Raw genomic sequence first — 57671 nt, forward strand, 5'->3', positions numbered from 1 at the left:
CATGCCGCATCGGCCATGACAGCCAGCGTACCGGCTGGCATCCGGCGTCAAGGGTGCGCTTCGCCGGGCTGCGCCCGCCCTTGACCCCGGCTGCCAGCTCAAACACCACCGAATCCACCCACTCGAAATTCAGGAGAGGCTCCAAGTAGGAAGTGGCCCGAGCCGCACGTGGGGTCGATCATCCGCGCCTCTCGGAACCCGAAGGTGCGGATGGCCGGTGTGAGCGTGCGGTCGAGGATGAACTCCTCGACGAACTCGGGGGTCTGCAGCAGCGCGAAGCGCTTGCGGGTGGCTTCGCTCAGGTCTTGGTACAGGTCGCCCAGGAAGCGCGTGTTCCAGGCCGGGTCGGTGAAGTCGCGCAGCAGCAGGCCGGTGTCGGTGTCCACCTGCTGCCAGAACTGCCGCAGCGCCATGGCCGCGTCACCGCTGATGCCGAGGCGGAAGACGGGGTTGTGCGTTTCGTCGAAGAAGGTGCGCAGGCCGGGCAGCGTGCCCGCTTCGCGAAACGCAGCCAGCAGGTAGTCGCGGTCGCTCTCCAGCGGATGGGCGCGGAAGTAGGCCTCGTGCCGGTCGCGGGCTAGGGCCAGCCGGCCTGAGTCGGGCGTGCCGGCCAGCCAGGGGCGGTCGACGAGCTGGTTGTCCTCGATGAATCGCAGGAACACGCAGCTCAGCAGCCAGTGCACGCCGGCCTGGGTGATGACCTGGTCGGCCCAGGTCTCGAACGTTTCGGCGCAACGCTTAGCGTCGAGCGCGGCTTTCCACTCGTCACGCAGGCTGCTGTCCAGGTCCGGCTGCTCGGCGATGCGCCGCCGCAGGTCTGCCTCCAAGCCCTTGAGCTGGCGCGTCAGGTCGACGAGCAGTTGTTTGGCATCGATCACGTGTTGTGCTTCCCTGGGTTCTTGTTTTCTGCGCTCACTGGCCGGTGCAGCCGGGTCAGGCGCTCACACCCGCGCGGTGCTGGTTCTCGATCCATGCCTGCGGCAAGACGATGGTCTGCGTGTTGTGAATGTTGTTGACCAGCGGAACGGCCACGCCGTCGATCACCGGCAGACCTTGGTGGGCGTTGGGCAGCAGCAGCCAGACGCAGGGGGTCTGCCCTGGGCGGCCGGCTGCGGCCTCGATCTCCGTGATGAAAGCCATCAGGTCATAGCGGGCCAGCAGCCCGGCATTGACCATCAACACTGGTGCGGTGCTTTGCAGCAGTGCGGTGCGCAGGGTGGGCAGCGCGCGCTGCACCAGGCGCATCAGATTCGTCCAGTCGCGGCTGCCCTTGTCGGCAGCGTCGGCGCGGAGCACCACGTTCCAGTCCACGCGGGCTGCCGTCGCTTGTGCCTTCAGCTCAGCGAGCAGCAGGGCATCGATGCTGAGGCGCTGCAGCTTGTGTGCGGCGCTCTGCTGCTGCTCATGGAAGCGATGCAGGAGCTCGGTCTCTGCCCGGCGGGCTAAGCGCGGCTCCACGGTCAGGACGAGCAGGCCCCCCTGGCGCAGGCTGCGTTGCAGACGGTCTTCCGCGGCAGCGGCACCGGCGACAGTGCCATCGGGCCCGGCACCGGTGCTGAGCATCGTGCCCTGACGCGAGAACTGCGTGGTGGTGCCTGCCGTGGCCACGCTGCCCAGCGTGGCCGAGCGGTAGGAGCCAGATCCGTCAGCCGCGGTGGGGTCCCAATGCAGCGGCGCACTCGCCTCTTCCAGCAGGTGGTCAAGCTCGGGGCGTCCAGGCAGCGGGGTCGCCTCCGGGTAGCGACCGCGCACACGGGCCTGCAGGGCCGAAGGGCTGAGCGTGGCGCCCACCAGTGCGTTGATGGAGGCCTTCAGCGCCTGCAGCGCCGACATGCCGCGCGGGTAGATCTCCTGCCGACTGGACAGCGTACCCTTGCGCGAGGCAGAGGCTGCCAGGCGCAGCAGGCGGGTGGGCGGCAGGGGTGGCGTGGGTGTTCCGCCGGTCGCGCTGGTGGCTCCTGGAGGCGAGATGCCTTCCAGTGTTTCCAGCACCCGGGCGGGGGGCAGCAGAGGGTCTGCCAACGCGCAGGCGTCGGCCGCTGCGCCCAACTGGCGGGCGTAGTCAGCCCAAGCTGCTGCGGTGGCGACGAGGGTGACCGGCGCGTGGTTGAAGGCCTCGAAGCGGGGTTGATCCAAGTGCGACTCCGCTTCGATGGCGGCACGGAGCACGGCGCTGGCCTGGCGCAGGCGCTCGGCATCGTCCTGCTCGGCGCAGCCGCGCAGGGAGAGCAGGGCGAGGGCCGCCTCATGGACGCTCATCACCTGGCCCTGACTGCGAAGCAGGGCTTCGATCTGCTGCCGCAGCTCGGTGAACGCGGTGTTGCGCAGCCAGCGCTCGCGGGCCTTAATGAGCGCGGTGGTGAGGACGGCGCGGTCTACCTCGCAGGCTTGTGCAGCGTCGCCCAGGGTGGGCCAGCTTCCCGGCGGGACCGCATCGTCCAGGCCCAGGAAGTGGGCCAGGGCTGCTTCCTCGGGTCGGTCGTCACCGGCGGGCCGACGGGGCAACAACTGCGCGGCCAGCTCGTTGATGCTGACGGCGGCCGGTCCGTCATCGTCGGCATCGTGTGCGGTGTTGCGACCTTGCGTGAGATCTGGCCGGCGCCGGGCCAGCTCTTTGGCCGTGAGACGGATCTCCTTGCGGATCTTGTCGCCCACGCCGCGCAGGTAGCGGAAGCGGATGCGATCGACGGCCAGCAGTTCGCGGGCGTTGTGGATGCCCATGCGCTCCAGGACGTCCTGGGCGTCCAGGCTGTAACCCAGCTCGGCCATCGTCGAGTGCGGCGTGGCTGTGAGCGCGATGCGCTCCAACGCACGAGCCGCGTCGCCTTCACCGGCAGCGTCACCGGGGTGCACGGTCTGGCGAGCAGCGAAGATGGCGCGCCACGCGCGTAGCATGTCTTCGGCGTTGTCGAAACGCTGGCTGTAGTCGCGCCTCAGTGCCTTGGCAAAGAAGGCCGTGAAGCCTTCGCGCGTGACGGGGTCGAACACATCGCTTTCGATGGTGGCCTCCACGTCCAGCATCGCAGGCGAGGTCTGGCCGTCGCCCCACACTGGGGGCTGGCCGACCGCCATTTCGTAGAGCGTGACAGCGACGGCGAAACGTTCGGCGTACAGGTCCCAGCGCGGTGGCTTGCGCAGCGACAGGAACGGGTCCAGGTAAGGGTGCGTGCCGGCGGTGATGTTCTCCGCGGGCGTGCGGCACAGCGAGAAGTCGAACAGCACGAGCTGCAGCTTGCCAGTACGGTTGCGGGTGATGCCGATGTTCTCTGGCTTGATGTCGCGGTGGGCCACGCCTTCGGCTTCGAGGTGGTTCACGGCCTCGATCAGCTCTTCGCCAAAGCGTTGCAGCATGTCCAGTGACAGGCGACCTTGCTCACGCACCTCCTTGAGCGTCTCGGCCAGCGTCTTGTCGCCGGCCGTCTTCAGCAGCAAGGCGGTGCGCCCGGCCACGCTGAGCGTGCGGCGGTGGGCCACGATGTTGTGGTGGTGCAGCTTGGCCAGCACCTCGCCTTCGGCGACCAGGCGGTCGTTGTGCGCCACGTCCAGCGCAACCTTGAGGATCATTTCCTCGTCGCTGCCGTCCTCGCGCACCAGCAGGGCGTCGCTGGACGAGCCCCGACCCATGCGCTTGATGACGGTGAAGCCGCCTTCCAGGCGGTCGCGCTCGCGGGCGACGCTGGGGTCGACTGTGGCCTCCGGGTCGGGCGTGGTGAGTTCGTCTTCAACCGCATCCAGTTCATCGAGGAAGCCGCGGATGGTGTCGTAGCGGGCCAGAACCTCGGGGCACGTGGCCACGTGAACCAGCTCCTGCTGATGCGCGCCGCAGCCGTCCAACACGTCAGACAGGTTCAGGCCCTGACCGACGCGCAGTTTCTCTTGCAGGTTGAGCACCGACTCGGCCGGCGGTTGGCCGCTGAAGACGTGGTACGCGATGCAGCCCAGCGAGAACACGTCCAGGCTGGGTCCGTGTGCAGGATCGGCCCGTGTGGTCTCGGGCGCCAGGTAGACCAGGCCCGGGTCCTCAACGTAATCCTCGACATGTCGGGTGCCGGTGGTGCGGTGGACGGTGTCGGGCGATGCGGAGTCGCCCACGTTGCGCGACGCTGTCTGCCAGTTCATCAGCCGCAGCTGAAAGCTGCCGCTCTCGATGCTGTGAACGAGGATGCTCTGCGGGCCCAGGGCGCGGTGATACAGGCGCTTGGAGTGGGCGTACTTCAGCGTCTCGGCGATGTCGCGCACGAGCTGCAGGCGCTGGGTGATGGTGAGCCGCGTTCCGTGGTCACGCAGCAGGTGGTCGAGACGGATGGCCTTGGGGTCGTGGTCGAAGACGAGCGCCGGGCCCAGCTCGGTTTCTTTGTAGTCCTTAACCTTCAACACGCCCGGGTGGTCGATGCCTTCGAGCACCTCGAACTCGCGCCGGGCCTGGCGCACGCGTGTTGCTCTCGCCTCGGGGCTGGAGGCGGTGGCCACGGTGTAGATGCGCACGCGGCGATGGACGGTCTCGATCGACACGTGCTGCGCTTCCCAATCCTGGAAGCCTTCACCTTCGGCGAGCAGCTTGCCGAGCTTGTAGTCGCCCACCTGGCGGTGCTTGTTGGACGGGCGAATGCCAGCCTCGTTGAGCCCACGCGCGATGGCGCGTGCCTGCTGGGCATCGACGGCGGTTGCGCCGCGGTTGGCAATGCCGTTGGCCAAGGCACCCACGATGCCGTCGTCATCGACCGAGCCCGGTCGACCGTGCTGGAACGTGGCGCTCTTGGCGATGCCTTCGAGCCTGCAGGCCAGGCTGCTGGACGACAGGAAGATGGCCGGCTCGACGAAGGGTAGGCGGATCTTGGCCTTGGTGATGGCCGGCTGACGCTTCAACAGGCTGGCCAGGCGCTTTGCCTTGCGGTTCGCCAGGATCAGCGGGTTGTCGTAGGTGCTGCTTCGGCCGTCGGTCGTCCAGGTCCAGCTGTGAGCGTCGCCGGTCAGCACGCCAGGGCGGCTCTTGATCTCGACCAGAAACAGTCCGGCTGGGCTGAGGACCAGGGCATCGACTTCGCTGACCTTGCCCTCGTCATCGATGAACTCGAAATTGGTCCAAACATGCCATGGGTCGCGGTCAGGAAGATGGCTGCGGAGCCACTCCAGCGCCTCGCGCTCCCACGCGAAGTTGCTCTCGGCGATGACATGCCAGCGCGCTTGGCTCAGCGTCATAAGGTGCCCTTGTCGGTGTCGGGCACCACTTCCAGAAGCTCGCCGACGGAGCACTTGAACAGCGCGCAGAGCTGCTCGATGGCTGGCAGCTCAACGCGGGTCGCGGTCTCGCGGTACAGCGCCGTGATCGTGCTGCGGTTGAGCCCGGTGGCGCGGGCCACGTCGGAGATGTTGAGCTTGTCTCGGCCCATCAGGGACGAGAGATGGCAGCGGATCATGGCGACCCATGGGTGTCGGGGTGATGCGCAGAATAGCAAAGCGTGACGTAGCGCACAATCCGGGGCTGGAGGGGTCGGGAATTGCTAGCGGGCTGGCTGGCCTGTCTGCGCGCCGCGGACCGCTATGCGCGTTGGTGGAAGTGCGCCACAGAGCGCCCGACGAAGACCGCGATGGCCGCCGGCACCAGTGGCATCAACAGGGGATGCGGTGTCAAGGGAACGACCAAGCCGACCAGCGCGCCGCACGCGCAGACGATGGCCGCGGAGGCGAACAGGGCGAACCGCTCGGGATCGTGCTGGCGAAACTCGCGGGCCTTGAGCGCGCGGGCGATCGCGCCATCACCGATGGCCGCAGCGGCGAAGACAGCCGTCCAAGGCAACCACTCCAGCATCGCCGACAGCCTGAAGGCGGCCAGCAGCACGAGTGCATCGATCGCACGAAAGTAGCTGTTCCCGAACAGCCGCTGGTTGACGGAAGCCATCTCCCGCGCCACGGCGCTGTCCACGCCGCTCGCCGCCGACGCACCGGCGGTCGAGGGCACAGGCGTGGCCTCCCGTGCCGCACCCTGCAAGCCCAGCGCTCGGTCGAGGATCCGCAGCGCGGGCGCCTCGCCCCAAAGCGCTTCCATCGCCTGGTGCTCGCTTCGAATCTGCGCCAGGAACCGCTCTGGCGGATGCGCCGATGGCAGGTAGAGCACCAGCACCAGCAGACAAAGCAGCGCGGCGATGCTGACGATGCGGATCAAGACGTTTGCCCCGTCATCGCAGCTGGAGTCCGGATCGCCTTCGGTGGCGCAGCCCGTGCTGGTCTCGGCTCATCCGCATCCGGGTCGAGGATCGGAAACCGCCCCTTGATGATCCGCCCGCCCGACACCGAGGCGAAGTACTGCAGGTTGGGCAGCTTGCCCAGCACGTCGGCCGGCACCATCTCCTCGAAGCTTTCGGTGAGCTGCGTCGAGTAGCTCGACGAGAAGTCGCCCAGGTGTGCATCGGCGCCGCTGCTCAGGCCCACGCGCACCGAGTGGATTGCGGTCTTGCCGAAGGTCTCGACCACGAAGTCCTGCGTCGGCCGGTCCTTGGATCGCAGCGCGATCAGGTTGTTCAGGTTGCCCAGCGCCATGCGCGCCGCGTCTTCGCTGCCCAGGCGCTTGGCCAGGTCGGCCAGCGTCTGCATCGCGCAGGTGGTGAAGATGCCACCCTCGGCGCCCTTGTTTAGGATCTCGATCAGCGGCTGGTTGATGACGTTCGACACCTCGTCAACGAAGAGCGAGATGCGCCGGTAGCCGCCCAGGTTGTAGCGCATGCCCGCACGGGCGGCCAGGTCGGCCAGGGCCAGTGCGCCGATGGCGGTGGCGACCGACGGGTCGGGCAGGGAATCCAGGCACATGTACAGCACATGCCCGGCGCGCTCGATCTTCTCGAAGTTCATGATCGGCCTGGCATCGCCGGTGTCGAAGGGGTCGGGCGACAGGCTGCGGCCGAGGTCGCCCGAGGTCAGCATCGAGAGCACCGGCAACAGGTTGGCGGTGATCTTCTGGTAGTGCTCGCGGTTGTGGCGGAAGGTGCGCACCTGGGCGTCGAGCACCTTGTTGCGCTGCGACTGAGGGACGTGGTGCTCGTAGAAGGCGACCAGGGCCAACAGGTCCGCACTGGCCGCCTCCGACGGGCGCTTCATGTTGCCGCGGTGGGCGTCGTGCAGCAGCTTCTTCATCTCCGGCTGGTCGCGCCAGCCGGCGCCGAGCAGCCGCTCGTAGAAGCGGCGCAGCGTCGCTTCCAGCACGGGCTCGATACCGCCCTCGATGTACTTGGTGAGCTTGACCAAGTTCGGCCGCTCCTCCAGTTCCACCAGCCCCTGCACGACCACGTTCACGGCGTCCCAGCCGAAGGCGGAGAAGGCGCCGGCCGTGTCCGGCGGCATGATCGACTGGATCCGCGAGGCGATCTCGGTGGGCTTCTGCCAGTTGAAGGTGAAGTCCAGGCGCACGCCGGCTTCAGGAAAGGCCGGGTGGAACTCGAGGAAGGTGTCGGGCTCGCGCCAGTCCTCGCAGGCGCGCTGGGTGACACGCTTCAGGCGGCGGCTGTTCTTGGGGTCGATGACGATGACCACGTCGCCGCGACGCACGGCCTGCGTCACCAGGTTGGCCAGCGCCACGCCCTTGCCCGACTGGGTGGTGCCCACCAGCAAGGTGCCGCCTTCGAAGTTCTGCAGCGGCCGGTGCAGGGCCACCTCGCGTGGCTCGACGCCATGGATGTAGGGCAGGCCGATCTCGGCATCGGGTTGCGGGCGCGCGTCGTAGCCCAGCACCTGCAGCAGTCGTGGCGACACGGTGAACTCCCGGTAGTCGACCTTGGCCAGCTCGTAGAGACGCTGCGAGTGGACGGGCCGCCACTCGAAGCCGAAGCCCAGGAACACCGCGTCAGGCTTCTCCGTCCAGCGGGCGACGGCCTGCGTGCTCAGAACCTGGATGCCGCGGCCGGAGAGCGAGGCGCGCAGCACCAGGGTGTGAACGCCCTGCGCCAGCCGCAGCGCGCCCATCGCCAGGCAGAACGCGGCGAGCGGGAGTGCGAGCTGTCGCGGGAGCAGGCCCAGACCGCCGGTGACGGCGAAGAAGAGCAGGGCGGAAGCCCAGACGGCGGCGGCGTACACCTCGTAGGCGCGCCGCCAGGGCATCTCATAGCGGCGCATCAGCATGTCAGGGTTCCTCGTGCGCAGCCGGCTCGAAGGCGGCAAGGTCGAAACCATCGATGCAGGCTGGGGCAACGACCAGCCCGATGGTCGGCTCGCCGCGGAAGTCGGCCGTGACGGTGGCCGGGCCATCCCGCCTGGCATGCACCAGCAGGCCAACATCGGCCAGTGCCCGGCCGGCCAGCGCGGGCTGCACGCCACGCCGTTCCAGTTCCGCCAGCGGCACGAACAGGCCGGCCGCGATGGGTGCGGCGGCTGCTGCGCTGCCCGGCCCGTTGAGGGTGCCGACGATGGCCGCGAGGGCATCGCGCACGGCCGGGTTCAGGCGCATGGGTGCGTTCAGCTTGAAGGTCGGCGCCGCGGCCGGCGGCCGGGAGGGCGGAGGGGGCAGCGACGGGACTGCCAGGTCGGCAACGACAGCAGGGGGCGGTGCCGGGGTCTGTGACACCGGCGGCGGCGGGGATGTGCGAGCTGCCGGTGATGTGGCGACCTCGGTGGCGTCGAGCAATGAGAACTGGGTACCGGGCGGCGGTGCGGGGGCTGGCGCCGGTGCAGTCGGTAGCGGCTTCTGGGTGGTTCGCGTGGCGCCAGGTGGGCAGGCCAACGAGATGGCCAGTGGCTCAGCCGGCGGCGCGACGCCGTGCAGCAGGATCGCCGGCGATGCCAGCTTCACCGCCTCCACGGCGGTCTTCAATTCCGGCGGCAGGACGAACCAGGTCGAGGCGCCGTCCGGCTGCCGCACGAAGACTCCGGCCTCCAGCAGCAGATCGAGCATCGTCTCAGGCGCCTTGGGGATGCCGGCCAACTGATCGGCCTCCAGCAGCGCCTGAACATCGTGGGCCGCCTGCGGCCACAGCAGGAACAGCCCGTCGGGCCCAAGCCAGGCCCGAGATTTCTCCCGATTCGGGAACCAGCTGGGACTGCCGGACGCCAGCCGGCGCATCGCGTCGACCAGGTAGCGCTCGAGGTGCGAGCCAAACTGAGGCACACCGTAGCGATCGGCGTTGGCCTGCAGGTTCCGATCGATCACCAGCGCGAGCGAACGACGCACCAGAGCGTCGAGGACATTGTGGTCACGGTAGACCGGCTGCCCGCTGATGCTGGACAGGAGGTGCGGGACGATGACGCTGTTGTCCTGCGCCAGGTACTGGAGCGTCGCTCTAGGGACGACCAAGGGAAGCGCGAACACGCCCAGGCCGCGCGACTCGGTGGCGTTCGGCCGCCAGCGAACGAAGTAGCGAGTGGCACTGCGCGATGCCAGCCAGTCGCCCAGGGGGACGAGGAACTGCGGCCACTCGCCGCCCGCCTCGTCGGTCACGATCAGGTGGCTGAGTACCCGGTGCAGTTCGCAATACAGGCCACCGATGAAGGTGGCCAAGCGCCAGCGCGGTTCAAGCTGGCGGCGCGCCGAGATCGTCGACCGTCCGGAAAAGATGTGCGCGTCGGTGCCTTGCAGGCTGTAGAACGCGACCTCCAGCCCCAGGTTCAGCAGACCGGCAGGTGAGCTGAAGTAGTTGTCGGCGGTGGCCGGCAGCAGGTGGACGTAGCTGGCATAGCGCTGAAGCAGCGGCTGCACCTCGGCGTCGAAGGCGTCTCGGGACAGGCCGAAGCACAGGCGGATGCGGCTGACGAGGTCTTCTGCCGACGCGAGCAGGTCAGGGACAGGCAGGGCGGCGAAGCCCGGGTCGGTGGCCGGGAACGCGGCGAGGGAGGCTGGGGACTGCATGGCGGGTGCAGGCGTGTGCTGCGGCCATGCTGACGCCAAAGGGTGGGCCTTGAACGGCGAAAGGAGCGATCTGGTCGCGGGTTATCGAGGCCAGCAGCGCGGGGCACTCCGGCAGCGGACGAACTCTGCGATCGATTGCTTCACCAGAGCGCTGGGACACGCAGGGCAATCTGACTGACCCTTGACCGGGCGCGGACGGTTGACGAGGCCCGACCACGGGCATCAGCCCACTCGGAAAAAGCGACCTTCAAGTTGCACAAACGAAGAGCGGCTTCAGCAGCTCCAAATGGGCGGCGTCAACAAGAAGCTGGATCTGACTCACGACCCCCCAGGGCAGACACGATCGGAAGCGAAATCGAGGGCGCATAGCCGCCGCCGTTTTGCTCCTCAAAGTCGAACTCGTATAGCGTGACCGAGCCCATGCTCGGTTGACGCTGGCCAAGGAAGAAGGTGAAGGCGTTGGGCGCCGCAATGAACAGGTGCACTCGGCCTCCCGGCTGTCGCTCGGTGTTGATGCGCTGCGCCAATGATTCGGCCAAGTCGAAGGCATGCTGGCCGCTCATCACGGCGCGGCTGTTGGCACCGCCTTGGGGGCTGGCGAGAAGAAGGCGGCCGACGCCGGGCAACGCGGCCGCTAGATGGCGCATGACTGCAGGCCCCACATCGTGCGTCAGGCAGACGCCGACGGCCACGTCGGCGCCCGGCGTGGCGACCTGTTCGAGCGTGAAGTCCCAGCCGGGCCAGGTGAGGTCGCGCGACGTGTCGCCGGCGCGCCAGATCACGCGATGCAGCACGCGTTGCTCCAACTCGACGTGGCGGCCCGACTTAATGTTGAGTACTGCGCCTGCCGCGAACGCCAGCGTGGCATGCGTGTCCAGGATCAGCCGCAGATGCTCGTTGGCGCCGGCGGCCGCGAGCAGGAACGACCGGAGGTCCGGGTAGAGCGAGGCCACCCAGTCCGCCTGGTTCCTGATCGGGCGGTCGTTGAAGTAGTGGACCAGATCGAGCACCGCGACACAGCGGTCTTCCAGGCTGTCGACCGGGTGCTCGAACGACTTGACGCCGAAGACCACGTGCGTCCTGGGCGCGGCCTCGAACAGCTTCTGCTGCTGGCAGGCGTCGCGAAACGAGTCGCGGTCGAACTCGATGCGGCCCGCGGCCAACCACTGGTAGGTCAGGTCGTCGTACCAGCAGGTGTCCTCGTTGTCGGGCACGCGCCGCATGCCGCGCAGTTCGAGCAGCAGATCCAGGTTGTCGCGCAAGTCGAGGAGTGACTGCGTGTCGGTGCTGAGCCCCAGCGTGCGGGCCAGGGTGCGCAGCTGGGCGTCGTCGACACCCAGGTGGTCACGCCAGATCTTGCGCACCTTGCCGGCGGCGCTGCCGTCGCCGGTGCCATCGAACAGGCGATCCGGCCGCAGGAAGCCGTGGCGCTGGTGCACCATCGTGCGTAGCGGATCGCCACGCCGCAGATGCCAGTTCGTCACAAGCCGGAAGCGGGAACCGGTACCGGCCGGTGCATGCGTGCGCTGGGCATCCAGGGCGCGCTGGAGCAGGGAGACCGAACTGGCGTTGATAAAGTCGGGACTGGTCAGGTCCTCGTACCCGAAGTCGCCGCTGGCGACATGCCACTTGCACTGCATGTGCTCGCGCAGCAGCGGCACGCCGTGGTGGTCATTGCGGCCCTTGCCGGGTGCGTATTCGACCCAGACGTCGTCGAATCCCTTGGGGCCACTCTCGAACCCGACCTTCACGATCGAGCCGGCCGGGTCGAGCAGGCGAAGCGCCTTCAACCAGAACTGTCGCGCTTGGTAGGCATGCCCGTCTCTGACGGTGGCAACGGCTTGTGTCATCGGTTATCGCCAGGCGGCGCCAGCCTACGCATTGTTGAAGGGTGGCGTCGGCTCGATGCTGCGCGCCAGCGCGATCGCCTGCGCGGCCTTGATTGGGCCTGCGGGGTATGCGTCCAGGATGATGGTCGGCAGCAGCCTCTGCGCCAGGTCAGAGAACGTGAACCCGTAGGCCCGCCCCGCCTGGGGCCCCGTGGCCGCGACCAGGGCGTCGATGTCGGCCTTCTTGAGCCCCACGTCACCGAGCCAGCGTTCGAGCACGTCGCGCCGCTGGTCATCGGTCGGACGCGTGAAGGTGAGCACGTCGGCCGCGCGGCGGCGCACGGCGGGGTCCAGGGCGCTCAGCCGGTTGGTGCACATGATCACGGCCGCGGGCAGCCTGCCGCTGGCCATTCGGTCGATGCCGCGGATGAACGCGTTCACGCCCGCACGGTCCTCGTGGTGCATCTGCTCTGTCTCGCGCGACTGCGCCAGCGCGTCGGCCTCGTCGACGAGCAGGATCACACCACCGCGTGCCGTACCCTTGGCCGACTTCAACTTGCTGGCCTCCGCGTAGGCGTGCTCGAAGGCGGCCGTGACGAGTTGGGTCATCTCGCCGACGCGGCCCTGGCCGCGCGACGACAGGCTCATCGGCAGCAGCGTGATGTCGATGTCCTCCTGGCGCGCGACCGGGTCACCGATGGTCTCGGCCAGCTCGGTCTTGCCCGAGCCGACGTCGCCGCTCAGGACCACCAGGGGCGGGCGGCGCAGGACCGAATCGATCAGCCGCGGCGCGTCGGGGTGGTGGTCCTTCTGCCATTTCTGCAGTCCGTGGGGGTTGATCAACACGCTCAGAATGTTGGTCAGGCGTTTGATCTTGTCTTCCATGCCGACCAGTCGGGCCAGCCGGTCCCGCGCGTCCGAGTCGGGCAGCGTGATCGAGCGTTCGAACAGGGCGTTGGTGTTCGGCTGGCTCATGCGTAGCTCCTGACGCTGGCGCGGGCGAGCGAGCGGCCACCGGCGGAATACGTTTTGTCGTCGGCGAAGTAGCCGTTGTGCACCGCGGGCAGCGCCGCCCCTACGCGCTGAATAGGCAGTGCTTGCTTGACCTGAGCCTGATCGGCCGGGGTCAAGCGATCCCATGCGCTGCTGTAGGTGAGATAGCTGTAGAAGGTGGCTCCTGCCACATCCTGGCCTGGGCGGACGCGGCCGGGATCATCGTTGACGTCCCCGGCCGCAAGCTCGTGTGCCGTGTAGCGCAAAGTGGGCTCGATCCACTTGCCGTCGCGACGGAAGCCGTAGAAGGCGGTGCCGAGGTAACCGCGCCGGAGCAACTCCACGACCTCAGACTCGTAGGCCGCGATATCAGCGTCGGAGGGCAGGCCGTACAGGCGCTGCATGCGCTTGAGATCGGTCGACACCTTGGCCGCCATGTCGCGCGCATGCACCACCGTGAAGGTGTTGGCGGTGCTGGTGGTGTAGCTGGTGCTCATGTTCTTGTTCAACCCTGGAATGCGCTGCCGAAGACCTTCTGCCAGTAGTAGACGGTCAGCTGCTTGGTGGGAGCGGCGAGCGCCGCATCGATGGCGTCACCGGCGTCGAGCGCGGCCTCGACGATCGCCTCGGCCTGCGCCTCGGTGTACAGCCGCGCCACATTGTTGGTGCAGTTGATCGGGTCGAAGATCTGCACCGGGTCCTTGACCTTCGCCGCGTCGGACGCGGGGTAGTGATCCGTAAAGACGATGCGCTCGCGCAGGTTGCTGCGCCCGATGTAGGTGAAGAACGACTGCAGCGCCTCGGGGTAGTCGGAGAAGTCGACGCCGTCGTCGCACAGCTTGGCCAGGATCATCTCGATCATGAAGGACTTGAAGCGGAAGCCGTCGCGCTCCTGCTTCATGCGCCGGGCCCAGAACTTCACCAGCCGCACGACCTGCGCGAAGTGCGTCTCCTGCTTGCGCTTGCGCTTGCGCGTGAACTCCAGGTGCAGCGGGATGCTGGTCTCGAGGAACGAGCCGTCTTCTTGGCTGACGAGGTTGCCGCGCCACTCGGGGTCACCCGCGTACAGCACCGGCACCACGTCGACGTCCAGTCCGCTGCCCTGGAAGGACACTGTCACGGAGTAGGTCTGGGGCTTGACTTGGTCGGGGCGGAAGTTGGGATACGCCTTGCGCAGCCGCTCGGCGAGGTAGTCCAGCAGGCCGCGCAGATCGTGCGGCGCATCGGAGCCGGTGATGTACACGGCCACGTCGATGTCGTTGAGCGAGCGCAGCGCAGTGCCCTTGGCCAGGCTGCCGGACAGCAGCATCTTGCGCAGGGCGAAGTCGGGGTGCTCGCCCAGGTAGCCCTCAAGCTTCTCGCGCAGGCGGCGAACCTGCGCGCGGTACTCGTCGGCCTTGTCCTTGGGCAGGTTGACCTTTTCCTCCGCGAATCGGACGATGTCGCGGTGATCGATGTGGGCTCTCGACATAGGGCTCCGATGGGCGGGGTGGGTTGACAGGCCGGGGAACTCCCATATGGCGGTTCCCGGGAAAAAAGTTCGGAATCGTGAACACGCGAAGTGTTGCACGACTTGATGCCCTTGTCAAATAAAAAGTTCGGAACCGTGGTACCTTCGGAGTCCAACCCGTAGCCCAGGAGATTTGCCATGCCCACGCGCCTTGGCGAGAAGTTGCGCGACCTGCGCAAGGAACGAGGACTCACCCTGGAGAAGCTTGCCGAGCAGGCGGGTCTGAGCAAAAGCTACCTCTGGGAACTCGAAAACCGGGAGTCCCAGCGGCCGTCGGCAGAGAAGCTGACCGCGCTTGGTGACGCACTGGGCGTGTCAACCAGCTACTTTCTGGAAGAAGATGCCCGTGGTCCGGAGGAGCGCCATCTCGACGAGGCGTTCTTCCGCGGCTACCAGAAGCTGGATGCCGATGCCAAGGAGCAACTGCGCAAGATCCTCAACACGTTCAAGAAGTCGTGAAGCCCGAGGTCTGGACGCCGCAGCGCGCTGCCACCCGGCTGGTGCGAATCGCCGAAACGTTCAGCAACGCGCACGGCCTGCAGCGCTTCCCGGTCGACGTCCGACAGTTGGCGCTTGGAGCGGCTGACATCTTCGGCTGGAAGGACCCGATTACCGAGGTCCAGGCCGCCCCGATCAAGAAGTTCGAGGGCGCGCTGTTCCCCGATGACGATCGATCCAGGTGGCTCCTGCTCTACAACCAGACGCTCACGTCACCGGGCCGCATTCGCTTCACGATGGCCCACGAGCTCGGGCACTACATCCTGCACCGCCTGAAGCGCGATTCGTTCGAGTGCAGCCCGGCCGACATGCTGGATTGGAGCCAGGACGAAACCGACATGGAAGGGCAGGCTGACCTGTTCGCCTCCTATCTGCTAATGCCGCTGGACGACTACCGCGCGCAGGCGGTCGGCACTGTTGATCTCGACGTGCTCGGCCGATGCGCCGAGCGCTATGGCGTCTCGCTGACCGCGGCCATCCTCAAATGGCTGAGCTACACCGACGAGAAGGCCGTTCTAGTCATGAGCAAGGACGGATTCATTGACTGGGCATGGTCGAGCGATCCGGCGATGAAGGCCGGTGCGTTCTTCAAGACGCGCTCGTCAACGATTGAGGTGCCCAGCGGTTCCCTTGCGGCCGACGCAGACGTTCGCCACGAGCGCGCGGGCGCGACGATCGGGGCTTCCGTCTGGTTCAGGTTCGCCGAGTCGCAGGTGCAGCTTCGCGAGATGAAGGTGAGTGCTGATCAGTACGACAGTGTGCTGACGCTGCTCTGCCTTCCGCGTGGTTCAAGCTTCTGGCCGCCCTATCCCGCAGAGGACTGATCGCCTGCTGCCGACTCAGAGTCAACGCTAGCGGCTTATTGGTGGGGGACGGCAGGGTGCACCCGCCGACGTTTGAACGGCAGTAAGGTGCCTGAGACCGCCTTTACGGCCCTTGGTAACGGATGGCCGCTCATGCTGTATCGCCGACTACGAGCCAGTGGCTGCGCGTCGGCGGTTTCAGATCCGAGGCTCACGGCACATGCTGGCCTGCCAAAGGTGTAGCAGGGTGCTGGTTCAAGGGGCCGGCTTCTAGCTGCAGCAGCACAAGCATCCCCAACTGCTCCGCGCTCGGCGTAGCCAACGGCTGCACCGGAAACGCCCCCTGCACCCGCGGGTCCGTCCCATATCGCTGCACCAGCTTGCAGAACGGGCAGTGGTCGTTCGAGCGGCCCACGGACCCGTAGGCCGCCAGGAACTCGCTGTGGCAGGTCGGGCAGGTGACGAGCGAGAAGCTTCTCGTGTCGGTGAGCCACAGGCCGTCCGTGTGCGCGGCCAGATCGAAGGCGCGGTCGAAGCTGATGCGGTGCGGGGGCTGGCAGATGCCGACGTAGTGGCGGTAGGCGCCAACGAGAGCTTCACCCGCAGGGAAGTCGGCGTCGCGCAGACGGCGGTACAGGGCCACGACGATCGAGGCCTCGGCGCGGTGGAGCAGGTTGGCGCCGTGGTACCACTCGGGGGAGTCCGGCGAGCGCCCTCGAGGCACGGCCATGCGGTCCGGGAAGAGCAGGCGCAGCGCCTCGCGGGGTGGCAGGCCCGTCAGATGGCCGATGGTGCGCACACGTGCGCCGCAGGCCGCGCAGGCTTTGGCCAGCGCCAGGGCGCGCAGTTGACGATCGACCCGCGACTGCATGTCGTCCGACCGGGAAACTGAGCGTCAGGCTGCCGAACTGGCCGTGACGTGGCGGGGGGCGTGGACCGCGGCCAGCGGTCGCACCAGCGGCAGCGGTGTGTCGAGCAGACTGACCAGGTCGCGGCGCGGCGGGAAGAGCGTGGCGTCGCCCAGGTTGGCCACGATGGCCATCAGCTGCTGCACGCTCATGGTGCCGAGCCGCTCGGCCTGGGTCGCGTCGAGCGCGAAGCGGCAGCACGCGGCCGTGCGGTCGTGGAGGATGCCGTCGCGGATGGTGAGCAGCAGGGTCAGGTTGGCGATCTGCACATCGGAGAGCTGGACCTGGTTCATGGTGAGTCCTCGCGTGGGGACCACGAGCCCGTGCAGGGCAGGGTGGAGGGGTTGGTCGGTGGATGCGGGTCGTGTTGCGGTGGCTGAAGGAATGGTTCCGGCGCTGTGCGGCCAGCATAGGGTGGGCGACAGGTCGACTTCAATGGGCGGCGCGGGCCTGTGCATCTGCTTACCGAATTGCCACTCGCAAGCCCTGGCGAATTCCGGCGAATGCGTGAGCGCGACCGCATGAGTCGACGTGCGGCGTGAACGACGCCCTTGTCGGGGCGCCGTGCAACGTCGGCGCCGGCACGGTCGGCGAACGGGGTTGCCCCCGCTCGCCGCCGTGCCGGACTGCCTGCTCAGGCCGTGCTCAGATCGCTTCGGCCAGGCCCTTCCACTCGGCGGTGCCAAGCTCGATCAGCTTGCCGCCCAGCGCCTCGAACTCCGTGGCGCGGTCGTAGTCGTCGATCTCCTGGCTGTAGTGCGTCACCGCATTGACCAGCCCGTAGCCCGAGAGCTCGCCCTCGGTGATCAGATGCCGCAGCACGCCCGAGCGCTCGACGTCGTTGAGTGTGTAGCGCTGGGCCAGCACCTCGACCGTCTTCACCGGGTCGCCGACGAGGGGGATCCTCAGCGTCTTCTGCAGCTTCTGCGCCGTCTGCCGGAAGCTCGCTTCCGACACCGCCGCCTGCACCACGTCGCGCACCTTCAGGAAGAAGGCCTTGTCGTCGGCACGCAGGGTGTCGTCCTGGTAGACCTGCAGGCCCTCGTCCTCGGTGCCGAGCGAACGGCCCACATGCGTCTTGCGCAGCGACCGGTCGGCCGCGATCAGGCCGTTGCGGCAGACCAGCCGGTACAGCAGCGGCTGCACCGACAGCGTGCCCTGGCCGACCTCGGAGTTCGAGATCACCACGCCGGCCTGCACCACGTCGCCCGGCGCCATCTCGTAGGTCAGGCGCGAGGTGATGCACTTCAGGTACATGCGCGTCTCGGTCAGCTCGACCGACTCGAAACGCACGTCGGGCAGCTGCTGCAGGATGGGCAGCACGCTCTCGGCGAGGTCGAAGTTGTCGAGCCGGCGGTAGCGGTCCGACAGCACCGCGCGCACCTGGCCGTCCAGGGTGCGCAGCATGCGCCGGTCGTCCTCGCTCTGCAGCCAGGTGTTGACGTTGCGGTCCAGCAGCACCGGTTGCTCCTCGCGCATGCGCTCGAAGTACGCGTGCGGGATCTTCAGCTTGTCGGCCAGCTGGCGGCGCGCCAGCGGCGTGACGCCGTAGCGCACCGGGTTGCCGGCTTCGTTGACGATGATGTGCGTCTGGCCGTCGTCGCCGGTGCTGTGATGCACCAGCTGCGACGGCACGATCAGGTCCTTCTTCGAGTGCAGCTGGCGCTCCAGTTCCTGGGCCAGGCTCACGAGGGTACGTCCGCTCTTCATGACTTTCTCCAATCGGGTTGGGGTGGGTGAGGAGCGGGGACGGCACGGCCCACGTCGGGGCACGGGTCCCCGCAGTGGGTTGACGACGACAACTCGCCGCATGCAGCGCGTCCTGGGTGGATTGGCGATGCATCGGCAAGGAATGGGCGCGACTTCGGTGACACGGGTGTCGCCATCGGTCGCGCGGGATCTCCAGGGCTGCCTTCGTGGCGCCGTGGGGCGTCACCTGGTCTGGCAGCTACCAGTCGGGAAACGACGGGGGGAGGGCGCCGGCCGCATGGCCGACTGCGCCTGACCTTTTCGCCGGCACCGGCAGGTCTTGGCGCAGGGCATGCGCCGACCCGTCCAGTGCCGCTGAAAAAGCGGGTGCGGCCCGCCGTGGCTCGCCGCACCCCAAGCTTCATGACCTCTGCCTCAGCCACCGAGGGCCACCCGGTTGCCCGAGGCCCGGTCGGCCGACGACGATGCGGTCGCTTGCCCCCGGCCCTGGTAGGGGCCGGTGGCACGCTGGCACCACACATCGGCCCAGTCCGTGCCCGCATGGCGCGGCACGAACACCCGCACCTGGCGCGGGCCGGTGGTCTTCTCCTCCCGCTTCAGCCGCCGCGCGAGCGCGTAGGCGAAGCACTGGCCGGCGAAGTCGCCGCCGGCGTCGTTGTCCGCATAGATGCAGACCTCGCGCACGGTGTCCGGCACCCAGAGCTTCTCCAGGTTGCCGGCGCTGATGCCGGCCCACACGGGCTTGCCGGTGGCCAGGTGCACCGCCAGGGCGGTCTCGATGCCTTCGCACAGTGCGAGCTGCGCACCGGCATCGAACAGGCGCACGGCGGCGCCGTGGATGCCCGCGGAGAGCACCTTCTTCGCGTCGGCGGCGTCGAGCTTTCGGCCGTCGCGCAGGTAGGTCCGGTGCAGCGTCACGGCCTGACCGTCCGGCGCCTGGATCAGCGCCAGCATGGCTGGGTAGGCCGCGATCTGCCGCGACTTGCCGTCAGCACCCTTCTCGAAGTAGCCGAGCGACGGGTGGAACCGCAGCACCGGCGGATGCCGATGCAGGGTCAGCCCGCGTCCGCGCAGGTAGCGGTCGACTTCGTCGCCGGCCACCACCGGCCGCGCCTCGTCCCAGATGCGCTGCACCAGCCGGCGCATGCGCTCCCCCGATGCCGCTGGGGCACCGGCTTCGCAGGCGGCCGCCGCCGGCAGTATGCCCAGGCAACGTTCCACCTCGCACAGGGCGGCATGGAAGTCCACGCCCCGCACAGCCTGGAGCAGCTTGAAGCCGCCACCCGGGCCGCACTGCCGGCAGTGGTAGTTGCCCTCGCCGAACTTGTCGGTGTACTGGAAGCGGTCGGTCCCGCCGCAGGACGGGCAGGGCCCGTTGCGATGCCGGAGGATGCGCTCGTCGATGCCGGCCGCAGCCAGCACCTCGCTCCAGCGGCCATGCGCGCGCTGCTTCACGGCGTCGATGCGGGCCGCGTAGTCAGCGTCCTGCATGGGCTCCTCCGCTTGCCGCTGCGTGGTCGACCAGATCGACGGTGTGCCCGGGCGCGAGACCCACGCCCACCGTCAGCTGGAAGGTCTTGCCGTGCAGCAGCGGGTACTTGCCCAGCCGCAGGGACTGCAGCAGCGAGTCCAGCGTCTGCACCGGGTCCACCGCCCGCAGCAGGCGCAGCAGATCGGCCAGCGCGTCACGGTCGGCGTCGCGGTCGGCATCGAGGAACTGGTCGTGCTCGTCGGTGAACGAGGACAGCTGTTCCACCGGCGCGCCCGTCGTCTCGCCGTCGGGGATGTACAGATTGCCGTCGTGGCAGACCCCGGCGTCGCTGACCAGCGTCTCGTCGTCGCCGACGCGCAGGCGAACCTTCTCGCAGAGGATGACCGTGGGCCAGACCCAGCGGCCCTCCAGCGCCGTGCGCAGCTTCTCGCCCACCGGCGTCACGCGCTGACCCTCTTCCTCGAGGAAGCGGACGTGGCGCATCACCCAGTGGTCGGCATGCACGCCGATCCAGTCGAACACCAGCCAGCCGCGGGCGCGCGCCATCATCCAGCGCGGCGCGTTGTCGTCCCCCACGTCGTCCAGGGCCGCCAGCTGCACGGCACCCGACTCGATGGCCTCGCGCGAGGGCGCGGTCGGCACCGGCGTCAGATGGCGGCGCTCGCCGTGCTCCACCTGCACCGGGTAGCCCGACACCAGGCTGCACAGCTCCGCCGGCAGGGTGCCGAGGTCGTTCATCAGGTCGAGGTGCCCCCAGCCGCGCATGACGCCGTAGTAGGTGTCGATGAATTGGCGCGGCGGCAGTTCGGCCTTGGCGATCTCCAGCGTGCGCCGCCAGCAGGCCTTCAGCTCGGTGTCGATGCGCTGGCGCTGCACGTCCTCGTCGATCAGGCGGTCGCGGTCCGGCAGACGCGCCATGAACTGGCGCGAGTCCAGGTGCACGACGTTCACGTCCTCGCGTGTGGACCAGGCCGGCCGCAGCACGCAGAAACCCTGCAGGAAAACCCAGGTGTCGTGGGTGTACCGGCCGTCGCGCGTGCCCGCGAGGTGCACGGCGCCGATGGCGCTGGCCTGGGTGGCGAGGTGGGCCTCGGCCATGGCGCGCCTGAGCGGCTCGCCGTTGAACCACACCGGCACCGGAAACCCGGCGCACAGTTCCTCGACGCGCTGCGCAAGGTCCGGCAGGTCGACGCCGTGCAGCTCGACCCGGGTACCTGCCACCGCGTCACCTTCGACACACTCTTCGACCTCGACGAGTGCCTTGGCCAGTGCGGCCGCGGTGTCGATGTCGACGCGGCGCCGGCCCGAGGCCACCACGCAGCGCGAGGCGGCGTACAGGCACTTCGAGAACCCGACGCCGAAGGGGCGCTCCTGCGTGCAGGTGTCGGCGTCCCAGCCCGACTCGTGGAAGCTGAGCAGCTTCTGGAAGTCGTCCAGGCCATGGCCATCGTCCTGCACGGTCAGGATCTGTGCCTGCGGATCGTGGTCGATCCGGATCAGGCGCGCGCCGGCACGGCGCGCGTTCTGCAGCAGCTCGGACACCAGGGTGAACCGGTTGCTGAAGGCATGGCGCTGGTTGCGCAGCGCGCCTTCTTCGTTGATTCGGACTTGGATCTTCATCGTTGACTCCTTCGGGGGCATCCCGATCGGGGGAAGAACCGGCGGGGGCGCCCCTGGCGGGATGCACCCGCCGGGGTGTGTGGGCCGGTCAGCGCGGATCGGTGCCCATCAGGGCGTCGTGCGGACCGGAGGGGTGAACAGCTGGCCGGCGGCCTGCGCCTCGACGAGGCTGTGCTCCAGGAACTCCCAGAGCTGCAGGTGCTGGCGACTCAGGACCTCGCCGTGGTGGCCGAGGCGCTCGACCACCGGCCCGGCGGCATGGCCACCGGACTCGGTGAGCGGCTGCCAGTGGAGGCGGTAGACGAGCCGGTCGGCGCCGGCGATGACGAAGGTGCGGCCGGACCGACCGGTCAGCACTTCGCTCTCCTTGACGAGGTACTCGATGTCCTCGGGCGCCTGCACGGACAGCAGGCGCACGCGGCCGGGAACCAGGCGTGCATCGGTGTGCATGGCGGCTCCCCTCAGTGCCGGGTCAGCCGCATGGGCTGGTCCGACGCGGCGTCCGGGACGCAGGGCGCCTCCGGACGGGCGCCCTCGATGGGGCGGACCACCGGCGGGTGCCCGGTGGGTCCCCCTTCCGGGAGGGTGTCGTCGCCTTCGAGCGGATGGATGCAGTCGGCGCCGACCTGCGGCCGGACTTGCTCCATCAGCAGGGCGTCTTCGTAGTCCATGCGCCCGGTGATGCCGTAGGCGATGACGATCGCCAGCAGGCAGAGGGCTTCCTTGAACGTGAGCATGGTGAGTTCCTTCGAACGGATGGGCGCGTGCCGCCGCGGCCTGACCGGATCGGTCGGCGCGGCCCGAGGCACGGCGCCCGGGGTGGGCGTGATCACGCGAACAGGTCGCCCTGCACGGACATCTGCTTGAGCTGCTCGTTGATCCACTGGGGATTGCGGGTCAGCCGGGCCTCGACCCATTCGGGGTGGGTCGCCACGGCCTCGCGCACCCAGTCGGGGTAGCGGGCCAGCGTCGCGTGGAGCCAGGGCCGCAGCCCATGGCGGATGCGCTCGCGAACCTCCTCGGCGTCGACGAGTCCGCAGTACGGGATCGGCGACAGCGGGCTGCAGCCGACCACGCGCAGGCAGTTCACGAACGAGAACGGCAGGCCGTCCTTCTCGCGTTCGGTGAACACCCAGCGCAGGGTGTCGAGCTTCTCCTCCAGCGGCGTGACCGGGTCGGCCAGGTGCCGGATCTCCTGCAGCAGGCGCCAGTGCAGCAGGACGATGTCGTCCTCGCTCCACTCCTCCACCCACTCTTCGCAGGTGCTGCCCGGTGCGCCGGTGGCGCTGGCGGCGCTGTCTGCGCCGGCATCGTCCTGGAGATCCAGGCCGGCCGGGATGTCGAACGAGGCGTCGATGACGAACGGGGTCGTCGTCGAGCCGAGTCGGGCTCGGTTTGCGTCGAGGTTTGCCGTGTGTGGCGAGCCGACAGGGGCGCCGGCCTGACGGCAGGCGTTGGTGCTGTGCATCGTGGACTCCTTGGATGGGAAGGGAGACCACGTGCACCCCGTGGCGGGGGCGTGGGCCCCCATGCGGGTGACGGTTGGGTGATGTGGCCCCGGCCGCCTTGCGGGCGGAGCCTGGAACTCCAGGGCTGACAGGGTTCAGTGGCGCGCGCGAGCGCGGTGATCGGTGTCAGCGTCCGATCGGGGGGACATCGGCGAGAACGGGACGAGCCCGGGAGGCAAGGGCGCGGTCGGTGCGGCGCTCGTGTGGATGCGCTCGGCACCGGGTCGCAGCCCTTGCCTCGAAGGCCCGGCCTGAGGCGAATGCCCCGGCGTGCCTGATCGCTTGCGCGGTCCTCGGCACGGCGATGCACAGGGGCACCCGACGGAGCGACACCGCAACGGGTGTCCCCTATCGGTGGGCGTGCATCACCGCGATTCGATCGTCCCCACGGGTGCCTGTGCGACCTGCACGTGCACCCACGCGGGGGATCAGTTCAGGAAATCTCCAAGGCTTGCCGAGTCTGGATGCAGGGCCAGCTGCTGCATGGCGCAAAGGTAGGTCGCCGGTTCCGCCCGGTCAATGGGCCGATGCCCGTCGCCACGCAACTGATTGCGAAAGCGCCCCGAGGTGCCGGGGCTTTCGCGTGGCAAAGGGCCGTGCACGTTCGGAAGATGCCATCGACCCCGTTGTCAGCACAAGGAGCCGCGGGCATGGCCAATGTCGAGATCGTGAAGGTGGACCAGGGCGGCGCCAACGCCCGCATCCTGGCCCGCGAAGCCAAGGTCGACTTCCGTCGCGTCGAGGCGGCCAGCCTCAAGATCGCCACGCGGTTCAGCAGTGCCGAGGGCAAGCGCATGTTCGTTCGCATGTTCAACACCCTGCAGCTGAACATGCATTTCATCTCGGTCATCGCCCGCACCCGGCTCGACCACGACGACATCGGCAGGATCGAGACGGCGCTGCGCGGCAGGATCGATGCCGCCACCGCCAGCCTGAACGAGGCCATCGACGGCGCCGAGGCGCTGTTCAAGGCCCACGGCATCACCAGCCTGGCGTCCTACGACACGGTGCCGCTGGACGTGGACGTGCGCGTGCTGTCGTCGATCAGCCGCCGATTCCTGGAGGTGCTGGTCAAGCTCGACCAGCTGATGCCGCTGCTGCAGACGCTGGAGATCCATGAGGTTGTTTCGGCGCAGGCGGTGGACACGCAGCGTGCGGGCCTCAAGCGCCAGGTGCGCGACATCGCCAACGGTGCGCGCAGCTTTGCGACGGGCCTGCGGCGGCGCATGAACGCGCTCGATGCCCGCGCCACTTCGCCCGAAGATGCTGAAGGCCCTGACGATGCGCACGGTGCCGCCATCGGCGAAGCCGTCGATTCGACGACCAGGGCACCGGACGGACCCGCAGAGCCCCCACCGTCAGCGGGCCGCGACGCGGAGCTGCTGCCTGCGCCGGCGACGGTTGCTGCGGTGGCGGAGTAGGCGGTGGAATTGCAGGCCGTCCGATGTCTCTCCCAAGCGGCGGCACCCACCGACGCTTGCGCGGGCAATCGGCGCGGGCGTGTTGCCCTTGAGCGGTGCGGACGCTACCGTGTGTCCAGGCCATGGGCTGCCCGCAGAGGCAAGTCGGCGCCACCGTAGCGCCGATCACCCGTTCAACGGGCGAATCGCCCGGGGCCTCCACCCGCATCGGGTGGCGTCGCAGTCGATACCTGCCTCGTCCAACGTCGGCACGCTGCCTCCGGCATGCCGGTCAGTTCCGGCGGTCCCGCCTTGCCCCGCTCGGCGACCGAACGCACCCGGTGCCGGGCTCGGCCCTCCGTCGCATCGAACGCGCGGACCCGCACCGCTTGGCGGCCGGCATGCACCCCCAAGGGGGTGGCGATCGAATCACACCGAAGAGGGCCCTCGGCAGGGGCCCTCTTCGGAAGGCATCTTCATCCACCGCGCGAACGGAACGCCCGCGGTGGTCCAGGAGTCGAGCGTTCCCGGGCGGCTGGCGCGTTTCCTGACCGAGCGCCGTCGTCGCAGAGCAGGTCATGACCTTTGCCGGCTGCATGCCGATGAGAGGCCGATCATGCCCCGCGTTTCTGTTCCCGCCACCCCGTCGGCGGATTCCCCGGCCGCAGCGCCCAGTGCTGCGCTGCCGGATACCGGCTTCCTGCGCCAGCCGCAGGTGCTGTCCTTCGTCCCCATCTCCAAGTCCACGCTGTGGCGACGCGTGCATGCGCGCACGTTTCCGGAGCCGGTGAAGCTGTCCGAGCGCGTGACCGTCTGGCGCGCTGAGGACATCCGCCGCTGGATCGAGCAGCAGGGGGTTGCGTCATGAGACACCCGGAAAGGCATCGGACGCATCGTGCTGCACGCGGTAACGCCTCGGCAACACGCCGGCACGCGTGCACGGGCACATTGATGCTGCTTCGCGGCGGGCCGAGGCGTCGCCGTGACCGTAAACGCGACAGGGCCTGGCGTGTATCGGCCGCGAAACGACTGGTCACACGGTGGTCTCACGGTCGCGCGTTAGACGCTGGAACGCCATGCACGTGCTCGGGCCGTGCCGGGTTCATGCCGTCGACATCGAGGAAGCGGTTGGCGCGGAGAAACCACGGCGCCGCGCCGGGCCCGCGTCCTTCGGTGGTTCCGTCGTCCAGGGAGTAGCAACAATGGAAGACGATCCGGAAGCCGCCGGCGATCGCCGGCAGACATTGCAGACGATCCAGATGCTGCGCGAGGTGATCGACGGCGATCCCTACGCGACCGTGGCGCAACGATGGGGTCTGTCGCGGTCGGCCGTCGACCGGCGCATCAAGGGGCTCGCGGTCCAGCTCACGCAGGCGGTGGGCGTCGATGGCCTGCAGGAGAGCGGCGCCGCCTTCGTCAAGCGCCTGCGCATGCACCGGGACGCGATCCTCCAGGCGCTGGAGCACTTCGACCCCACGCAGGTGAGCTCCCAACGTGAAGCCCGCGTGCTCAAGCTCGACGAGGTCGACCTCGGGGCGCGCCGCGTGCGCAGCCGATCCACGCGGCCCCTGCACGACCTGGCGCTCTACTACCTGCCCTTCGCGACCGGCCTGCGCCCGCTGGAGGTCGCGCGCCTGACGGTGGCCGACTACCTGCTGGAGGACGGCAGTGTGCGGCGAGAGTCGAGGGTGCGCGCCGATGTCGCGATCAACGGCAGGGACCGGCCGCTGTTCTTCAGCCACCGGCGTCTGGACGAAGCCCTCGGCGCCTACCTCGACGAGCGGCTCCGTGCCGGCCACGGTCTTGGCGCCGCCGAGCACTGGCGCGGCCTGGATCCGCACGGCCCGCTGTTCCTGGGCGCGGAGGGCGAGGTCTATCCGATCACGCCGAATGGCGGCGAGGGCCAGAACCGCTACGTCTGCCGTCCCTTGCTGGAGATCTATCGCAAGATCTTCCGCCAGGCCGACATACCCGGTCTGTGCACGCAGTCCGCACGGCTGACCCTGATGTCACGGATGTACGAGCGGGGCGCCGACGAGGACCAGGTCGGTCTGGTGCTGGGCATTGCCGATCGAAGTGCCGTGCGCGAGCAGCTGCCGAGGCCGCGACCCGAGCTGGCAAAGGTGCTCGAGGAGCTGGCATGACGCGGCGCGCCCGCTGAAAGGCTGCAACGGCGATGGAGTCGGGGAAGGAGTCGGGGGTGGACGGGCAGCGCTTTGCGATCGGCGGGCGCGTGGTCGACGCCGTTGACCCGCAGCTGCAGGACCTGCTGGCACAGGCCTACGAGGCGCCGGGCCGGCCGCGCTGCCTGTGCGTGGCCGGCGGCGTCGAGATGTACGTCGCCTTTCATCGCCACTTCCAGATCAAGCGCATGCCCGAGACCGGGGACCGGCACCACCCCGCCTGCCCGAGCTACGAGCCGGGGCCTGCGATGTCGGGCCTGGGCGAACTGGTCGGAGAGGCCGTCGTCCAGCTGGATCCGGCACGGGTGGAACTGCACGTGGACTTCCCGTGGGCGCGTGTGCCCGGGCGGCCTGGGGTGAGCCGCGAACCTGCCGAGCCGTCGGAGGTCGGCCGCCCCCGTCGCCGGATGAGCCTGCGGGCGCTGATGCACTTCCTGTTCGAGCGGGCCGGATTCAACCGCTGGTCGCCGGCCATGGCCGGGAAGCGCAACCAGGCGGTGCTTCACAAGTATCTGATGCAGGCCGCCGAGGCGATCCAGGTGAAGGGCGAGCAGTTGTCGAAACGGCTGTACGTGCCGGAAGCCTTCAACGAGACCGCGAAGGCCGAGCAGGCCGAACGGCGGCGCGCGAGGTTGTCGGTGCTGCAGCCGCATGACGGGCGTCAGCCGCTGGCTTTGGTTCTGGGGGAGTTCAAGGGCTGGGAGTCGGCACCCGCGGGAGCGCGCATCTGGATCCGCCACATGCCGGACGCCCCCTTGCTGGCCGACGCGCGGACCTGGGCGCGGGTGCAGCGCGGCTTCGCGCCACTCCTCGAGGCGCTCGACTCGGACGGAGGGCGAGGGCTGCGTCTGATGCTGGCGGCGCTGATCCGGGCCCGCCGGGAGCACACCTACGAGATCGACCTGGCCAGCCTGATGTTGACCAGCGAAGAGTGGATTCCGCTGGAGGGTGTGCACGAGGCGCCGCTGGTGCGTGCGCTGGTGTCGCAGGGGCGGCGGTTCGTGAAGCCCATGCGGTACGACGCGCGATCGGTGGCCGGGTTCGCGAATGCCATCTTGCTGGACGTGGGCGCGGAGCCGGTCGACCTCCATGTCGTCAGCGGCTTCATGGGCGAGGCCGAGCAGGGTGCCAAGCGAAGGGCATTCGAGTCTGCCAGGGCCAGGTCCTGGCTCTGGTTGCCTGGCGAGGCCATGCCGGTCCTGCCTGACCCGTCGACGAGGCTCACCGCTGGAGCGGCGGCATGCAGGCCGCATGCAGGCCCGACAACCGTCCGACTGAACCCCGCAGGCCGGGGTCCTGACTGACGATCACGATGACGTTGGCCAGCATCAGCGAGAGCAGGTTGCGGTTCTGCAGCACGGACGTCAGCTTTCCTGCCGGGTAGCCGCGCAGCGCGTGGACGACCAGGTGGACACCTCCGTGGACGAACGAGTGCATCACCTTGACGGTGCCATGCAGTCGCTTCAGTTCGGTGGCCGCCGGGCCGGCGACCGCACCGATGGCGTCGATCATGGCGGGGATCGGTGGCCCCATCTGGGGTTCCGAGAGTTCGCCGTCCGGCACCGGCGCGGAGAACTTGTCCAGCCAGTCCTCCTTGGCAGCGTGAAGCACCCAGGCGGCACGGACAACCGCCTCGAACTGCAGGCGGATCAGGCTGAGTGCGGTCCCCGTCAAGCCGGCTTCGATCAGGACCCGCTGCGCGATCGCATGCTCGATCGCCGAACGACAGAAGGCCAGGCAGATGGTCGAGCGTCGGGACGACGTGTTCCAGCCGGCTCGAAGCAGTGCGAGCAGATCATCGTCGAACGCCTCGGAGGCGGCGAGTACCCGCCGCAGTTCCTCGTCGTCGTGGTCTGCGCTGCGTTCTGGGCTGGAGGGCGACTCGGCTTGCATGAAAGGGGCGGGTTCGGGCGATGCGATTGCACGGGACCATGGCGTGCGGACCGAGTCGCATCATGGCATCCGGACGGCACCCGGGGTTGAAAACCCGGATCGAGGCGGGACGATGGTTCGTCGGAATCCCCCGACGCCCACCGAGGAACGCCGATGGCCTCTTCACCATCCCCCGATCCCCGGCCCGCCGTCGTGCTGCACGGCGGGCCTGTCGCTCTGCCCACCCTGCTGGGCAACGGTACGAACGGAACGCCCCGCCTGCCCACGGGCGGCAAGATCCGCGCGGGCATCAAGGTCCTGACTCGCCGGGCCGCCGAGGTGCCGCGTGCACAGGCGATCTACGAACAGGGCCTGAATCAGGGCCAGTCGTTCGACCAGATCGAGCGTGCGCTGGCCGAGGCCTGCCCTGAGCTCAACAGCCCGCTCGTTCCACGCAACGTGCCGTGGTTCACCGTGCGCGCCCAGGACTTCCCGAACCCCGAACTGGCGACGCAGATCCTCGACCTCCATGGCGAGGACCGCGGCGAGGGCCGGCGCCTCTACCACTTCCCGGTGGTGTTCCCGACCGATCGCTGGCAGAGCGTGATGCCGCATGAACTGGCGACCTGGGGTGCGCAGGACAAGCGCTTCTGGTCCGAGTATTCGACCGACGGACGGTGGCGCCACTGCATGACGCACGCATCAGTGCCGGTGGACGCGACGGGGCGCCGCACGGTGCGGCTGTTCGGCGGCCGCAAGGCGATCCCGCGCGAGGACAACGGCGGCCTGTGCCAGCCGGAGTCCTGCCCGGAGTACCAGCAGCGGCAGTGCAACCTCACCGGACGCTTCCTGTTCTTCATCCCCGGCATCCGCTCGATCAGCGCCTTCGAGCTGCACACGCGCAGCTTCTACGCGATGAATGCGGCGATCCGCACCTTCGAGACCGTTGCGTTCCTACGCGGTGGCCGGCTCGCCGGTTTCCTGGACCGCCAGGGCACGCCGTTCTACCTGACCAAGCGGCTGATGGAGGTGGCGCACATCGATGACCATGGGCGGCCTGTCCGGGTGCCGCAGTGGATCATCGAACTGGAAGCGCCGGTCGACGTGGCGACACTCATGCGGGAGCAGGACGATCAGGACACCGTGATCCTGCAGGCCGATGTTGCCGCCCGCGTGCTCCAGGGGCAACGGGAGAACGCTTCCTCGACGCCAGGGAAGGGGCCCGAGTCCGTCGACGAACCTGTGGCTGCTAGCGATCCCACGGCAGACGGCATGCCGCCCACGCTGGAGCAAGTGCTCGGGCGGCTGGCCTCGATGGGCGTGCCTGCTCAGACCTGGATGAGCTATGCGGCCACGCGCTGGGGTCCTGGGTGGAAGCTCAATCCGCAAGGGCGGCAGCGGGCCATCGGCGAGCTGGAGCGCTTCCGGAACGATCCGAAGGGCTACGCGGACAAGGTCAGCGCCGAACTGCAGCAGGTGGCAACGTGAGCGGGCCGGGACGACTGCCAGGCGGAACCGGTGCGCACCGTGCGGAGGTGCCGCGTATCCCGGACGGGCATCCGCGAGCGCACGGTTCGCGCCGTCAGGCGCATCGCTTGCGGGTGGCGCATCTGTCCGACCTGCACTACGGGCCGCGCCACCTGGAGGAGGCCGATCGCTGCTTCTCGGCGGCCGTGGACCGCGCCATCGAACTCGCCGTCGATGTTGCCGTGATCTCCGGGGATGCCACCGATCACGCCCTGGACCTGCATGCGCCCGCGGCATTGCGGCTGCTGGCGCAGGTGCGGCGGCTTGCCGACCATTGCCCGGTGCTGATGCTCCAGGGCACGTGGTCGCACGAGCCGCCCGGCACGCTGTCCGTGTTCAGGATGCTGGGAAGCCGCCATCGGGTTTTTGTCGCGGACCGGATCGGTCAGGTGGCGTTGATGGGCAGCGGATCGTCTGGGGGCCTGTCGGTGACCGATGCGTCTGCCGCCGACCTTTGGCTCGCGTCCGAAGGCCCGCGATTCGCAGAGGTGCCGCCTGGCGCCAGGGCAGTCTTCACCTGCATTCCCTCGATCAACAAGGCGGCCGTCGCGGCAGCGGTCGGCGCCACCGCTGCCGCCGAGGCCCAGGGCGAGCTGCTGGCCCGGCTGCTGCAGGGCTATGCCGGTATCCACGGCCTGGCCCGTGCTGCCGGCGTGCCGACGCTCGCGGTGTCGCATGGCACGGTCTTCGGCTGCGTGACCGAGCACGGCGTCCCGATGGCCGGGTTCGACCACGAGTTCACCACCGGGGCGCTGTTCAGCGCCGGCGCGCAGGCCACCTTGCTCGGCCACATCCATCGGCACCAGGCCTGGATCCAAGGGGATCGCGAGCAGCGCCAGTGCATCGCCTACGCCGGGTCCATCGGCCGCTTCCACCATGGGGAGCAGGGCGACAAGGGACTCCTGCTGTGGGAATTCGGACCGGACGGGGTGGACTGTCGCCTCGAACTGACTCCTGCGAGACGAACGCTGGACATCGTGTTCGAAGGTCGGCCCGACCTGGACCAGTTGCGAGAGGCGGTTCGCGCGCAGGAACTGGCCGGCGTCAGCGTGCGGGTCCGATGGACCGTGGCCGACGAGGACCGGCACGAGGTGGACCGCGGTGCCATCGAGCGTGCCCTGTCCGGCGCAGCCGATGTCCAACTCGAAGGGCGGATCGTGCCCGTGGTGCGCACCCGCGCGCCCGGCATCTCGCAACTCTCCAGCCTGGCGGACAAGGTCAGGGCCTGGGCCACGGCGACGGACGTCCACGCGCAGCCGCTGCTGGAGTGCCTGGAACGGGTGACGACGACCGAACCCGAGGACATCGTCGCGGCTGTCCTGGCGCCGCATTCCGACGAAGTTTCGGGAACTGATGCTTAGCGCAAATGACCGCTGGAGTGCAGACAGCGGGCGCTTTGCCTGCGCCGAACATGACCCGCTGACGACCCTGAGCGGTCGTTGGGCGCTCGCGGAACCGGCCTTCCGGTAGTCCTGCCAACTGCGGGCCTGACTGCAGACTGGACTCATGCTGAAGACGAGTGTCGTGAGCGATTCGGGCCCGAGCGAGTCATCCTCTGTCACGCTCGCCAGCGAAGAGCAGGATGCACAGGCGAACATCTTTTGATGGTCATGATGGAGTTCCAGTCGTCTGGCGCGTTATCTCGAAGCGCCCACGGATTCCTGCGGTGACTCTGATCGTGTCTCCGACGGCCCTGTACCGCGCATCGCCAAGAGCGCCAGCATCGCCATGGCGCCCAAGCTCATCGTGAGCACAAGTGCCCATTGGCTCCAACTCGCAAGGACCAACCCGAAGAGCCACGGTGCGAGCGCTTGGCTCACGCGTGCCGGGGCAACCAGCAGTCCCTGGCGTCGCCCGTAGCCCTGGGTGCCGAAGATGGACAGCGGCAGCGTTCCCTTGGCGATGGTCATGAGCCCATTGCCCGCCCCGTGAACCACCCCGAAGAGGGGCGCCGCCACAGGGCCGGCTGCCAGCAGCGCCGCCGCACCCACTGGATGCATGGCAACGGCCACGCGCGCTGACAGCAACGGGTCGACTTTGCGCAGGAGCCCGAACTCCAAGAGTCTGGCCGCAACTTGCGCTGGGCCTATCAGGCTCGCAACGAGCACTGCTGTGGCGGCACTCGCACCCGCTGCCGCCATTAAGCCGGGTAGGTGTGCTGCCATGGCCGTCGAAACAAACGAGGTGGCTGCGAATACAAACCCCAGTGAAACGGCAGCAACCAGCGGCGCCCTCGAGCCGGGCTCCGGTAGCGCAGCACCCACAGCTGGTTCAGCCACCGTCGCCTTGGCTTCAGCCTCAGCTCTGCGAACCTCTGGCAGCAACCAGTTCAACGGCAACCCTACCAACAGGTGCAACGCTGCCCACACAAAGCACGCCACCCGCCAGTCAAAGTTTGCTTCCAGCAGCGCCGTCACCGGCCATCCCACCGTGCTTGCAAACCCTGCTATCAAGGTGACACCTGTGATGCTGGATCGTGCGTCCTTTCCATAGAGGCGCACAAGCGCGGCAAACGCTGAGTCGTAGAGCCCGCAGCCCATGGCCACGCCGAGCAGCACCCAGGCTGCGAGCAAGCTGTAGAGCCCCTGGCTGGCCCCCAGGCCCGCGAGCCCCAGGGCGAACACCAGGCTCGTTGCCATCAGCACCGGTCGCCCACCTATCCGGTCGATGGCCGCCCCAGCCCGTGTGCCCACGAGCGCGGAGACAGCAAGGGCGAGACTGAAGGCAGCAAAGACCGTGGGTGTGGACACCCCCAGGTCTGCAGCCATGGGCGCAGCGAGGATTGCAGGCAGGTAGTAGCTCGATGCCCAAGCCAGCGTCTGCGCCGCCCCCAAGGCAGCGACCGTTGCCCTGCGGCCCATTGGCTTCAGCAGCAGCTCGCCGCCGCCCGCTCGACTGCTGGCACCCCTGCCATGGCGGGCCCACAGCCACTCTTGGTCACACCCTGCGCACCACCCGTTCCGCAGCCGCTCGCAGCCGCCCTTTTGGGAGCACCTCCGCACGTGGCCGCCTTGCTAGCCATCTGCTCGGGCTCGGCCGGAGCACCACACGAAATGGTGCTGCAGCTGCTCGATTTGCTGGCCCCGCGGCTCTCAGCGCTCTTGGGTGTGGCCGCAGGAGCGAAGGAGACGCTGCACACACCGGTCTGAGGCAGGTCGAGCTCAACCCGGTCAGCGGCCTGCAGGTCGCCCGCCAGCGCTGCCACCACCGAGCGCACCTGCTCAAAGCCCGTTGCCATCAAGAAGGTGGGCGCTCTGCCGTAGCTCTTCACGCCCACGGTGTAGAGGCCGCTCTCCGGGTGGCTCAGCTCGCGGTGACCGTGCGGGCGCACGGTGCCGCAGCTGTGCAAGTTGGGGTCGATGAGCGGGCCCAGCGCTTCGTTGCACTCAAGCCAGGGGTCAAGCTTGACTCGAAGTTCGCGCGTGAGCTCCAAGTTCGGCCGCTGGCCCGTGGCGCAGACGATTTCGTCGATGCCTTCAAGCCGCAGCTCTTGGCCCTGGGTATCCACCCCGACGACGCCGAGTTGGTCTCCTTGCTGCTCGATGCGTGTGACTCGCAGTCCTGCGTGGAAGGCCAAGGCGCCGGAGTCGCGAAGAGCACGCAGGGCGCTGCCAAGCGCCCCTCGCGCGCTGAGCGCATCCGCATCCCCTCCGCCAAAGACCCGGGTGAGCACCGGCGAGCGAACCGACCAGACCAGCTCAGTGGTCGGGACTTCTGCGGCAAGCTGAGCAAGTGCCAGCAGCGTGTTGGCGGCTGAGTGACCAGCCCCGACCACGAGCGTTCGCTTGCCGGCGTATCGAGTCCGGTCGGCCCCGAGCACATCGGGGATGCCGTAGAAGATGCGGCCAGCCGCTTGCTCTTCACCCTGGGCAGCCAATCCACCCGCTCCCAGCGGGTTGGGCTGGTTCCAAGTGCCCGTCGAGTCGACAACGGCCCGAGCGTTGAACTCCACGACCTTGCCGTCACGAAGGGCTCGGACGATGAACGGGGCGTCTTCGCGGCCAGTGCTCTTGACCTTGTCAAAGCCCTCGCGCGTGACCGCCAGCACGCGGGTGGAGAGGTGAAGCGCACCCGCCACCTCAGGGAGCCTCGCGAAGGGCTCGAGCAGTTCGGTGACCACCTCTGTGGCCAGCGGGAGGTCATCCTCAGCTGGCTGCTTCCAGCCCGTACCCTCGAGCAGCCGCACCATCGCAGGCGAGGCGTTGTAGCGCCAGGGTGAGAACAGGCGCACGTGCCCATAGTCAAGGAGGTTGGCGCCAACGCGTGAACCCGCCTCCAGGACGAAGAAGGGAATCCCGCGCTCGATGAGCTGTGCTGCGGCCGCGAGCCCCACGGGCCCCGCACCCAGCACGGCCACGGGCAGTGTTTGCAGCCTCGCGGCTCCCCCCGAGGAGGCCTGGAGCTCAAGCACCAGGAACTCAGCACTCGCTGGGCACGCGCCCTGGAACTCGGCCGATGCCTTCAAGGGCGTTGGCGCCATGGCACTGTCGACCACGCGAAAGCCAAAGCCTTCAAACCACTCGCGAGCCGTGGTCGTCAGCAGCGCCAAGCTCTTGAGCCGTCGGCTGCTTGCTTGGGCGAGCATCGCGCTCACCATCTGGCGCCCGATGCCCTGGTGCTGGCGGCTCGGTGCAACCGCCACGGAGCGCAGCAACGCGACCTCACCTCGCAACTCCACACCCGTGCAGCCCACTACCCCCGAGTCGTCCTCGGCCACGAGGAACGTATCGAGGTGGTCACGGGCGCCGGCAAGCGGCAGCCGGTTGGCAGCGAGGAGCAGTTCGATGGCAGCCCAGTCAGATGGTTTTGCAGGGCGAAGTGAAATGGTGGTCATGGCAGGTCCTGAGTGCAGGTGGGTAGAGCGGGCTTTAGCACCCGCAGGCGTCTGAAGTGGCCACCTCGGCCTCTGGCAGGCCTTGGCAGCAGTTGTCGGTGAGGTAGGCGAGCAGTCCGTTCATCTGCTCGTAAGCGGCTCGGTAGATGACGAAGCGGCCGGCCTGGGCTTGCGTCACCAACCCCGCGGCTGCGAGCTCCTTGAGGTGGAACGCGAGGTTCGTCGGCCCCACCCCAATCGCCTCGGCAAGTGCCTTCTGAGACAGCCCCTCGCGGCCGGCAACGACCAGCGTGCGAAAGGCGTCGAGGCGCACTGGATGGGCCAGTGCGGCAAGGGCTTGGACGATCACTTGTTTATCCATGAATTCAAGAATACTTGAATCATTTAGCGATTGCAAGCGCCGGGTGCCGCTGCGTCGTCGGTCATTAAGCTGACCAAGGTGTTGAAGGCGGAGTCTGGCGACACGGCCGACATGTCCCGGGGTTCAAGGGCAGGCCCCCTTGCAGGCGCTGCAGCGCGAAGACCGTCAGTACACCCAGGCCATTGAGCACCAGCAAGCCGACGGTGTAGGACACCCAGCCTTGCTCCTGCTCAGGGTCGATACGGGCGAGGCGGAAGAGCGGCGCCTCGACCCGACGGCCCAAGGCGAAACGTCCCGCCATTTCGGCCTCGACAGCGTGGGCCAGCGGCCAGGACAGCAGCAGCCGGATGGCCAGATGGCGATCAAGTGCATCCAGGCTGGCGCGTTCACGAGGAGTTCTCCGGCCGCAGTAGCACAGCGATCAGGTAAACGAGCAGGCCTGCCGAGATGAGAAGGACGATGTCCATGCTTGCTCCGATCTATCGAAGTTAGATGCTCGGACTACCTCCATCAAGCTGGCGCCAAGAATCGTGTGCTGGGCGTCAAGTTCCCATCAAGATGGCAGGATCCGGGAGTTGGCACAAGACTCCGCGATGCATCCGGCCCGACGCCATCCAGTCGAATGTCTGCTGACAGCGCTTTGCAGGATCGACCGCTCCTGGCCGTCTGTGTGAGTCGATTCGCCCGAGTCGAATGCGCGGGCCCGGATCGTCAGCGGTCACTCGGCGCATAGACCTTGATGCCGGCAATCTGAGGGGCAATCTGTTCGGACTCCCACTCCAGAACAGGACGCATCATGCAGCCACTCTCACTCAGGCTCCGGGGCTTCCGGGGCATCCGCGACGGCCTCGGGCTGGACGAGCTGACCCTCGATCTGGAGCGGCTGGCCGATGGTGCCGCGCTGGTCGCCATCGCAGGCGCCAACGGCCGCGGCAAGTCCACGGTGATGGACAACCTGCATCCCTATCTGACCATGCCGTCGCGGGCGGCTCAGGCCGGGCCGGGCGGCTTTTCGTACTACGACCAGGTCTGTTTGCCCGAGAACGAGAAGGACCTGCACTGGGCGCACGCAGGGCGCTGCTACCGATCGCAGGTGGTCATCCGCATGAACGGCCGAACCGGGAGCCGCCGCAGGACCGAGGCCTATCTGCTGACGCTGGATGACGCCGGCACGTGGTCTCCCGCCGCGCTGCCAGACGGCACCGTCTCCGATGGCAAGGTCGAGACCTATGCGCGATGCGTCGAGGCCATCTGCGGGCCGGCCGACACCTTCTTCACGTCGGTCTTCTCGGCACAAGGGAAGCGGCAGCTCAGCACCTACCGCAATGGCGAGATCAAGGCCCTGCTGGCCGATCTGCTGGGGCAGGAGGACATCCGCGCGCTCGGTCAGAAGGCGGGCGAGACGGCGCGGCAGTTGAAGGCGGCGCTGGCGGCGTTGCGCGCCGAGGGAGCCGCGCTCGATGCCGAGCGCCAGCGGTTGGAGGATGACGCCCGTCGATGGCAGGGCGCGGAAGAGAGGGTCAAGACGGCGCAAGCCAGCCGGCAGGCGGCCCATGAACAACGGGAGGCTGCGCGAACGCACGAGGCGTCGTTGATGGCTCTGCAGGAGCAGGCGAAGGCTGTCGAGAGCCGGCGAGCGCAGTTGGTGGAGGAACTGGCGGGCGCCCGTGCCGAGGGTGATCGCACCCTGCAGGACCTGCGCACGCAGGATCGGGAGGCAACGGAGCAACTCGCACGACTCGACGGTCGTGTGGCGCAGCGTGTCGCGCAGGCCATGGCGCAGCGCGAACGACTGGAGGCCCGCATCCGGTCCCTGCAGCGGGCGCTGGCGGACGAGGCCGTGGTGGCTCGAGCCGGCCGCCGTCTGCCGCTGGCGACAGAGGTGGTGCGTCGCCGCGAGGCCCGCATGCTGGCGCTTCGCGATGCCGTCCAGGACCTTGCGCGCCGTCGCGATGCCGTCGCAGGGCTCGGGCAGCGGCTGGCATCGCTTGAGCGCGAGGCGGGGCAGGCCGCGCTCCAGGCGGAGGACCTGAGTCGCCGCCTGGCTCTGAGCAACCGCGTGCCGTGCAGCGGCATGCCCATGCAGGGTCAATGCACCCTGCTGTCGGACGCACGCGAAGCGGCCGCGCTGGCGCCGAGCGCACAGCAGCGCATCCGTCAACTCGCTGCGGAGCGGGACAGTCTTCGGCTTGAACTGCAAGCCCTGCAAGAGGCGGTGAGCCTCAACGTCGGCGCACCGAAGAGCCTGAGCCGGGCCGAGTGGCAGTCGAGGCGAGCCCTGGCCCGTCAGACGGCCTATGCCGCCTTGGCTGCGCGCGGGGCGGAGATGGGCCAGGCGCGCGCGGGTCTTGTCGAAGCGGAGGACGAACTCGCCGCACTTCCCCCCGCTCCAGACCCGTCGGCCGGGGCGGACATCGCGATCGACACCAACTCCGAAGCGGCCGAGCGCCAGCAGATCATTGCCAGCCGGATGCGCGTTGCAGAGCGTGTCTCGCTGCTGGAAGCTCAGGCCCAGGTGGCCATCCAGCGACTTCGGACCGCGATCGATGCACTGCCGTCACCGCCGGATGCTGCGCGGCTCGCACATGCTCGAGCCCAGGTGGAGCGCTGGCAGGGTGTCCTGGATGAGGCGGAGCGCTCGCATCTGGCTGCCGTCCGCGACGCGCAGGCGCTTGCCGCTCTGTCGGCCCAGATGGAGGAGCATGGCCGGAGGCGCGACGCAGCCGCGGCCCGCACGGCACGGGTGGAGCAGGAACTCGCCAACTGGCTGCTGTTCGTCCGCTGCATGGGCAACGATGGCCTGATCGCGCTGGCCATCGACGATGCGGGCCCGACGCTGTCAGGCCTGGTGAACGATCTGCTGCTGGCCTGCTATGGCCCGCGCTTCACGGTGGCCATCGAGACCTTGCAGGAGACGGCCAAGGGCGAGCAGCGCGAGGGCTTCGACATCCGCGTCTACGACGCAGAGTCGGGCGAGGACAAGAGCGTCACGGCGATGAGCGGCGGCGAGAGGGTCTGGATCAACGAGTGCCTGGTGCGGGCCGTGGCGCTGTACCTGGCGCAGAACACCGGCCGGCGCTACGACACCCTGTTCTCCGACGAGACCGACGGACCGCTGGACCCGGAGCGCAAGCGCATGTTCATGGCGATGAAGCGGCGGGTGCTGGAATTGGGTGGCTACGCGCGGGAATTCTTCGTGTCGCAGACGCCGGAGCTGACGGCGATGGCGGATGCGGTGATCGATCTGGACGCGATGGCGGCGTTGCACTCAACCTCGTCTGTCGAGTAGAGCAGCGTACGCGGGCCGAATGGCGCGGTTTCGGCATCTCTGGTGAACACGGCCGGGTACCTGAAGCGCCAGCGCGACTCACGGCTTCAGGTACCGACGGATCGCGGCCCCACGAGTACTCTTTCGCACATCGAAAGAGGATTCACGATGACGACGCATCCGACCACACCGAAGCAGGCCCGGCACGCCTGCGAGCAGCTGTTGAAGGCCGACCGTGCCGACAAGACTGAGAAGTCGATCCTGCCCAGTGAAGTCAGGGTGATCGACCGACTGCTTGAACGGGGCCTCGAGCTGGAGGACGCCTATGCCGATATCCACGGCAAGCTCGTCCAGCATCCGCCGGCCCTAAAGGTCTTCTTCGATCTGGTGCAGAGCACGGCGGCGTTCTGGAGCCCTGAGTCGAATCAGGAGGCTCGCAGAGGAAGGGCCAGGCTGGTCGAGGTCAACCAGGAGATCGAAAGGGTTGCGGCGCACCTGGCCGAGTTGCTGGACGAGCGTACCGAGTTGAAGAACCATTCCGGGTTCTCTTGTGAAACGCTCTACCACCCGGTGGACGCGATTCACGCTGCTGCCGCACGGAACTACAGCTACGAACAGTGGGTGAAGGCGAGGCTCGAAACCCTGACAGGTCAGTTCGATCTCAAGTACTGGCCGCCGTTGAGCGCTGTGGTTCAGGCCATTGCCGATGATGCGGCGCGAGCGGCTCCCCTTCCGCACGATCCGCTCACGGCGGCTGGGACTGAAGGGCCGCGTGCGAGCCTGGCGGACACGTTCAGGGCGTTTTTCGTCGCTATCGAGGAGCAGAGCAGTCGGAACTTCGGGTTCCTGCCGCACTCCTTCGAACTCAGTGATCGCTGCGTCGCTAGCTTGCTGAGCTGCGCTCTGGGCCTGGGTCCGGACGAGGCGGTTGATGCGCCGTACGTCAAGCGCCTCCGGCAGCGTCAACGTGAACGAGCGGTGCAGTCGTGATCTGGTTTGGCAGAAAGAGAAGCGGCGCCGGCCCCATCCCTGCCGGGATGGGCGCGCGGCGCCGGGATCGATCAGCGGGCAGGGTCAGCCCGCCAACAGCGTGACTGGCGGCCCGTCTGCCAGGTGGCGGACGATGCAATTGCCCGCGTGCCGGCGGCCATCGCCCTCGACCTCGTCGACCAACTGCGCAGGCAGCCGAAGGCCGAGTTCTGCGACCTTGGCGCGCAAGGTCGCGATGTCCGTCCAGTCCAGCAGGGGCTCCTGCAGGCTGGTGTAGAGCATGTCGTTGCGCTCGTCGAAGACCTGGAGAAAGTAGTCCCCCAGGCGTCGATCGACGCCGGCCACGATCTCGACGGGGTGTCCGTCGAGCGTCGCCGTCGCGAGGTGCTGGCTCATGGTCCGGGCTCCGCGCTGTCGAACACGGGCAGCCCGTCGATGACGGCGGCCTCCCGGTCGAACATCAGCCAGGCCATGCCGGCGGATTCGGCCACCTCGAACAGCATGGCCAGATCGGGTTCCGACGGCACCCGGTACTTCGGTGCCCCGACATAGACGAACCCGCCGCAGTCGGTCGGGTAGGCGTTCACGGACAGGTCGTCATCGGCGAGCTTGTTGCGCGTCGCCGAACTCAGATGCTTCAGGGACAGGCTGGCCAGCATCTCGGCCTGCTGTCGCAGGCCGGTGGCGGGCAGGGTATGCATCGTGGCTTCCTCCTCGGGATGAACTGGGAGATGTGGGGGATTCGGTCGCCCGCGTCACGGTCGAGGGCGCACGGGGCGTGCGCTTCGATCGTCCGGCGCGGGCGAACGTCATGCCGCAGTCGCGGCAGCGGAACCAGTGCAGGCGACCGAGCGCGCCCAGGGGCACGCCGTGGCCGGCACAGCAGGGGCAGGTCGGGGGTCTTCTCTCCGACATGGGCATCCTTGGTTGGGGTGGTATCGGCGACAAGGGCACCGCCTCGGCGGCGCCCTTCTCGCGACTGGGTCGTGCAGGGCGTGACAGCCGCACATGGCGTCAGAGCAGTCCGCGCTCCGCGAAGCTGACGCACTGGTCGCCGGCGACGACGAAGTGGTCGATCAGGCGGATGTCCACCAGCGCCAGCGCCGACTTCAGCGTCTGAGTCAGGAACTCGTCCGCGCGGCTCGGCTCGGCCTGGCCGCTCGGGTGGTTGTGGGCCACCGCGATCGCGGCGGCGTTGCGGGCCAGGGCGCTCTTGACCAGTTCCCGCGGGTATACGGACGTCTGGGTGAGCGTGCCGCGGAACACCTCCTCGTGGGCGATCAGCCGGTGGTTGGCATCCAGGTAGAGCGCGAGGAAGACCTCGTGCTGCAGGCCGGCGCAGCGCAGTCGCAGCCAGTCCCGAAGGACCTGGGGCGACGACATCACGGGCCCCTGCGCCATCCGGTCACGCAGCTCGCGCATCAGCAGCTCGCGGGCGACACCGAGTCGGCGCGACAGGAGCTGCTGCGTGGCCGGGTCCTCGTGGGGAGTCTCCCGGTCGCTGACGCGCAGCGCAGCCGGCGAGGGGCCTGGCAATGGGTGGGCCCGCAGGCCCAGCATCTCTGCCACCAGGTCCTCCCGCGACGCATGGGCGGCATCGGGCAGGTCCGGCAGATCTTGAAGACCCTGGAAAGGGTGGAAGTTCATGGCGTTCTCCTCTCGTGGCGAAAAGGAAGACGGGAACGCCGTTCCCCTCCTTCACAGGCCAGGGACTGGTGTCCCCGCAAGGGAAGGATGTGCAGACACACGACGGAACGTGGCCGGCACGGTGGCTCAGATGATCATCCGAGGCAGGTAACGACTGCGACGCCGCTGCCGCCGGTTCGGTCGGCATCGGAAACACTCCTGTCGGGAGTGGGTGTGAGCCCGTCAAGTCTGCGCCATCGGCGCCGTGGATTCAACCGGGGTGGTGCCAGCAACCGCGCCTTTGCCGCGCTTGCCCGCGCAAAGGGCGCCAGGGTCCGTGCCTTGGTCGGGCATCGGTACGCGGGGAGGTGGCACGGTTCGCATGACCGCACTGCGCGTGGCCGCGCCGTTGTGGCTGGGCCACGGCCTGCCCGGATGTCTTGGCGGGCAGACCGCAAAAGTGACACCGCAGTGGCACTCGGCTGTCACTGCAGAAATTTCTTCGCCGCGGGCCGCAGTGGATGTGCACAGACCTGCGCAGGCACGCGAAGATGCGCGGCTTCTCGACAAGGCCGACCCGACATGCTGCACACCGGAAACCAGCTTCGACTGACCCGACCCGAACGGGCGCGGCTGGCCCGCATCACCGCCATCGAGCCGGGGTCCATCCGAAGCGTCGCGGACCTGCAGGCCTACGTCCGCCGATGCAAGGCCCACTACTGGGGCCACTCCGATGACACCCGCTTCCTGCACTGGCTGATCGAGCGTGAGGTGCAGTCCCTGACCGGACGCTGAGCGCCCGTCGCCCTGTTCGCAGTTGCGGAAACAGGAACGCCCCCGGTGCTGGACCGGGGGCGTGCTGGGTGACGGCCTAGCGTGGATCTGGATCGCGCCGTCTGAAGGGCCTCGAACGTTCGACCGGACGGCTCAGCGGAACACGCGCGGCTCGACGCTTGCCCCGCGCATGAACGCGAGGTACGCACCGGCCTTGCCGATGTCGTCGAAGGTCGCCACGGGCTGCTCGTGCAGCACGACGGCCCAGGGACGGTCATCGTCCTCACTGGCGCGGATGCGCAGTTCCGGCGGCTGCCAGCGCGGGTGTCGGTAGAGGGGCAGGCCGCTTCAGTGTCAACTGCGCCAGTCCATCAGTGCCAGCACATGCGCACAGTGGATGGCCGTACCGCCCGCCTCGCCCGGCTCGACGAGCAGGGGCACCTTCAGCAGGCCGGTCGAGCGGCCGACTGTGCCGACCACGTCGAACTCGTCGAGCCAGCTCGCTCCCGTGCCGGTGTCCCCCAGCACCAGCCGAACCTTTCGGCCGTCCCGGCGGCAGGTCTCCAGCACCCTCGCCAGGCGAGGGTCCGTGCCGGGATCGAAGTAGGTGCGGTGGCCCTGGGCGGACTCGCCCCAGGCACGCACCGCAGCGAGGTACTTCTCGTAGCCAGTGAGGCTGGCCGCGTCGTCGGCGGTGGGCATCAGGTCGGGACGATCGAAGCGCTGCGCGATCTGCCGGGCATGGTCGCGGGCGTTGTCGAAGCCGAAGCAGGTCACGCCACCTTCGGTGGCGATCACATACAGGCGTTGCTCGGGATTCAGGGTGATGTCTCGCATGGTGAACTCTCGAAGTTGGGAGGGCGGACACCGGCCCTGGCGGGACGGGCCCGCGGGCGGTTGGATGGGGTGCTGGTCGCGCCAGGCCGCTGGACGTCAGTCCATGGCCAAGGCAATCCAGCGATCGAACCCGGTGCAGCCGATGGGGCTGCGCCGGGGCTCGGTCTTCGGATCAGCGCCGGCTGATCTGCACGGCGGGTGCGGGGCCGTCGACGGGAGGTTCCGGGGTACGCTCGGAGCCGCCTTCGGAGCCACTGACCGGCGACGCCGGGGACATGCCGGCCTGGTGCTGGAAGCGGGCGTGCGCGTCGGCGAACTCGGCATCGCCCAGCAGCTGATGAACCTGTGCGGCGGCCGGTTCGGGCCTGCTGTCGGCGTCACGGGCCGCGGCTGGGCGCGCGCCCCGCTTCGATGTTGCCGGCGAGGCTGGCGGTGCAGCGGCAATGGCCTCGTCGAGGACGTCCGCAGTGCGGTGGTACGCCTTCTGCGTGATTCCGCCGACGAAGGCGGCGGGTCGCTGCAGCGTCCACTGGACCAGCAGGCGGAGCCACTGCCCGATGCGCTTGTCGCGGGCCTGGCGCGCCTTGTGGACGCGCAGCGACTGCTTGCAGGACAGGTACAGCGCCAGGTGGCGGCGCTTCATCTCGGCGTCGCCGTCGAGCTGCGCCATCACCTCGGCGGCGAGGGCGACGTCACGGCCGACGCGTCTGTAGAAGCCGACCCAGGCGCGCTGCTCCTCGATGTCGATGGTGCTGCGGCGCGGTGACGGGCTCTGGAAGGATCTGTCTGGGAAAGCATGACTCATGGGGTTCTCCAAGAAGGCGAGGGAACCCCGACCCCGACGGGAGACGGTGACTCCCGGTAGGTGGATGGCGAGAACGGCTGAGAGCCGAAGAAAACGGGGTGTCGGGTGATGGCGTCCCGATGCCATTGCTGGCGGTCGGTTCACCATCCCCGAGACCCGAGGACTCGATCGGCACGAGTTCGAGCCGACGGCGGTGCCGCGACGGGCGACTCGATGCCTGCGACCATCAGGTCGTGAGCACGCGAGCGGCGCCTCGGCGCAGGCCCTCGGCAATGCCGATCCAGCGGTCGGCGATGCGGTCCAGGTAGACCAGGTCGTCGGCCGCGATCTCGCCCGAGGCGCGGAGCCGGGCGATGACTTCCTTGACCAGGAGGGGATCCTCCCGGGCCAGCACGATCGCCGTCGAGGCGATGCGTCTGCGGTAGGTGTCGACCGTCATGGTCAGCACACCGTCGCGCAGCGCTCGGACGCCAGAGGGTCCGCGGCCTCGCACACCATGCGCATGGATGCATGGGGCGTGCAGGGCCGGGGCCGGAGCAGCGCCGGAAGGGTGGCAGGCCGCCGGGCGGGCACACGGGCAAGCCCGGTACCACCCAGCAGTGCACACACCGGCGCGACAGCGCGGTTCCAGGGAACGGGACTCATGGGGGTTCTCCTTCAGGGGTGAAGGGGAACGCCCATCCCTGGCGGGGAACTGGGGTTCCCCATCTGGGATGCCCTGCCGGGAAGGCAAGGCGCTTCGTCGCGCACAGGTGCGTGCGCGAACTGCTGAGGTCCGCGTCCGAGAGGACGGGGCCAGGGCAGATGCGTGCGTCAGGCCAGGCTTCTGATCGAGATCAGGCCGGGCTGGTGAGCGCAGGGCGCGTCACGACGCAGAGGTCGTGGTCGGCGCATGCGAGGAGGGGCCACGACACAGGGTCATGGCCGGCTCCTGGTTTCGGATCCGGATGGATCTGAATCGGCCCGGCACACCGAGGTGCCGGACGGGACACAAGGCAGGTAACGACTGCGACGCCAGTTGGGCTGGACTTCAGGGCGACCGGAGCCACCGATGAAGGCTGAGCAGACGCGATGTCCGCAGGAAGCCGGGTCAGTATGGGCCGGGGCGATTCGATCGGCAACGAGCCCGGAACACCGCCCGCGCGATGCCCGCCCAATCGGCCCGAACTGGCGGCTCTTGGGCGGGCAGATGCACATGCTGCCCGCCCTGCCGACAACAGGACCGAAGCAACGCCGGTAGGGGAGGCGACCGGGAGCGACGCGGCCGTTCGTATGGTGACCCCACTGCCACTGTCCGTGAGGATCTCCGACCGCCTTCCGATGACCGAGGCCCGCTATGAATTCGATGAGATCGATGCCGTCACGTCGGCTGGCGGAGCCGTTCGCTTTCCGGCGGGGGTTCACGCTGTTGCGCGGCGCTCACTGGTGTTCCGCGTGAGGCTCGGTGGCCGGGAGGTCGATCTGACGCTTGCCGAGTTCGATCGGCTGCTGCGGGCGGGACGTATCAGGGCTATCGATCCGGTCTGAGACCTGCCCGTCGAATGGCCGATCCTCGGCCTCGAAGACGGGCACATCGTCGATTCAGTCGAGCGTCGCAGCGCCTCAGAGGCTTGGTGTCTGCCGGTGATGCGTGCCCTGCCCTGAATTTGGGCGAAGATTGCGCCAAAAGGGGAGGCATTGCCTATGCCAAGAGGCAAGAAGTCTGGATCTGGTGGAGTGCTGGCAGCGGCCTTCATCGGCGCCGTCGCGCTGCTGGCCGCCGTCCCGAGGGAAGTGTGGCTGGGCGCCGCGGTGCTGCTGGCGATTGCGATTGCCGGCTACCTGTACTCGCGCAACAGGAAGTCTGACGATGTGAGCCCGGCCAGTGGGCGCGAGGAGGCGAGCGCTCCCTCGATTGCGATATCGCCACCCAAACCGCCGGCGCCCAGGCGGACCGAACCCGTGACGCGCGTTGCTCGTCCGGCCGACGAGCAGCCGATGCCGGTGCGGACGCAGGCGACCGCGCCAGCTGCCTCGTTCCGGATCCCACCGGCACCCGAAAGCTACGGCAAGGCGAGATGGATTCCGGCCGGGCAGCCCGTCGAGGTGGCGGGAACGACGATTCCGGGTGGGCTGATCTATGTCGGCACCTCGTTGCCCGCATCCAGCGGTTCGAACGACCCATGCCTAATCGATCCATCGAAGTCGGTCGCGCGCAGCGGGGACTACACCGAGCGCCAGATGAACTACTGGCCGAGCTATTCGGAAGTGTCGCCTGCAGCGCGGCGGGCCTATCTGAGCTGGCTTGCAGGCGGCCGGCAGGATCCCGAGGCCGATGTCGGCTTCGTGTTCCTGTTCTTCTACGGCCTGGAGCGCCGAGCCATCGTCGACGCTTCGAAGGACGAGGCCGCACGGGCCGACTGGCCGGCGATCGCGATCGAGCTGCGGCGCCTGCTGGGCATCTACGGTGACAGGTCAGGCTCCTTCCGACGCTACGCCAGCGAACTGCTCGACTGGGTGGCACTGGCAGAACACCCGTCGCGTCTCTACGAGAAGCCCGTACCAGACTTCCCGAGGACGTATGAACTGCCCCTCTACCTCCGGTTGGCGCTCGGTCAGGCCGCGGTCGATGGTGTTCCCGTGCCGGCGGCGCTGGCGCTGGCCTGGGTGAGGCTGGACCCGAACATCACCCTCAGAACGCCAGCAACGCGCTGTGCCGAGGAGTTCGAGCGCGTCTTCGCCGAGAAGTACGAGGAGCTCTGCGGCGCGGGCATGCTGCTGCCGCGCAACCGCACCAAGCTGAAGCTGGTCTACCAGCCGGCATCCGCCGGATTCCGGGGCTATCAGGAACTGAAGCTCACCTTCAAGGACACCCCGGACGTCACGGTCCTCACGGCGCCAGTGCGGAAACTGCAGGAGGTCGTCGAGGCAGCCACCAAGCCCCTGGAGTCGTACAGCCGGCTCTTGGGGAAGAACCCGGGTGCCCGCGCTTCCATCGATGCCTGGCTCCAGCTTCCGGCCACCCTCTGGCCGGAAGCCGGCCAGAAAGCTCTTCGAGGTCTGCAGGGACGCATCGGCGCAGGCATGGTGGCACTGTCGTTCCAGGACTTCCTCTCGTCGCTCGGTGGCTCCGGACCGTTCACCAAGGACAAGACGGCCTCGCTCGCGAGGGCGCTGGAATCGGTCGGCATCGGCTTCGAGCCCGATGTGCTGACGGGCGCCAAGATGCCCAAGCCCGAGGACAAGGTGGTGCTGTTCGCATTGCCGCCTTCCGAGCCGATCGCGAGAGCTGGAGGTCCCTACCTGGCCGCGGCGCTGACCTTGCAGCTGGCCTCGGCCGTGGCGTCAGCCGATGGGGAGTTCGGCATCAAGGAGATGGGGCATCTGCGGGAGACCGTCCTGTCCTGGAAGCACCTGCCGCCCAGTCAGACCCGGCGGTTGCTCGCGCACCTGAGGCTGCTGATGCAGGTGCCGGCATCGCTGACAGCGCTCAAGAAGAAGTTCGAGCCCCTCGATCAAGGCGTGAAAGAAACCATCGCGGCCTTCATGGCCACCGTCGCGCAGTCGGACGGCGAGGTGTCGCCCGCCGAAGTGAAGATGCTGGAGAAGGTCTACAAGGCCCTGGGCGTCGATGCCAAGAAGGTGTTCACCGATGTTCACGCCGTGGCGGCAGGCGTCAAGCCCACGGCAGCGGCCGTGGCGAAGGTCGAGGAAACCGGCTTCAAGCTGGACCCCGCCAAGATCGCGGCCCTGCAGCAGGACACGGAGCGCGTGTCGGCACTGCTCGCCAACATCTTCACCGAGGCCGAGGACACGGTCACGACGCTCGCTGAGACCCTGCAGGAGCCCGACGCTGAAGCCGAACTCGAGCCGAGCAGTTCCGCCGCGGGCCTGCTGGGCCTCGACGAGGCGCACAGCGCCCTGGCCCGCATGATGCTCTCCCGTCCCGAATGGAGTCGCGAGGAACTGCTGGACGTCGCCGCCGACCTCGACCTGATGCTCGACGGCGCGCTGGAGCGCATCAACGAGGCCGCCTTCGACGCCCACGACATGCCCCTGTGCGAAGGCGACGAACCCGTCGTTGTCAATGCCGAGTTCCTGGAGAAAGTGGAAGCATGAACACACCCGCCATCCGCCCCAAGGACCGCGACGCGGTCATCCAGTCGTTGCGCGCTGGCGTCGTGCCCCGGGCCGGGCAGCATCTGATCCAGGTTGGGCGTACGCGGGAGATCCAGACCCTGGTGACGGACATCGACCGCGTCGCCGACGGCGGCTCGGCCTTTCGTGTGGTGATTGGCGAGTACGGGGCGGGGAAGACCTTCTTCCTCAACCTCGTCCGTGCCGTGGCGATGGAGAAAAAGCTCGTCGTGGCCAGCGCCGACCTGAATCCCGATCGCCGGCTGCATGCGAGCGGCGGACAGGCCCGTTCGCTCTACGCCGAGCTGATGCGCAACCTCGCCACCCGCACCAAGCCGGACGGCGGCGCACTGGGCGGCATCGTCGAGAAGTTCATCGCGACCGCGAAGGCGGACGCCAAGGCCAGTGGTGCGTCGACCGAGGCCGTCCTGCGCCGGAAGCTGGATCAGCTGACCGAACTGGTGAACGGCTACGACTTCGCCGACGTGATCGCGGCCTACTGCCGCGGCCATGACGATGGCAACGAACAGTTGAAGTCGGACGCCGTGCGCTGGCTTCGAGGCGAGTTCAGCACCAAGACCGATGCCCGTGCTGCCCTGGGCGTGCGCACCATCGTCGACGACGCTGCGGTCTACGACCAGCTCAAGCTGATGGCGCGATTCGTGAGGCTGGCCGGCTTCGGCGGCCTGCTGGTGGGGCTGGACGAACTCGTCAATCTCTACAAGCTGGCCAACACCCAGGCCCGCAACGCGAACTACGAGCAGATTCTGCGCATCCTGAACGACTCGCTGCAGGGCACGGCCGTGGGCCTGGGTTTCGTGCTGGGCGGCACGCCGGAGTTTCTGCTCGACACCCGACGCGGCCTGTACAGCTACCCGGCGCTGCAGAGCCGGCTCGCACAGAACACCTTTGCCTCCGAGGGCCTGGTGGACTTCAGCGGGCCTGTCGTGCGCCTGTCCAGCCTCACCCCTGAGGACTTCTACGTGCTGCTCCAGAAGATCCGCGGCGTGTATGCCTTCGGTGATCCAGCCAAGCACCTGATTCCCGACACGGGTGTCTTCAGCTTCATGGAGCATTGCTCCAAGCGCATCGGGGACACCTACTTCCGCACCCCTCGTACGACGATCACCGCGTTCATCAACCTGCTGGCAGTGCTGGAGCAGAACCCCGGCGCATCCTGGCAGGAACTGCTCGGCGGCATCGACGTCGCGGCGGATAACGGCGGCGCGGCCGACCAGGCGACGGAAGCCGACGGCGACGACGAGTTCGCCACCTTCAAGCTGTGAGCCTGTAGGACACGATCGCCATGTCTGCGACGGCGTCGAGCTCGTTCCATCTGCTCGATGAACGCATCCAGCGGTTCATCTGGGCCGAAGGCTGGGAGTCGCTGCGCGACGCGCAGGAGACGGCGATCCCGTTGATCGTCAAGGGCGACCGCGACGTCATCGTGGCGGCAGCCACAGCGGCTGGCAAGACCGAGGCAGCGTTCCTGCCCGCCCTGACCCATCTGGTGCAGGCCGACACACCCGGCCTCGCGGTCTACATCAGCCCGCTGAAGGCGTTGATCAACGACCAGTTCGGCCGTCTGGACCGGTTGTGCGAGCAGCTCGAGGTGCCCGTCTGGCCCTGGCATGGCGACATCTCGGCATCCTCGAAGAGCCGCTTCCTGTCCCAGCGGCGGGGCGTGCTCCTGATCACGCCGGAGTCCCTCGAGGCGATGCTGTGCAACCGTGGCACCGCGATCGGCTCGACCTTCGAGCGCCTCAGCTACCTGGTGGTCGATGAGCTGCACGCCTTCATCGGGACCGAGCGCGGCAAGCAGTTGCAGGCGCTGATGCACCGCATCGAACGCGTCATCGGCCGGCGTGTTCCACGCATCGGGCTGTCCGCGACCCTCGGCGACATGGGTCTGGCGGCGGAGTTTCTGCGGCCTGGCCATGGCGCTGCCGTGGCGCTGGTCGAATCGAAGTCGTCGGGCGGCGAACTGCGCATCCTGGTCAAGGGCTACGAGGAGCCGCGCGTGGTGCGTGGCGAGCAGGAGGACGGGGAGAGCGAGCCCGTCACGCCGGCACAGATCGCCGGGCATCTGTTCAAGGGCCTGAGGGGTTCGAACAACCTGGTCTTTCCGAACTCCCGTCGCGAGGTCGAGCGCTACACGCACCTGTTGACGCGAATGTGCGAGGCCCAGCAGGTGCCCAACGAGTTCTGGCCGCATCACGGCAGCCTGTCCAAGGAGATCCGCGCGGAGACGGAGGCAGCCTTGAAACAGAAGGAGCGGCCGGCCACTGCCATCTGTACCAACACCCTTGAACTGGGCATCGACATCGGTGCCGTCAAGAGCGTGGCACAGATCGGGCCACCCCCTTCAGTGGCGAGCCTGCGCCAGCGTCTCGGGCGATCGGGTCGCCGCAAAGGCGAGCCCGCGGTACTTCGTGGCTACTGTGTCGAGGACGCTCTGGGTGGACAACCGTCCATCGCGGATGAACTCAGACTGGGCACCGTGCAGATGGCGGCCATGATCTCGCTGCTGCTGGAGGGCTGGTTCGAACCTCCATCAGTGAAAGGCGCCCATCTGTCCACGCTGGTCCAGCAGGTGCTTTCCTTCATCGCACAGAACGGCGGCGCGACCATCGGGCAACTTCATGGGCTGCTGTGCGCACCAGCGACGCCCTTTTCGGTCGTGGCCAAGGACGAGTTTGTCGAGCTGATCCGGCATCTCGGTCAGAAGGAACTGCTGGTCCAGGATTCGTCCGGCGTCCTGCTTCACGGGCGTATCGGCGAGAAGCTGGTCAACCACTACACGTTCTACGCCGCATTCACGTCCGATGAGGAGTTCCGCATCGTCGCCGGGGGCAAGTCGCTCGGCACCCTGCCGGTTTCCCAGGTGCTCACGATCGGTCAACGCATCCTGTTCGCCGGCCGCACCTGGAAGGTCGAGGACATCGACGAAGAACAGAAGACGATCCATGTCAGCCGTGCGGCAGGCGGGGCGCCACCGCTGTTCTCCGGCGGGGCCGGTCGTACGCACACCCGGGTGCGGCAGCGGATGCGCCAGTTGCTCGAGGGCGACGAGCTGCCATCCCATCTGGATGAGGTCGCGAGGCGCTTCCTGGCCGAGGGCAGGGCCAACTACCGGGCACGCGGTCTTTCCGACGCCTACGTCCTGGACCAGGGGAGAGAGGTGCTCCTGCTGACGTGGCTTGGCGATGCCGCCAACGAGGCGATGGCGTGCCTGCTGCGCCGCCGAGGCTTCGTGGCGGCGCCGGCGGGCCCCGGTGTCGAGGTGCTCAAGGGGCAGGCAACGCTGGAGGACATCGTCGACGTCCTGTTCGATGCGGGTCTGGACGAGGTGCCGCCGCTGGATGTGCTTCTGGCCGATACGAGGAACCTGCAGCGGGAGAAGTGGGACTGGGCGCTGCCTGATCGTCTGCTCCGCAAGGCGTACGGCAGCCAACACCTGGACCTGGAGGAGGCCTTGGGTTGGATCCGGACCTTGCCCGGCGCAGGCCGTCTGGGCACAGCGGGATCGCTGGCGACCGGGGAGTCCCTGGGAACGGTCGTCGATCCAGCCGCACCCGATGCCGGTGGTGGAATCGCCGACGGACCTTCGGAAAGGCTTCATCTTGCACCGATGGAGGGGTTCGCTGAAGTGCGTTTGAAGCAGGCGGCTCTCGACAGCATCGGACTCCCGCAGATGAGCTACCCCGTCCCGATCCATGTCCTGCAAGGGGGGCTGGCGGATGATGGGCACCTGCCGCTCGCGGCGATGCTGCACGGTCTGCAGCTGCAGGCTCGACCAGGTGGCGCACCCTGGCGAGACATGGAGCCGGTCATGGCACGGCTCGCGTCGCTCACGTCTCCAGACGACAACCGAGCCGTGATCAGCGCATCGTCAGACGCATGGTGGTTGGAACTCGGGCCCGTCGACCTGACCGGCCGGATCGTGACGATCCAGCGCGGAGATCACCTGATCGCGGCGGTCACACCACGCGACGACGGCAGACTCCGCGTGTCGACCTACCGGCCGCTTGATGCGAAGAGTCTGGAGTACCTGCTCGGACTTGGGCAGGCAGCCCATCCTGTGCATGGCGTGAACATGCGCGAGAACAACTGGGAGTACGCGCTCGACTGCTCCGCCGGCAACGGGAACCACTACGCAGCCGAACGCGGCGAAGCCTATCTCTCACGCTGGGACGGTGGTCTCGGGACCTGGTCCGACGGGAGCAGCGAACCCGAATGGGTCGCTCAACGGACGTTGTCACCCAGGCCTGCCGCGCAGGTCCTCGCAGAAATCGCAGCCCACCAGGAGTACTCGATCTTCGGCGAGACCTTGACGGGACCGGACCGCCTGTCGAGAGAGTCGACCAGCGAATCGTTCGCAAACCAAGTCTCTGATCGACAACCTGGGCAGGCGCTCGACTTGAAGGCACGCTTTGCCGGCTGTCTGTTGGGTGGGGCAGTCGGCGATGCGATGGGCGCGCCGGTGGAGTTCCTGAGGCGTTCCGAGATCCTGGCGCAGTTCGGTTCACAAGGCATCACGGACTATGCGCCGGCCTACGGATCCCTGGGTGCGATCACCGACGACACGCAGATGGCCCTCTTCACCGCCGAAGGGCTGCTGAGGACCTGGGTTCGAGGTGCGACGAAGGGAATCGCTGACCCTTCCAGCATCGTCGCCAATGCCTATCTCCGATGGCTGCGCACACAAGGTGAACGGCCTGATCGAGACCTTGAGGTTGGTGCCGACAAGCCTGGTTGGCTGTTCGAGCATCGGGCGCTCCATAGCCGACGCGCTCCGGGCAGCACCTGCCTATCGGCGCTGAGGACCATGTCCGGGCTGGGCGAGCCGGCCCTCAATGACAGCAAGGGCTGCGGCGGTGTCATGCGAGTTGCGCCGGTGGGTCTGTACGCGTGGCATCTTCGATCACGGCAGACGCTGGAGGAAGTGTTCGCGCTGGGTCGCGATCTCGCCGCACTGACCCATGGGCACCCTACGGGATCGTTGGCTGGTGGTGTGCTGGCGGTGCTCGTGTTCAGGCTGGTTGCCGGGGGGCACCTGATCGAGGCGATCGGAGATGCGAAGGGGTGCCTGCGACGGTGGCCGGATCACGAGGAAACACTTCGCGCCATTGAGCAGGCCGAGACCCTCTCCCAGTCACAAAGCTCGCCCATCGAGGCGATCGCAGCTCTCGGTGAGGGTTGGACTGCGGAGGAAGCGCTTGCGATCGGTCTGTATTGCGCTCTTGTCGCCGGGAGCTTCAAGGAAGGGGTGATCCTGGCCGTGAATCACGATGGCGATTCCGATTCGACGGGCGCCATCGCGGGACACCTGCTTGGATTGATGCATGGGGTCCAGGACATTCCTCGGGATTGGCTGGCACCACTCGAACTCCGCGAACTGATCGTTCAGGTGGCAGATGATTTGGCCTGCCTGGATACCGTCGATCCCAACCGTCTCGCAGAGCGGTATCCGGGATACTGAGGGGCGGGTGGCGCGAGCGTGGCCAGAACGCATCCGGGCCTGTTGACTGTGAACCGAGCGCAGGTCGGGCAAGCAAAGGCGCGAGTTTCGGCGTGCACAATTGCCCCATGCCGAACATTGCTACCGTATTGAAGGCAGAGATCGTTCGACTGGCGCGCAAGGAACTGCGCGAGCAGGTCGATCCACTGAGGAAGAGCCTGTCCGCATCCCGAGCGGAAGTCGCGGCTCTCAAGCGCAAGGTCAGCGACCTTGAGCGGCAGATCAGGCATGCGTCGCGCGTCCTGCCTGATGTCCCCGCTGTTCCGCAGGCAGAGTTGTCGAGTGCAGAAGATGTCAGCCGCTTCCGGTTTCGTGCAGGGGGCATGGCCAGCAATCGCAAGCGCCTGGGCTTGTCGGCTGCGGATTTCGGGTTGCTGGTCGGCGCATCCGGGCAGAGCGTTTATGCCTGGGAGCAGGGCAAGGCACGCCCCAGGGGCAAGAACCTCGCGGCCATCGCTGCCTTGCGCGGGGTTGGCAAGCGCGAGGTGGTGGAGCGGTTGGCATCCCTGAAGTCGGGCGAGCAGCCGTAGGCGAGCCGACGCGCGGCCCAGCGTCGTGACCGGGCCATCGGGGAGCGCTCCTCGCCACCCTTGAAGTGCACGGGCTCGATGGGATCCTGACTGCATGGTGGGCCGCCGGCCTGCCATGCAACCGATCAGGAGTCCCTCATGAGATTCTCCAAAGCCGAGGTCGACGCCATCATCGAGGCGTCCCCTCGCACCTTCGTTCCCTTCAACAAGCTGGTGCTGTCCGAGGACCACCAGGCCCGCAGTGGCACGGCGCCCGCGATGTCGCTGCCGGAACTGGCCGCGTCGATCAAGGACAGCGGTGTGCTGCAGAACCTCGTCGTCGTCCAGGCGGCGCGCGGGCGCTACGAGGTCTGCGCAGGCGGACGGCGGCTCGCCGCGCTCACGCTGCTCGTGCAGCAGGGCGACATCGCCGACAACTACCCCGTGCCGGTGCTCGTCGTGCCGGCTGACAAGGCGCTCATCGCGAGCCTTGCCGAGAACTGCTTCCACGTGCCGATGCACCCGGCCGACGAGTTCGCCGCCTTCGCCAGACTGCTCGCGCAGGGCAAGTCCGTCGAGGACGTGGCCGCAGCCTTCGGCGTGACGCCGCTCATCGTCAAGCGACGCATGAAGCTCGCCACCGTCTCGCCCCGGCTGATGGCCCTGTACCGCGAAGGCGGCATCGGCCTGGACTGCCTCATGGTGCTGGCCTCGGTCGACGATCACCAGCGCCAGGAGCAGGCCTGGGCCGGTCTGCCGAGCTGGAACCAGCGCCCGGAGCATCTGCGGCAGTTGCTGACCCGGGGCGAGATCGAATCGGACGCCGACCCGCTGGCCCGGTTCGTCACCGTCAAGGCCTACGAGAAGGCCGGCGGACCACTGCGCCGCGACCTGTTCAGCGACGACGATCGCAAGGCCTACCTGCTGGACCCGGCCCTGCTGGAGCGCCTCGCCGCCGACAAGCTGGGCAAGCGCGCGAAGCAACTCCTGTCTGAAGGCTGGAAGTGGGTCGACATCCGTCCGCGCTTCGCCTACGACGAGTACGTCAAGCACGGCGAGCTGCGCAAGCCCCGCCGCGCCCCGACGCCCGAGGAAGCCCAGGCGCTGAAGGCGCTGGACACGCGCATCGCTGCCCTGCACGAGCAGATGGACGCGCTGGTGGACCGCGACGGCGATGGTGATGCCGGCGAGGGCGTCAGCGATGGCGGCGAGGCGAACGACGCCGCCGACGAGGACGACGCGTCGCGCGACCGTGCCTTCCTCGCCCTGGAGTCCGAGGCCGATGGGCTGGAGGAAGAGCGCAAGGCCAGGCTCGAGGCATTGACCGAATGGCCCGTGGCCTGGATGGCGCTCGCCGGATGCGTGCTGCATGTGGGCACGGACGGCCGTGCCGCGGTCAAGGCAGGGCTCATCCGTCCCGAGGATCGGGCCGACCTGGCGCAGGCCATCACCGAGGCTGCCGGACAGAAGTCGGCCGGTGGCGGCGGCTCGGAAGACGGCGCGGATTCTGCGCGCGGCTCGGGGCTCCCGGCCCTGCAGTCGCTTCCATCGGCAGCCGGCGCCACGGCACGGCCCGTGCACTCCGAGAAGCTCATGCGCCGCCTCACGGCCCACCGTGTCGCCGCGATCCAGGCCGAGCTGCTGGACCGCCCCGAGGTTGCGCTGGCGGCACTGGCGACCCACCTGACGCTGAAGCTGCTGGCCGACCCGCTCCATGGCGCCTACCGACTGCCCAACCTGCTGGCGATCAGCGCGACCGGCAACCAGCACGAACTGCGGGGCGCGGCCGAGGACATCGAGGCAAGCCCGGCGGCCCAGCGTATCGAAGCCGACCGCATCGCCTGGATCGAGCACCTGCCCAAGGAACCCGACGCGGTGTTCGACTGGATGCTGGGGCAGCCGCCGCAGACGGTGCAGCGGCTGCTGACCTTCCTGGTCGCGTCCACCGTGAACGGCATCACCGGCACCGACACCGGCCGACCGGTCAATGACGGTCTGGCCCGCGCCCTCGGCCTGGACATGACGCGATGGTGGTCGGCGACGGGGGAGGCCTACCTTCAGCACGTGTCCAAGGCGAGGGTGGTCGAGGTGGTGCACGCGGTGGCCGGCGCCAAGGTTGCTGGTCCGCTCGCGGCGCTGAAGAAGGACGCCGCGGTGGCGCAGGCCGAACAACTGCTCGCCGGGCGTGGCTGGTTGCCCGACTGCCTGCGCGTGCAGCCGCACGCCGATGCCCCGGTGACGGGTGGCGAGGAGGTCGACGCCAACGATCCAGCACGGACCGAGGCGCCCGCTTGCGCCTGAACGCAGGGCCGGCCCGGGCCGGGCCGGCTCATGCGACCGGGACAGGCGTGTCACCGTCGTCCCCGATGCTCCGCGGCCCGGGCTTGCCGGTCTCGCCCTGGGCCGGGTCGCGGCTCCCTGCAGGCGCGCGCCGGATCGCACCGATGTAGGCGCCGGCCGAGCGCAGGCGGGCATGGCCCGCGATTCGGGCCACACGCAGCCTCGCCTGGCGGTCGAGGTCCTGATCGACAGGCCCACCGCCACGCACCGGCGCGGGCGTGCCTGTCGTGTCCTGATACTGGCCTTGAAGGTGGTCGTGCCGCGCCCCGTGCCCGGTGGTGCCGCTCTGGCGCTTCGTGAGGCCGAACTTGCGCAGCGCATAGTCCAGGCGACGGAGGTTGGACTTCAGGTCCCGATCCGGCGCCCCCATGTGTGCGTCATGGCCGCTGACCACGCTGCGGGCATGCGCGATGGCCGACTGCTGCTCCTCGGTGGCCAGCGGCAGCCAGCGCGCACGGCCTCCCTTGCCCTTCGTCCACAGATACCGATCCGCCTCCCGTTGCTCGTCGGGCAGGCCTGTCTCCTCGAACGGATGCACGTGGGCGTAGGGGCGGCACATCACCGACTCCTTGCGCCGCAGGCCGACCTTCACCATCAGGCGCATCGACGCGCCGATGCGGGCATCGTAGGCAGAGACCTGGGCCAGCAAGGCCTCCACGTCGATGCCGTTGCCGCTCCAGCTCTTGTCTCGCTGGGCGTTCTCGTGGCGCTCGTACTCGTCAGGCGTCAGGCCGTAGTGCTCGGGCCTGCGGATGAAGCCCGGCTTGTTGAGCCACATCGCCAGGCCGCGCAGGAAGCTCAGGTAGGTCTGGATCGTCCCCGGCGAAAGCTTCCGTCGCTGCCAGACCTTCACCATCGCCTGGACATGCCGCTGTCCCAGGTTGCGGGGATCGGGCGCCAGCTTGAAGCCGGCGTCGGTGTGCAGCTCGCGGAAGAAGCGTCGCAGGAAGTGGGCGCGCTCGTAGCGCGTCTTGTGCGACACGGTCTTCTCCAGCGCGGTGTGCAGCGGGTTGAACAGCTCGATCAGCACGTCCACCACCCGGTTCACGGGCGTCCTGCCTGGCGGGTACATGGCCAGCACCTGCTGGGGCGACTTGCCGGCCCAGTTCTGGCGGCGTGGCGAGTCCTGGCCATGCACGCGGCCTGGGCTGGCCGAGGTCATCGAGGAGTTCCTGGAAGGGCGGGCGGGTGAGGGGGGCAGGGTGGAGCCATTGCGCGGGTCGTTGCGGCGGTCGTTGAGGGAGAGCGGTGCCTGCCGGCGGCGGCGCGAGGGTTCTGCACGGCGGATACGGGACATGGTGGGCTTTCTGCAAGGTGGCGGACTGCCCGAACAGCACGCCGGTGGATGAACGGTCCGGGGGACCGGAGTTGGAGGAATCCATCTGGACATCCCCGGGGCCGATTCCTGGCAAGCCCACGGCGATGGAGATCGTGTGCAACGTCGGTGCGGCGGTCGATCTCTGCAGCGCCACACCCACCCATGGCTTTGCTGTCCGGGCTCCCCGTGGTCTTCGGCGAGGGGCCTGGTCAGCTCGGTCAGACTTAAAAATGGAACACGTTGATCCAGGCCGCCTGCGCATTTCTGCGACGCGACGACAAGGGTGATGTCCACCCCGCTCGGGGCTGGGTGCGACATCGACGCCAGGGCACCACTCAAAAGGTTTGCCCTGGGTCATTCGGTGGATCAGGCCTGGTGTGCAGCGCCGGCCACTCGCATGGGTCCACCCCTGACCGAGAGTCCAGGGCGGTGTCGAGTTGATGAGCGAGGGTCGTGCGGGGAGCCTCATGGAGGCCATCACGCCGCGCGATGCGCGTCATGCGCGCGTGCTCAAGGGCTGGCGGGAACGGTGCGCGGCATCAGGTGCCGCCACGGGGTTCTGCTGCGCCGGTGCGCTTGTAGGAGCGCCCAGCCGTCATCGCGGGGATGCGGCTGGCAAGGACCGGGCAGATCACTGCGGTGGTGGATGACTCGGCACGCTCGCGGCGTCGATCCTTCTGGAGGTCGAGG

Annotated in this window: 47 protein-coding genes; 18 read left to right on the forward strand and 29 right to left on the reverse strand. The window is 68.2% G+C overall.

The genetic code is table 11. From position 1 onward, the window contains the following. Positions 1-98: 98 nt before the first annotated feature. The 10 genes from O9280_RS08540 to O9280_RS08585 form a co-directional block, all read right to left on the reverse strand. Positions 99-878, reverse strand: a complete 780-nt coding sequence (locus tag O9280_RS08540; RefSeq protein WP_298341171.1) for a hypothetical protein — start codon at positions 876-878, stop codon at positions 99-101. Positions 879-933: 55 nt separating this feature from the next. Beyond that, positions 934-5199 (reverse strand): BREX system serine/threonine kinase PglW, encoded by a 4266-nt coding sequence (pglW, locus tag O9280_RS08545; RefSeq protein WP_298341173.1) that lies wholly within the window; start codon positions 5197-5199, stop codon positions 934-936. Then, entirely contained in the window at positions 5196-5417 is a 222-nt protein-coding gene (locus tag O9280_RS08550) for a helix-turn-helix transcriptional regulator (RefSeq protein ID WP_298341175.1), read from the reverse strand. Before O9280_RS08550 ends, pglW begins: the two co-directional genes overlap by 4 nt. A 122-nt stretch (positions 5418-5539) precedes the next feature. Further along, positions 5540-6163 carry a DUF4400 domain-containing protein gene (locus O9280_RS08555; protein ID WP_298341177.1) on the reverse strand — a complete coding sequence of 208 codons (624 nt, stop codon included), beginning with the start codon at positions 6161-6163 and terminating at the stop codon, positions 5540-5542. Beyond that, positions 6160-8109, reverse strand: coding sequence for a conjugative transfer system coupling protein TraD (gene traD / locus O9280_RS08560; protein ID WP_298341179.1), 1950 nt, complete (start codon positions 8107-8109; stop codon positions 6160-6162). The genes O9280_RS08555 and traD overlap by 4 nt, the downstream gene beginning before the upstream one ends. A 1-nt stretch (position 8110) precedes the next feature. Then, complete coding sequence (gene mobH, locus O9280_RS08565; protein WP_298341181.1) at positions 8111-9829, reverse strand: MobH family relaxase; 1719 nt, start codon at positions 9827-9829, stop codon at positions 8111-8113. Positions 9830-10125: 296 nt separating this feature from the next. Then, on the reverse strand, positions 10126-11679 hold the full coding sequence (locus O9280_RS08570) for an SAVED domain-containing protein (protein WP_298341183.1): 1554 nt from the start codon (positions 11677-11679) through the stop codon (positions 10126-10128). 24 nt (positions 11680-11703) lie between these two features. After that, positions 11704-12633: an AAA family ATPase gene (locus O9280_RS08575; RefSeq protein ID WP_298341184.1), complete on the reverse strand. Its 930-nt coding sequence runs from the start codon at positions 12631-12633 to the stop codon at positions 11704-11706. Continuing rightward, positions 12630-13148, reverse strand: coding sequence for a hypothetical protein (locus O9280_RS08580; RefSeq protein ID WP_298341186.1), 519 nt, complete (start codon positions 13146-13148; stop codon positions 12630-12632). The genes O9280_RS08575 and O9280_RS08580 overlap by 4 nt, the downstream gene beginning before the upstream one ends. 8 nt (positions 13149-13156) lie before the next feature. After that, positions 13157-14122 carry a CBASS oligonucleotide cyclase gene (locus tag O9280_RS08585; protein WP_298341188.1) on the reverse strand — a complete coding sequence of 322 codons (966 nt, stop codon included), beginning with the start codon at positions 14120-14122 and terminating at the stop codon, positions 13157-13159. A gap of 177 nt (positions 14123-14299) precedes the next feature. On the opposite strand from O9280_RS08585, the gene O9280_RS08590 reads away from it, so the two are divergent. Together O9280_RS08590 and O9280_RS08595 are read left to right on the forward strand one after the other, a co-directional pair. After that, on the forward strand, positions 14300-14620 hold the full coding sequence (locus O9280_RS08590; RefSeq protein WP_220787535.1) for a helix-turn-helix transcriptional regulator: 321 nt from the start codon (positions 14300-14302) through the stop codon (positions 14618-14620). Beyond that, positions 14617-15483, forward strand: coding sequence for an ImmA/IrrE family metallo-endopeptidase (locus O9280_RS08595; protein ID WP_298341191.1), 867 nt, complete (start codon positions 14617-14619; stop codon positions 15481-15483). Before O9280_RS08590 ends, O9280_RS08595 begins: the two co-directional genes overlap by 4 nt. Before the next feature lie 190 nt (positions 15484-15673). On the opposite strand, the gene O9280_RS08600 is transcribed toward O9280_RS08595, so the two are convergent. The 8 genes from O9280_RS08600 to O9280_RS08635 all read right to left on the reverse strand — a co-directional run bounded on the left by O9280_RS08600 (position 15674) and on the right by O9280_RS08635 (position 22660). Further along, positions 15674-16333, reverse strand: coding sequence for a FlhC family transcriptional regulator (locus O9280_RS08600; RefSeq protein ID WP_298341193.1), 660 nt, complete (start codon positions 16331-16333; stop codon positions 15674-15676). Between the two features lie 24 nt (positions 16334-16357). Continuing rightward, positions 16358-16663: a hypothetical protein gene (locus O9280_RS08605; RefSeq protein WP_298341195.1), complete on the reverse strand. Its 306-nt coding sequence runs from the start codon at positions 16661-16663 to the stop codon at positions 16358-16360. A 352-nt stretch (positions 16664-17015) separates the two neighbouring features. After that, the gene (locus O9280_RS08610; protein WP_298341197.1) at positions 17016-18080 is read right to left on the reverse strand and encodes a DUF932 domain-containing protein; all 1065 of its coding nucleotides are present in this window, start codon (positions 18078-18080) and stop codon (positions 17016-17018) included. Positions 18081-18494: 414 nt separating this feature from the next. Next, a complete protein-coding gene (locus O9280_RS08615) occupies positions 18495-19571 on the reverse strand; it encodes a toprim domain-containing protein (RefSeq protein WP_298341199.1) in 1077 nt (358 codons plus the stop codon). After that, positions 19558-21192 (reverse strand): hypothetical protein, encoded by a 1635-nt coding sequence (locus O9280_RS08620; protein WP_298341201.1) that lies wholly within the window; start codon positions 21190-21192, stop codon positions 19558-19560. Before O9280_RS08620 ends, O9280_RS08615 begins: the two co-directional genes overlap by 14 nt. A gap of 108 nt (positions 21193-21300) precedes the next feature. Then, positions 21301-21642: a hypothetical protein gene (locus O9280_RS08625; RefSeq protein ID WP_298341203.1), complete on the reverse strand. Its 342-nt coding sequence runs from the start codon at positions 21640-21642 to the stop codon at positions 21301-21303. An 11-nt stretch (positions 21643-21653) separates the two neighbouring features. Then, positions 21654-21929, reverse strand: coding sequence for a hypothetical protein (locus tag O9280_RS08630; RefSeq protein ID WP_298341205.1), 276 nt, complete (start codon positions 21927-21929; stop codon positions 21654-21656). Between the two features lie 92 nt (positions 21930-22021). Further along, positions 22022-22660, reverse strand: coding sequence for a hypothetical protein (locus O9280_RS08635; RefSeq protein WP_298341207.1), 639 nt, complete (start codon positions 22658-22660; stop codon positions 22022-22024). A 690-nt stretch (positions 22661-23350) separates the two neighbouring features. Here O9280_RS08635 and O9280_RS08640 point away from each other — a divergent pair. From O9280_RS08640 to O9280_RS08655, 4 genes are all read left to right on the forward strand, one after another. Continuing rightward, positions 23351-24121 (forward strand): hypothetical protein, encoded by a 771-nt coding sequence (locus O9280_RS08640; RefSeq protein WP_298341209.1) that lies wholly within the window; start codon positions 23351-23353, stop codon positions 24119-24121. Positions 24122-24716: 595 nt separating this feature from the next. Continuing rightward, the gene (locus tag O9280_RS08645; protein ID WP_298341212.1) at positions 24717-24968 is read left to right on the forward strand and encodes an AlpA family phage regulatory protein; all 252 of its coding nucleotides are present in this window, start codon (positions 24717-24719) and stop codon (positions 24966-24968) included. Between the two features lie 334 nt (positions 24969-25302). Continuing rightward, positions 25303-26244: a hypothetical protein gene (locus O9280_RS08650; protein ID WP_298341214.1), complete on the forward strand. Its 942-nt coding sequence runs from the start codon at positions 25303-25305 to the stop codon at positions 26242-26244. 56 nt (positions 26245-26300) lie between these two features. Further along, the gene (locus O9280_RS08655) at positions 26301-27587 is read left to right on the forward strand and encodes a DUF1173 family protein (protein WP_298341216.1); all 1287 of its coding nucleotides are present in this window, start codon (positions 26301-26303) and stop codon (positions 27585-27587) included. Here the strand turns inward: O9280_RS08655 and O9280_RS08660 are convergent. Then, positions 27505-28176 carry a hypothetical protein gene (locus tag O9280_RS08660; protein WP_298341219.1) on the reverse strand — a complete coding sequence of 224 codons (672 nt, stop codon included), beginning with the start codon at positions 28174-28176 and terminating at the stop codon, positions 27505-27507. The two genes, O9280_RS08655 and O9280_RS08660, sit on opposite strands and share 83 nt — an antisense overlap. A gap of 153 nt (positions 28177-28329) precedes the next feature. On the opposite strand from O9280_RS08660, the gene O9280_RS08665 reads away from it, so the two are divergent. Continuing rightward, positions 28330-29643, forward strand: coding sequence for a hypothetical protein (locus tag O9280_RS08665; protein WP_298341221.1), 1314 nt, complete (start codon positions 28330-28332; stop codon positions 29641-29643). Positions 29644-29690: 47 nt separating this feature from the next. Continuing rightward, positions 29691-31043, forward strand: coding sequence for a hypothetical protein (locus O9280_RS08670; protein ID WP_298341223.1), 1353 nt, complete (start codon positions 29691-29693; stop codon positions 31041-31043). Between the two features lie 276 nt (positions 31044-31319). Here O9280_RS08670 and O9280_RS08675 read toward each other — a convergent pair whose 3' ends face one another. From O9280_RS08675 to O9280_RS08685, 3 genes are read right to left on the reverse strand one after another with little or no spacing between them, the layout of a single operon-like run. Further along, the gene (locus tag O9280_RS08675) at positions 31320-32543 is read right to left on the reverse strand and encodes an MFS transporter (RefSeq protein ID WP_298341225.1); all 1224 of its coding nucleotides are present in this window, start codon (positions 32541-32543) and stop codon (positions 31320-31322) included. 5 nt (positions 32544-32548) lie between these two features. After that, positions 32549-34516: an arsenic resistance N-acetyltransferase ArsN2 gene (arsN2, locus tag O9280_RS08680; RefSeq protein ID WP_298341227.1), complete on the reverse strand. Its 1968-nt coding sequence runs from the start codon at positions 34514-34516 to the stop codon at positions 32549-32551. Between the two features lie 34 nt (positions 34517-34550). Next, entirely contained in the window at positions 34551-34877 is a 327-nt protein-coding gene (locus O9280_RS08685) for a metalloregulator ArsR/SmtB family transcription factor (protein WP_298341229.1), read from the reverse strand. Between the two features lie 796 nt (positions 34878-35673). Between O9280_RS08685 and O9280_RS08690 the strand changes: the two genes are divergently transcribed. Both O9280_RS08690 and O9280_RS08695 read left to right on the forward strand, forming a co-directional pair. Next, positions 35674-38166: a hypothetical protein gene (locus tag O9280_RS08690; protein WP_298341230.1), complete on the forward strand. Its 2493-nt coding sequence runs from the start codon at positions 35674-35676 to the stop codon at positions 38164-38166. Between the two features lie 147 nt (positions 38167-38313). Next, positions 38314-39135, forward strand: coding sequence for a hypothetical protein (locus O9280_RS08695; RefSeq protein WP_298341232.1), 822 nt, complete (start codon positions 38314-38316; stop codon positions 39133-39135). Between the two features lie 84 nt (positions 39136-39219). On the opposite strand, the gene O9280_RS08700 is transcribed toward O9280_RS08695, so the two are convergent. The 3 genes from O9280_RS08700 to radC form a co-directional block, all read right to left on the reverse strand. Then, complete coding sequence (locus O9280_RS08700; RefSeq protein WP_298341234.1) at positions 39220-39531, reverse strand: hypothetical protein; 312 nt, start codon at positions 39529-39531, stop codon at positions 39220-39222. Next, positions 39528-39836: a hypothetical protein gene (locus O9280_RS08705; protein WP_298341236.1), complete on the reverse strand. Its 309-nt coding sequence runs from the start codon at positions 39834-39836 to the stop codon at positions 39528-39530. The genes O9280_RS08700 and O9280_RS08705 overlap by 4 nt, the downstream gene beginning before the upstream one ends. Positions 39837-40149: 313 nt before the next feature. After that, the gene (gene radC, locus O9280_RS08710) at positions 40150-40782 is read right to left on the reverse strand and encodes a DNA repair protein RadC (RefSeq protein ID WP_298341238.1); all 633 of its coding nucleotides are present in this window, start codon (positions 40780-40782) and stop codon (positions 40150-40152) included. A 361-nt stretch (positions 40783-41143) separates the two neighbouring features. On the opposite strand from radC, the gene O9280_RS08715 reads away from it, so the two are divergent. Then, positions 41144-41374, forward strand: coding sequence for a hypothetical protein (locus O9280_RS08715; RefSeq protein WP_298341240.1), 231 nt, complete (start codon positions 41144-41146; stop codon positions 41372-41374). Continuing rightward, positions 41344-41556, forward strand: a complete 213-nt coding sequence (locus O9280_RS08720) for a hypothetical protein (RefSeq protein ID WP_298341242.1) — start codon at positions 41344-41346, stop codon at positions 41554-41556. The genes O9280_RS08715 and O9280_RS08720 overlap by 31 nt, the downstream gene beginning before the upstream one ends. A gap of 333 nt (positions 41557-41889) precedes the next feature. Here the strand turns inward: O9280_RS08720 and O9280_RS08725 are convergent, their stop codons facing one another. The 3 genes from O9280_RS08725 to O9280_RS08735 form a co-directional block, all read right to left on the reverse strand. Next, on the reverse strand, positions 41890-42372 hold the full coding sequence (locus O9280_RS08725) for a hypothetical protein (protein WP_298341244.1): 483 nt from the start codon (positions 42370-42372) through the stop codon (positions 41890-41892). 172 nt (positions 42373-42544) lie between these two features. Beyond that, positions 42545-43177 (reverse strand): hypothetical protein, encoded by a 633-nt coding sequence (locus tag O9280_RS08730; protein WP_298341245.1) that lies wholly within the window; start codon positions 43175-43177, stop codon positions 42545-42547. Positions 43178-43403: 226 nt separating this feature from the next. Beyond that, positions 43404-43616, reverse strand: coding sequence for a hypothetical protein (locus O9280_RS08735; protein WP_054018420.1), 213 nt, complete (start codon positions 43614-43616; stop codon positions 43404-43406). Between the two features lie 881 nt (positions 43617-44497). Here O9280_RS08735 and O9280_RS08740 point away from each other — a divergent pair. The 6 genes from O9280_RS08740 (at position 44498) to O9280_RS08770 (ending at position 55624) form a co-directional block, all read left to right on the forward strand. Then, a complete protein-coding gene (locus O9280_RS08740) occupies positions 44498-44704 on the forward strand; it encodes a hypothetical protein (protein ID WP_298341249.1) in 207 nt (68 codons plus the stop codon). A gap of 189 nt (positions 44705-44893) precedes the next feature. Beyond that, complete coding sequence (locus O9280_RS08745; RefSeq protein WP_298341251.1) at positions 44894-47275, forward strand: TerB N-terminal domain-containing protein; 2382 nt, start codon at positions 44894-44896, stop codon at positions 47273-47275. After that, positions 47272-48579, forward strand: a complete 1308-nt coding sequence (locus tag O9280_RS08750) for an ATP-binding protein (RefSeq protein ID WP_298341253.1) — start codon at positions 47272-47274, stop codon at positions 48577-48579. The genes O9280_RS08745 and O9280_RS08750 overlap by 4 nt, the downstream gene beginning before the upstream one ends. A gap of 20 nt (positions 48580-48599) precedes the next feature. Beyond that, positions 48600-52775: an ADP-ribosylglycohydrolase family protein gene (locus O9280_RS17490; RefSeq protein ID WP_343228739.1), complete on the forward strand. Its 4176-nt coding sequence runs from the start codon at positions 48600-48602 to the stop codon at positions 52773-52775. Between the two features lie 107 nt (positions 52776-52882). Continuing rightward, positions 52883-53344 carry a helix-turn-helix domain-containing protein gene (locus O9280_RS08765; protein WP_298341255.1) on the forward strand — a complete coding sequence of 154 codons (462 nt, stop codon included), beginning with the start codon at positions 52883-52885 and terminating at the stop codon, positions 53342-53344. 138 nt (positions 53345-53482) lie between these two features. After that, entirely contained in the window at positions 53483-55624 is a 2142-nt protein-coding gene (locus tag O9280_RS08770; RefSeq protein WP_298341257.1) for a ParB/RepB/Spo0J family partition protein, read from the forward strand. Positions 55625-55652: 28 nt separating this feature from the next. Here O9280_RS08770 and O9280_RS08775 read toward each other — a convergent pair whose 3' ends face one another. Continuing rightward, complete coding sequence (locus O9280_RS08775; RefSeq protein ID WP_298341259.1) at positions 55653-56960, reverse strand: phage integrase N-terminal domain-containing protein; 1308 nt, start codon at positions 56958-56960, stop codon at positions 55653-55655. Positions 56961-57671: the final 711 nt, after the last annotated feature.

This window comes from Silanimonas sp. (assembly GCF_027531545.1).
Taxonomy (GTDB): domain Bacteria; phylum Pseudomonadota; class Gammaproteobacteria; order Xanthomonadales; family Xanthomonadaceae; genus Silanimonas.

Excerpts from the sequence above, each read along its gene's own strand:
- pglW (WP_298341173.1), bottom strand. The coding sequence starts at position 5,199 with ATGACGCTGAGCCAAGCGCGCTGGCATGTCATCGCCGAGAGCAACTTC.
- O9280_RS08550 (WP_298341175.1), bottom strand. The coding sequence starts at position 5,417 with ATGATCCGCTGCCATCTCTCGTCCCTGATGGGCCGAGACAAGCTCAAC.
- traD (WP_298341179.1), bottom strand. The coding sequence starts at position 8,109 with ATGCTGATGCGCCGCTATGAGATGCCCTGGCGGCGCGCCTACGAGGTG.
- mobH (WP_298341181.1), bottom strand. The coding sequence starts at position 9,829 with ATGCAGTCCCCAGCCTCCCTCGCCGCGTTCCCGGCCACCGACCCGGGC.
- O9280_RS08570 (WP_298341183.1), bottom strand. The coding sequence starts at position 11,679 with ATGACACAAGCCGTTGCCACCGTCAGAGACGGGCATGCCTACCAAGCG.
- O9280_RS08575 (WP_298341184.1), bottom strand. The coding sequence starts at position 12,633 with ATGAGCCAGCCGAACACCAACGCCCTGTTCGAACGCTCGATCACGCTG.
- O9280_RS08580 (WP_298341186.1), bottom strand. The coding sequence starts at position 13,148 with ATGAGCACCAGCTACACCACCAGCACCGCCAACACCTTCACGGTGGTG.
- O9280_RS08585 (WP_298341188.1), bottom strand. The coding sequence starts at position 14,122 with ATGTCGAGAGCCCACATCGATCACCGCGACATCGTCCGATTCGCGGAG.
- O9280_RS08590 (WP_220787535.1), top strand. The coding sequence starts at position 14,300 with ATGCCCACGCGCCTTGGCGAGAAGTTGCGCGACCTGCGCAAGGAACGA.
- O9280_RS08600 (WP_298341193.1), bottom strand. The coding sequence starts at position 16,333 with ATGCAGTCGCGGGTCGATCGTCAACTGCGCGCCCTGGCGCTGGCCAAA.
- O9280_RS08605 (WP_298341195.1), bottom strand. The coding sequence starts at position 16,663 with ATGAACCAGGTCCAGCTCTCCGATGTGCAGATCGCCAACCTGACCCTG.
- O9280_RS08610 (WP_298341197.1), bottom strand. The coding sequence starts at position 18,080 with ATGAAGAGCGGACGTACCCTCGTGAGCCTGGCCCAGGAACTGGAGCGC.
- O9280_RS08615 (WP_298341199.1), bottom strand. The coding sequence starts at position 19,571 with ATGCAGGACGCTGACTACGCGGCCCGCATCGACGCCGTGAAGCAGCGC.
- O9280_RS08620 (WP_298341201.1), bottom strand. The coding sequence starts at position 21,192 with ATGAAGATCCAAGTCCGAATCAACGAAGAAGGCGCGCTGCGCAACCAG.
- O9280_RS08625 (WP_298341203.1), bottom strand. The coding sequence starts at position 21,642 with ATGCACACCGATGCACGCCTGGTTCCCGGCCGCGTGCGCCTGCTGTCC.
- O9280_RS08630 (WP_298341205.1), bottom strand. The coding sequence starts at position 21,929 with ATGCTCACGTTCAAGGAAGCCCTCTGCCTGCTGGCGATCGTCATCGCC.
- O9280_RS08635 (WP_298341207.1), bottom strand. The coding sequence starts at position 22,660 with ATGCACAGCACCAACGCCTGCCGTCAGGCCGGCGCCCCTGTCGGCTCG.
- O9280_RS08640 (WP_298341209.1), top strand. The coding sequence starts at position 23,351 with ATGGCCAATGTCGAGATCGTGAAGGTGGACCAGGGCGGCGCCAACGCC.
- O9280_RS08645 (WP_298341212.1), top strand. The coding sequence starts at position 24,717 with ATGCCCCGCGTTTCTGTTCCCGCCACCCCGTCGGCGGATTCCCCGGCC.
- O9280_RS08650 (WP_298341214.1), top strand. The coding sequence starts at position 25,303 with ATGGAAGACGATCCGGAAGCCGCCGGCGATCGCCGGCAGACATTGCAG.
- O9280_RS08660 (WP_298341219.1), bottom strand. The coding sequence starts at position 28,176 with ATGCAAGCCGAGTCGCCCTCCAGCCCAGAACGCAGCGCAGACCACGAC.
- O9280_RS08665 (WP_298341221.1), top strand. The coding sequence starts at position 28,330 with ATGGCCTCTTCACCATCCCCCGATCCCCGGCCCGCCGTCGTGCTGCAC.
- O9280_RS08675 (WP_298341225.1), bottom strand. The coding sequence starts at position 32,543 with ATGGGCCGCAGGGCAACGGTCGCTGCCTTGGGGGCGGCGCAGACGCTG.
- arsN2 (WP_298341227.1), bottom strand. The coding sequence starts at position 34,516 with ATGACCACCATTTCACTTCGCCCTGCAAAACCATCTGACTGGGCTGCC.
- O9280_RS08685 (WP_298341229.1), bottom strand. The coding sequence starts at position 34,877 with ATGGATAAACAAGTGATCGTCCAAGCCCTTGCCGCACTGGCCCATCCA.
- O9280_RS08690 (WP_298341230.1), top strand. The coding sequence starts at position 35,674 with ATGCAGCCACTCTCACTCAGGCTCCGGGGCTTCCGGGGCATCCGCGAC.
- O9280_RS08695 (WP_298341232.1), top strand. The coding sequence starts at position 38,314 with ATGACGACGCATCCGACCACACCGAAGCAGGCCCGGCACGCCTGCGAG.
- O9280_RS08700 (WP_298341234.1), bottom strand. The coding sequence starts at position 39,531 with ATGAGCCAGCACCTCGCGACGGCGACGCTCGACGGACACCCCGTCGAG.
- O9280_RS08705 (WP_298341236.1), bottom strand. The coding sequence starts at position 39,836 with ATGCATACCCTGCCCGCCACCGGCCTGCGACAGCAGGCCGAGATGCTG.
- radC (WP_298341238.1), bottom strand. The coding sequence starts at position 40,782 with ATGAACTTCCACCCTTTCCAGGGTCTTCAAGATCTGCCGGACCTGCCC.
- O9280_RS08715 (WP_298341240.1), top strand. The coding sequence starts at position 41,144 with ATGACCGCACTGCGCGTGGCCGCGCCGTTGTGGCTGGGCCACGGCCTG.
- O9280_RS08720 (WP_298341242.1), top strand. The coding sequence starts at position 41,344 with ATGCTGCACACCGGAAACCAGCTTCGACTGACCCGACCCGAACGGGCG.
- O9280_RS08725 (WP_298341244.1), bottom strand. The coding sequence starts at position 42,372 with ATGCGAGACATCACCCTGAATCCCGAGCAACGCCTGTATGTGATCGCC.
- O9280_RS08730 (WP_298341245.1), bottom strand. The coding sequence starts at position 43,177 with ATGAGTCATGCTTTCCCAGACAGATCCTTCCAGAGCCCGTCACCGCGC.
- O9280_RS08735 (WP_054018420.1), bottom strand. The coding sequence starts at position 43,616 with ATGACGGTCGACACCTACCGCAGACGCATCGCCTCGACGGCGATCGTG.
- O9280_RS08740 (WP_298341249.1), top strand. The coding sequence starts at position 44,498 with ATGACCGAGGCCCGCTATGAATTCGATGAGATCGATGCCGTCACGTCG.
- O9280_RS08750 (WP_298341253.1), top strand. The coding sequence starts at position 47,272 with ATGAACACACCCGCCATCCGCCCCAAGGACCGCGACGCGGTCATCCAG.
- O9280_RS17490 (WP_343228739.1), top strand. The coding sequence starts at position 48,600 with ATGTCTGCGACGGCGTCGAGCTCGTTCCATCTGCTCGATGAACGCATC.
- O9280_RS08765 (WP_298341255.1), top strand. The coding sequence starts at position 52,883 with ATGCCGAACATTGCTACCGTATTGAAGGCAGAGATCGTTCGACTGGCG.
- O9280_RS08770 (WP_298341257.1), top strand. The coding sequence starts at position 53,483 with ATGAGATTCTCCAAAGCCGAGGTCGACGCCATCATCGAGGCGTCCCCT.
- O9280_RS08775 (WP_298341259.1), bottom strand. The coding sequence starts at position 56,960 with ATGTCCCGTATCCGCCGTGCAGAACCCTCGCGCCGCCGCCGGCAGGCA.